Below are 57,671 nucleotides of genomic sequence, written 5' to 3' on the forward strand. Positions count from 1 at the left end.
CCGCGGAGCGAATCGATTAAGCTCTTGAAACGGTCAGGCTGTAAGAGATAATAAATCCGTTTCCCCTCCCTGCACTCCTGAATGAAGCCTGCGTCCTTCAACTCCTTCAAATGATACGACAGCTTCGACGACGAAATGTCACCCAAACCGAGCTTCAGATCCTCCGGACAGATGGCATGGGCATTAGCCGAGCAGACGGGCGACTGGTAAAACTCCCGTCTACCCTCCTTAAGAAGCCTCAATATGTGCAGCCGTATCGGATCGCTGAGCACTTTAGCCGCTTGGGCTACGGAAAATTCATCATATTGTCTCATGGAAAAAATTATATCACCCTCTTCTTGACAATTCAATTTTTTTTGAAATATAATCACTTCGAAACATTTCAAAAAAAATTGAAATAAAGGAGTGATCGATTCATGCTTACCGATCAACAGACTCGGCTTCATGCCGAGGCGCCGAAAATGGCGGCCGCTAAGCCGCGAGTCTTGGGATGGAGTCTCGCTTTGCTCGCGTTAGCCCAGCTTATATACGGGCTCGATATCAATATCGTTTTTGTTGCATTGCCCGAGATCGGCCATGGTCTTGGCTTCTCGGAGCATTCGCTGCAATGGGTGGTCAGCGCCTACACGGTTTTTTGCGGGGGCTTCCTGCTTCTTGGGGGCCGCGCCGCCGATTTGCTTGGACAAAGGCGGATGTTTATTTTCGCTTTGGTCCTCTACGCCGTATCGTCCTTATTCGGAGGACTGGCTTGGAATCCGCTCGTCATCGTGATCGCCCGTGCCGTCCAAGGGATCGGAGCGGCGTTCCTGTTTCCGGCCACGTTGTCGCTGATCAACCGGTTGTTCGAGGAAGGACCGCGTCGCAACCGCGCTCTTGCCGTATGGGGCGGCGCCGGCGCCAGCGGATTGACGATCGGCTCTATTTTGGGAGGGGTGATGACCAATTCGTTCGGCTGGGAAGCGGTCTTCTTGGTTAACGTTCCATTAGCGGGCATCGTTGCACTGGCCGCGCGGTTCGTTATTCCCCGTGACGAGCGGCGGAATCGGAAGCGTCACTTTGATGTCCCCGGCGCTGCCACGGTAACCGCAGGAGCCACTCTCCTCGTCTACGTTCTTGTACAGGGACCCGAAATAGGCTGGGATTCCCTCACTATTGTCGTTAGCGCGGTGCTTTCCCTGATCCTTTTGTCGATCTTCGCCCTTATCGAAGCACGGAGTACGGCTAGCACTCTCCTCGTCTACGTTCTTGTACAGGGACCCGAAATAGGCTGGGATTCCCTCACTATTGTCGTTAGCGCGGTGCTTTCCCTGATCCTTTTGTCGATCTTCGCCCTTATCGAAGCACGGAGTACGGCTCCGTTGATGTCGGTCCATCTTTTCCGCAACCGCAGCTTGGTTGCCGGCATGGCCATAACGTTCATCTTCATGGGAACGTACGGCGCTCTGCCCTACTTTCTGACCACCTTCTTTCAGAACGTGCTCGGATATAGCGCTCTGCAAACCGGCCTTGCCTTCATCGTTCCGTCCATCGCGATCGCCGCGGGCACTCAGCTCGGCGAGCGGCTGGCGACCCGCTTGGAGGCGCGAAGCACGCTGCTGATCGGCATGAGTATCGGAATTGTCGGGACCATCTTGATTCCGTTAGGGGTGTACACTGGCAGCAGCTATCTCGTGATCGTGCCGGGTCTCATCCTTTCCGGCATCGGCCAGGGCATCACATGGACCGGCATGTGGATCGCCGCCTCGAACGGCGTAGCCCCGGAGGAGCAAGGCGTAGCATCCGGGATCGCGTCGACCACATTAAACATCGGCAATGCCATCGGGCTTGCCATCCTGATTGCCATCGCCCAATCGGGCATTTCGAGTAACACGGGCGAACCTTTGCGCGAAGCGCTGGCTGCGGGTAACCGGACCGCCATTTACATAGCGGCTATAGGCATCTTCTTGGGTGCGATCATCGCTTTGTTTCTGCCTCGAAAACAAAATAGATGAAGGTAAAAACGGCCAAAACCACGTAATCGTTTTACGTGGTTTTGGCCGGTACGATTTCCATAACCCCTTCGTTGCTTCCACGGAGCTAACCACTGCCTCGGATCATCGCTGATCCAGCGTAGGCGATCGCGCCGGAACGGCCGCCGGCTGCTTCATGCGCCGCTCCAGGCGCAGGCTCGCCGCAAATACGGCGAGCGCCAAGGCGGTCATGGCGCCTGCGAAATAGCCGATTTGCCCGACCGCGGCGAAGCGCACGACCGCTCCTCCGGCCGACGCGCCCAAGGCGCTTCCTACGTAAATGACGGAAGCCTGCAGCGACAGTACGATGCCGGCCGAAGGCCCCGACAGCCCGATCAGCCGATGCTGCTGCGCAGGGTTGAACATGTAGCCGCTGAAGCCGTACAGCGCGATTGCGGCAATCGCCAAGGCGAGAATGCCGGGCCGGCCGGCAAAGCCGTTCAGCGCCGACAGCAGGAATAGCGCGGCTGTGAGCAGAGCCAGCGCCAGCGGAATCGCCCGGTTCGGGCCGATCCGGTCCGCGGCCAAGCCGCCCGTCCGCACCCCGATGAAGCTGGCGATGCCGCAAAGGCACAACACGACGCTGATCGTCCGGCCCCCGGCCCCGTAGCCGGAGAAAAGCTCGGAAACGTACGTAAAGAGCGAAAAAATGCCGGTGGCCCAAGCAAGCGTCGTCAGCAAGGCGGATAGCAGCTCAGGCCGCTTCAGATAGGACAGACGCTCCCGCATGCCGACCGTCCCGGCCGGCGCTACAGGAGGGAACAGAAGCCGGATGGCCAGCGCGGCGAGCAGCGTCACCCCGCCGACGATCCAGAACGTCGCGCGCCAGTCGAACGTCAGGGCCACCCACGTCCCGAACGGGACGCCCAGAATCAGCGAGACGGTCTGCCCGGCGATGACGACCGACACCGCGCTCCCCCGCTTCTCGGGCGCGGCCAGCGTGGTGGCGGCGGCGACGGCCGCCGGCGAGAACAGGCCCGCCCCCAGCGCGGCGACGATCCGCCCCGCCAGCATCGGGCCGTACGACGAAGCGAACCCGCACACCACGTTTCCGACGGCGAGCAGCAGCAGCGAACCGAACAGCAGCTTCCTGCGCTCCATCCTCCCGGTCAATGTCGTCAGCAACGGCGAAGACACGGCGTAGACGAGCGAGAACGCCGTCACCAGCTGTCCGGCAGCCGCCGTCGACACGTGCAGCGCCGCCGCCAGCGTCGGCAGCAGCCCGCCGATCATGAACCCTTCCGTGCCGATCGCGAACGATCCGAGCGCCAGCCAAAAAATCCGTTTGTCCATGCAATCTCTCTCCTTATCTGAATTCGGCTTCCAACAAAACTGAAACAGTTGCATTGGCGAATAAAATCAGGATCAACCGCGGCTGCAACCCGAAATCTTCTCTTGCCATCAATAAAACCGAATCGGTTGCATTGAACGCCGAAAAGCGCCGCACCGCCTTAACCGGAACTTGGGAAGCGGATTGTCCACCCCTCCGCATTGCTACCGCGTTAGTTACATTGATAGCCGTAACAAATGTGCCGATCGGCCGCTCCTCCGACCGCCTCGGCGAGCGGCTCTCCGCATAGGCCAGCCGCGGCGGCGGCATCACCGCTTCCCGTGCTCCAGCGACGAGGCGACCAGATCGGCGATCGTCTCCTGCGCCAGCCGGCGCTTCAACGCTTCCTCGCTGTCCCCGTAAACCTGCTGCAGAGCCGGCTGAATGCCGTGGCCGATGACGCAGCTCGGGTTCGGTCGGCTGTGGTGCAGCTCGAACAGCGGCGTCTGCACAACGGCTTCGTATACGTCCAGCAGGCTGATCTCTTCCGGACGGCGCGCCAGCTTCCAGCCGGCCCCTGTCCCGCCGTGCTGCACGAGTACCAGACCCGCCTTGGCGAGCTGACCGAGAATCCGCCTTAGAAAAACCGGGCTCGTTCCTACGCTTTTCGCGATCCGGTCGGAAGGGAAAAATTCGTCCTTCTCCACCCAATAGGCCAGCCACGTCAAAATATGAAGCGCGATCGTGTAACGGCTGACGATGGCCATATGCGGCATCCCCTTTCAATAATACCATTTTAGTTGCTTTGAACCTCGCCGTCAACGACTCCCCTCTTCGTGCATCGATTCGGACCCCCAATTTCTAGGACTTTATTGAATGAATCATTTGGTTTGATAAAAAAAAGAAACCCCTGGAGCCGCTCACTCCAAAGGTACCCGGTCTTGGTCATGACAATCCGTAGCCGAATTGATAGTTTTCGTTTACCGTTACCGGAAGCTTTCCCGTTGCTTTTATCGTGCCGTACAAAACCTTCAAGACCGCATCGATGGAGTACACGCAATCGCCATAAGCACAAATACAATTCGGATAGGGCGACATCTTTCGCATGATATACGGGCTTCCGAAAATGAGCATCGCCGCATCCGCATGCCGGTCTTGGATGAACGAAATCAGCTCCAACTGAGACTGGGGAACCGTACCGCTTCCTTCCTTATAAGACAGAACCCTGACAAAAGTCGCATAGATGACATGATCGTACCTGTTATCGGTCATGGCCCGTCTTACTTTTGCGATATCTTCCTCTGTAGGGTATTCCTTTACGGCGATCATTTCCAACTCGCTTATATACTTCATCATCCGGTTATGAAGATAGGCCGATTTCCCTTTGACGACATAACCTAGATCTTCCGCTTCCATTCCCTCCTCCGCACCTACTGTAGCGATGAGCAGCGTTTTTTTGTTGGTCAATGGCAAGGACGCATTTTCCAGGACCGTAACGGACTTGTCAGCGATTTCCGCCGCGATCGCCGCATGCTCGGGACAATTTACGATGTTCATCGCTTCTTTCCAATCAATCGGATCGTTATGCAGCAGATTGAATCTATGTTTGACCTGCAATATTCTCCTCACGGATGACTCGATTTGGCCGATGGCGATTTCCCCTGCTTGCACAGCGTCGTAAAGGGCCTTGAAGGTAATCGCCGGATCGGATTCATAATCCTGCAAAATAAGATCATGACCGGCCTTCACGGCCAAAACGGCGGACCGCTCAATTCCGTAATGCGTTTTGATGCCACGCATCGTCAGGCTGTCGGAAATAAGCAAACCTTGAAAGCCGAAAACGTCACGCAGCAGGTCGGTCATGATCGTTCTCGACAAAGTAGCGGGCACCTTTCCTTCATCAGGCGCGAGCAGGGCGGGATACAGGATATGCGCCGTCATGATGCCCATCAGGCCTTTTGGAATCAACTCCCGGTAAGGCTTCAGATCGACTTCCATTAAATAATCCTTATCACGCTCAACCATGGGCATCGCAACATGGGAATCCACTTGTGTATCGCCATGTCCGGGAAAATGTTTGGCTGTTGGAACTACGCCTGCCTCCTGCATACCGCGAATGATTTCGGCGGCCAATTCCACAATGAGCTCGACCCGGTCGCTGATCGCTCTTGTATTGATAATCGGATTATCGGGATTCGAATTGACATCCACGACGGTGTTGCTTACCATGCCGAAACCAAGTGCGCGCGCTTCCTTTGCGATACAGCTGCCCATCTTGAAGGCCAGCTCCTTGGAACGGGTTGCACCGAGCGCCATCAGCGAAGGAAACGATGTCCCCAAGTGAAACGCATCGGCGATGCCGTTTTTCGCATCCAAATAAAATAAAAGCGGAGCGGAGGCCGCGCTTTTAAATTCATTGATCCAGGATACGACGTCCTCTAATTGGCGCGAGCCTTTCGTCGTAAACAGAACGGCACCAACTGCGCCAATTCTGCCCTCGGCATTCATTTGCCCGGCTTTCTGCGCGAAGTCGTGTCCTCTTACGACGATCATCTGTGCTATTTTTTGCTCCAATGTCAATTGATCCATCCGCTTCTCGATACTACTATCCAACCTTATCATTCCTCTTTCGTAATAGGATCCTACATGAAGCATACCGTTCGCATTGCCGGATGCGAACGGTATGGACTCCTTCTTCATGACATCGGTATGAATCTTATTCGAAAACCTCAACTTCAACGTAATTGTTATAGCCATTCACCGTATTGCCGTTTGTCCATAGCCTCACATATCTTGCGTTTACCGCCGGGAAAGTAATGGTCTTTCCTGCGCTGCTCTCCGTATATTCGGCGTCGGTCCCGGCGCCCTGCAAGGAACTGTTATCGGTGTCGTTGTTAAACACGGTTGTTTTCGTAGCGAAGGTTGCGTCATTGGAGAGCTGTACGATGACGTCATGATACGCTCTCGTATCCCCGTAATAGTGCCATAGCTTGACCGTGTCGATATCGTAGCTGGCACCCAAATCGAGCTGGACGTAAACTCCATTCGTTTTGGGATCATAGCTTGTATAGTTGGCCGTATTGCTGCTAACCCCATCGGTTGCATGCGCAACGGACGTCGTTCCGGTAAGCGTTCCGTTGCTGGTGATCGTCTTGTTTAGCGCGAGATTCGGTGTATCCCATACCTCAACTTCAACGTAATTGTTATAGCCATTCACCGTATTGCCGTTTGTCCATAGCCTTACATATCTTGCGTTTACCGCCGGGAAAGTAATGGTCTTTCCTGCGCTGCTCTCCGTATATTCGGCGTCGGTCCCGGCGCCCTGCAAGGAACTGTTATCGGTGTCGTTGTTAAACACGGTTGTTTTCGTAGCGAAGGTTGCGTCGTTGGAGAGCTGTACGATGACGTCATGATACGCTCTCGTATCCCCGTAATAGTGCCATAGCTTGACCGTGTCGATATTGTAGCTGGCACCTAGATCGAGCTGGACGTAAACTCCATTCGTTTTGGGATCATAGCTTGTATAGTTGGCCGTATTGCTGCTTACCCCATCGGTTGCATGCGCAACGGACGTTGTTCCGGTGAGCGTTCCATTGCTGGTAATCGTCTTGTTTAGCGCGCGATTCACACCGCTGGCCGAAGAAGGAGCTTCGAATGCACCGAGGTCGAATGCGGCGCCTTGCGGACGGGAAACCCCATCTTTATCCGTAGTCACGCCGGATACGGTTGTTCCCGCATTAATAGCCGGACTAGTGGACTGAAGGTGGAAATCGTCGCCGGAGGCATTTACGAATAAGGGGTTGGCTTGTACATCATTATCGCAATTGGTTGTATTCGCTTTGCACTGTGCGACTGTATAATGCACGCCGGTACTGGTGTTGCCGCCTACAATTCCCCACCATATCGGAGCGCCCGAGGGGTCATACCAAAGATTGTAGTCCCATGAAACTTCAGGTTGATTTTTGGCATCGATCAAAATGCCGCGATTCCCCTGCGAATAGCTGATATTATTTTTCAGAACGATGTTGTTGACTCCCGCAATATCATCCCCGGTTTGATTAAAGGCAAAATTCGCATACGTATTATTGTATAGGGTGTTGTTATAAATGTTTACGTTTTGTGCGCCGTCGTCAAACACGATTCCCATGTTGTTATTTGCAATGACATTATTATAAATATTCCCGCCGTTAAAGTTGTTGGCGTGCCAGCCATGAATCCCTCCGCCTACGGAATTTTCAATATAGTTGTTGAAAATATTGACGTTGGCCGTGTTCGCTCCCATATAAATCGCATGCGTTTGAGCGGGATAACGGCCGATCGGCGTGCCGATATTGACGATCCGGCTGTTTTTAATCGTCGTATTATCGGAGGTAGACACCATAATCCCGGAAACAAAAGCGGTATCGGTGGTTAAATTTTTTCCGCTATCGTGCAAGTAGATGTTGTCGAAGGTCCAGTTATCGCAGTTTCTAAGGAGAAGGATGACGTAATATTTGTAATTTCTCACTTCTATATCTTTAATCGTAATATAGGAGGAATTGGTTAGATCGTGCAGGAACGTAGCTGTCGTGCCGTTTCCGTCAAAAATGGCCGTTTCGCCCGGATACCCGGAAATGGTAATCGGCGCCGCGCTTGTGCCATTAGCGGTCCAGTCGCTATCATCAATATATTCGTTATTATAGGTTCCGCCTCTTATATACAAAGTATCGCCCGGACTTAGCCGTTTATTGGCATAGCCTAACGTTCGCCAAGGCTGACCGCTCGAACCGTTCCTATCGGGATCGTCAATCCCTGTTGGCGACATATAATAGGTTGTCGCCGCTTCAGCCGAAGCGGCAGGTATAAGCAAACAAAGCGCGAACAACAAAAAGCCAACAGCCCAGTACATTTTCTCTTTGATTGTGTACGCTTTCATTATCATATTCCTCCTTTAATTTTTCATGTTTCGTTCAAGTCTTTCATAGACCTCCCTGCCGCCGCCGCCTATACAAAGCCTGAAAAATATCCGTTTATGTCCGTCACCTCCCTCCATAATCCCGTCACCGGCTAGGGGCAGATTGATCATGCGGCACCGTAACGGTTGCGGAAGCAAGCGTTTGGTTGCCCGCCTTGTCCGTCGCCGTGTAGGTTATCGTATACAGACGTCCCGTTCCGTTGCCTAAACGTTCGGCGCGTAAACCGAATGTCGTATCGGCGGAACCGATATTGGCTTGAACGTCACCGGACCCGCTATCCGGTTCGTTGCTCGTAATGGAGCTTAAGATCACGGATTCGACACCGGATGCCGCATCGTTCGAATGAAGCCGAGCCTGGACGGTCACCATTTTATGATTCGGCGGCCCAATAGACGTTTTGTCCAATTCAAGGGTTAGTGAGGGCGCCGTTTTATCGATGTGGATTAGCAGCGTTTTCGTTTGCTCTACATTTCCCGCTTCATCCATGGAGCGGTAATCAAGCGTGTGCCCTCCATCTGCGGACAACGTAAAGGGCCCGGTGTACGCTAACCAATCGGATGCGTCATCCAACCGATATTCCGTCCGGCTCACTCCGGTATCTCCATCCGTTGCACTCAAGTTCACCCGAACATCGCTTGAGTACCATCCGTTGTGGATCGCGCCTTGTAGCTCTGCCGTTGATGTGGGAGCTATCGCATCCGGCAAGGCAAGAAGCTTGAGCTGGATCACACCCATTTTATAATTGGTGGCTTGCGGGTTTTTGCCAAGGTTCTCAAAGGTAAGTTGATGGACACCCGAAGTTAGCTGCAAGGCGCCAATCGGATCAAAGGCAGTGCCGCTTCCCGTTGTGCCGTAGAAGTTATATTCCGCGAACGGCTGCCCATCGATCTTGATCGCGTAATTCCCATAGCTGGTCGTCTTAAAGGTTTTCAGCTCGAGTTGATACAAGTGCGTTTCCGGCACATCCAGACGGAACGTAATCGAATGCCCCGCATCGTTCGCTTCAAACTGTAACGTAGGAGCATATATGATTGTTCCCGCGGTTTTGGTCAGGATCGGGAGTTGGGTGAAAGGGTAAAGAACAAACAGACCAGGCTGTACCGTAACGGTACGTGTTGCCGAATGGGTAACGCCATTGAAGGTAATCTCTACCGAAATCGCCGCCGTTCCCGGTGCGATCGCCGTTACAAGTCCGCTTGCGCCGACGCTCGCAACAGCCGGATTGCTGCTATGATAAGTCATCGTGGCAGGTTTTAACGAGGATGGTTTGCCGTTATTCGATATGGCGGAAACGGTTAACTGGGCGGTTTGTCCCTTGACCAAGGTATCGTTTGAGATTGTTAAGGCAACGGAAGCAAGAGTCGGGGGATCAATCGTCACGAGCGTACTCGTCCTTATGGTCAACCCATCCAGCGTCACATCCGCATTCAGAGTATCCGTTCCACTGCTTATTCCCGACACAAGACCTGTCGAACTGACGGAAGCAATCGTACTGCCGCTCATATAGTAGCGGATTGAAGCATGGTTCAATACGGCCGCACTTCCATCGCTCATGAGACCCGTTACCGTATACTGCTGCGTTTGCCCCACCTCGGGTCTCGGTTCACTGGACTGGAGCGTTACGGATATCAAATGCTCCGCCACTCGAATCGGAATGGTGCTGGACTTCCCGTACGGATTATCGTTCGGCAACGTTGCTGTAATATTCGCTACTCCATATGCAATAGCGGTAACGACACCATGGCTGTCGACCGTAGCTATACTCGGATTGTCGCTTGTGTATTGGGCGCCGCTTAAGTCGGATGTCGAAAAAAGCTCCGTTGCTTCTCCGATTCCAAGCACTTTCGAGACGGCATCGATCCGGAATGAAAATTCGTAAGCTCCCAGATCATAGCCGGCACCGACAGGCCGTTGATTGGAAAGATAGTCATCGCTTGGCGCCCCTGCGCTAGTACCGGTGTCGATTGCCGGACTGCCCGATTGGAGCTGCAGCGGGTTGGCTCCACGATTGACAAATAACGGATCCGCTTGAATCGAATGCTCCGCATTGTTCGTCGCTGCGCGCAAGTCGGCTACAGACCTATAAACAGGTGTACCGTTAGGCGCGCCGCCCCAATTGATCGGCGTGGATTTCGTCGTATCGTACCACAGATTGTTATCTTCGATTACATTCCCGACATTTCCAGGCCAAACCCATAACCCAATCTGACCCGGAATGCTGTTATACGAAACATTGTTATAAATGCTAACATGGAGGGTAGGATGGCCTTCGTAATTGGAGACATCCACGTTACGGGTGTTATTATAGAAGGTATTGTTGAAAATCTCCGTGTTGTTATGAGCTTCATCGACTATAATCCCCTCACGGCTGTTGCTTAGAATGTTATTATAAATTTTGAAATGGCTGCCCCCGGGGGTATGAAACATATGAATTCCCGCTGCCGTCACATTGTCGATGATGTTATTGCTAATCGTTGTATCATAGTTGTCCGCAGAAAGATAAATGCCGTGGTGTAAGCTCGTGGAAGTGCCGATATTTTGAATTTTGCAATTCCGGATCGTAATATGATGGTTTTTCCCGCCGGGAACGGCCGTATCATTTCCGATCCAAAAACCGTTTTTGGAGTAATTTTGAATGTGCAGCCCATCGATAACGACCCACGAAGAATTCCGAACTTCCATAAAGGTGTGAAGCACAGCACTAGGCCGTACATCGCTGAAAACAGGCGTTTCCCCGGGGTAAGCGGCAATTGTGACGGGAGCCGTTGAAGTCCCCGCCTTGTTCGATATCGCAATCCCCCACTGATTATGGTAGGTGCCCCCTCGCGCGTACAAAGTGTCTCCCGCCGCCAGGTACGTTTGCGCTTTATTGATAGTAAGCCAAGGAGAAGAGATCGAACCGTCGCCCGTCGTATCGCTTCCCGTGGGAGCGATATAATAGGTAGCGGCCTGAGCCGAAACAGCGGGTATTAGGAAACAAAGCGCAACCAACACAAAACCGAAAGCCCAGTACATTTTCCCTTTATCGATTCTCATCCCCATTCTTCCTCCCGTACCTTAGTGACCTTCTGCCAATCGAAGCGATAAATCCGCTTTGGCAATTTGCCCGATGATAATATCTTCGACTTCCGGCAGGAAGATTCCGCTGAACGGGCCGCCGATATGATGGTAATCGACTTCATAACCGCCTTCGCCGATCATCTTGCGAGTAGGTACATAGAACGTAACTCCGTTGGTATAACCAAGAATGATCGTTTTTCCGCCCGGGAACATTTTTTTGAGCAGCAAGGAATACTCGGTCGAAATTTCTCCTTCCATCGCAATCAAGCGCGTCTCGTCATCCAAGTGCCAAATGCTGATATAGATGGAGGTACGATCCTTCGCTAGACCTTCCTTGATGAGATCAATCTTCCGTTTCGCCCCTCTTCTGCGAGCTTCGCCTATAGCGGGATTGTTCACGATGTCTTCAAAGTACTCGATTGGCGTATGCTCCATGTATAAGGTCGCTTCGGCCAGAATGGTCTTAAACCGGCATTGGATCGGATGAAATGGCTTATGCTCCAGGACGCCGATAACGTCTTTGGCCAAGTCCACACCCGCTTCTTCCATCTGCTCGAAGCTGCAGCTGATAAAATCGTCACCAACGGCGCATTTCAACGGTTTGATCTCCCCTGCGCAGCCCTGCAGGAAAAAGGCGGTCGCGCCGGGATACGTTTCCTCCAAATAGCCGTTTGTTTTCCCGGGAAAATCGTTGGAAATCAAGTAATTATCCGAGTCCATCGAAGTGGGATGGCAGCCATAGCTGTACAAAATGCCCTTTAGCGTATTCGATTGATCGACCAGCTTGAGCACAAACAGATCGTTATCGATTTCCGCATCATACGCGGGCTTCCATAAAACACCTTTTTCCGTCAATCTCCTGCGGCTGACACCGAATTTGGAAGTGCCGCGCCCAAGCAGTAAAGCTCCCTCTTCCGCGTTGGCATAACAATCCTTTACGATGCCCACGAGTATATCTCTCAAAAAACCGTAATCCATGGAGCCTTGTTGTCTATTGAAGCTGCTGTTCGTATTCGCATCAACCGGCCCCCTCGCAGCCACGGCATGGTGGGTATGCGAAAAATTGATGAGCACTTCGTCATGCTGTAGACCGAACGCTGCTTCAAGCGTATGTTTGATCCCGTCGATGAAGCTGCGATCGCCGCCCGACAAATCCAGGGTAATGATCAAAAGCGTTTTGTTCGCTTGCAGGAGCACCGCCTTGGCATAGATCGGATCATGGATCCCCTCGCTTTCGTGCGTTCGAGCGGCGAATCCGGTCATAAAAACAGGCGTTTGCGGCGTAATATCCGCTTTGGACATGCTAAATTTCATCGTGAAACAGCTCCTTTTATTCTTTAATGGCTCCGATCATAACACCTTTCACAAAAAACTTTTGCAGATAGGGGTACAACAACAGGATGGGACCGGTAGCGACGATTATGGTTGCATATTTGATCGTCATGGCTACCTGCAACTTATCGCCCCCGCTGTCCACGGTCATGCTATCGGTGCTGTTACTGATTAGAATCTCTCTTAGAATCAGCTGGAGCGGGTACTGTTCACGATGTCTCAAATAAATGAGCGCGCCGAACCAAGAATTCCAATGGGAGACTCCATAAAATAAAATCATGACCGCTACAACCGGCAAGGAAAGCGGAAGCACCACCCGGAACAAAATCGTAAAATCATTCGCGCCATCCAACCGAGCCGATTCCTCAAGGCTTACGGGTACGGCCTGAAATGCCGTTCTCATGATAATCAAGTTGAAGGAGCCCACGGCTACGGGAATGATCAACGCCCAAAGACTGTCCAGCATGCCAAGACTTGTCACAAGAATATAAGATGGAATCAATCCTCCGCCGAAGAACATCGTGAACACGATCATAAACATAATGGCATTTTTCAACATGACATGCTGTCTGGAAAGCGCATAAGCTCCAAATGAGGTCATGATCATATTAAGAGCCGTGCCGACAATCACAACGAACAGCGTGTTCATATAGCCCGATTGAATGATGGGATTGCTGAATACGGCCTTGTACGAGGCTAAGTTAAATCCATGCGGAAGCCATATCATACCCCGTGTCATGGCGATCCAGCCCGGTTCGCTGATGGAAGCGATTAACACATACCAAAACGGATATAGGGTGGCAAACATGAGCAATAGCATAAAGAAGACATTACAGACATCAAACATACGTTCTCCCAGTGTCCGGCGATTCAATGGATTCTGCCCCCCAACCTACCACAGCTTTGTTTCCGTTACTCTTTTGCTCAAGGCGTTAGCGAATATCAACAACAAGAAATTAATGACGGAGTTGAACAAGCCGATTGCGGCACTGTAGCTGAAGTTCGCCTCCAATATCCCCTTACGGTACACGTAAGTACCGATGACGTCCGCCGTTTCATAAGTTGCGGTATTATACATAAGCAAAATTTTATCGGTGTTGACGGACATGAGGCTGCCGATTTGCAGGATCAATAAAATGATGACGGTAGGCATAATTCCGGGCAGCGTAATATGGATGCTTTGTTTAAATCGATTCGCCCCGTCAACTTTAGCCGCTTCATAAAGCGAAGGATCGATGGTGGCGATGGCCGCCAAATAGATGATCGTTCCCCAGCCTACGTTCTGCCAAATGCCGGAACCGATGAATAAGGTACGAAACCATTCGGGCTTACTCAGGTAGGCGACTTTTTCCATTCCGAATAAGGAGGACAACACCTGATTGATCAATCCGTCTCTGGCCAAGAAATCGACGATGAACCCCACCACTACGACGACCGATATGAAATACGGCAAGTAGGCAACGGTCTGAACGATGCGTTTAAACAATGCGCTGCGAAGTTCGTTCAGCAAAAAAGCCAATAGAATGGGAGAAGTAAATTGAAATAAAAGCTCGTAAAAGCTTAGCAGCAGCGTATTCCGAATCAGTCTCCAAAAATAAAAGCTTTGGAAAAATTCATTGAAATATTTGAAGCCCACCCAAGGACTATGCAGCATCCCCGTTCCCGGAGAGTAATCTTTAAATGCGATCTGGATGCCGTACATGGGACCGTAATGGAAGATGAAGTAATAGAGGACGACGGGCAATACCATGAGATAGACGTATCGATTCATTTTGAGATCCCGCTTCAACCGATAGCTGAACTTCATCCTTTTTTCAGTTGTAAGCGTTTCCAATGGTTTCGAGCCTAACTGCACTCGCTATTCCTCCTCTGCCGATTGATGAAGAGAGGTTCGTACCAGAACCTGTCGCCCGAGCCGAACCCCATCTTCAATCTTTATCTTTCTACAGTTTACGACTTCAAATAGCGGTCATATTGCGTTTGATAAATCTTTATCGCTTCCTCAATCTTTAATTTTTTTAAGGTTTGGATATATTCATCGAACTTGGTCAACTTCTCTTGGCCCATAATAAACTTATTGATCATTTCAAACATGTAGGTTCTTAAATCCGCCATAATACTGGCGATCCGCGCCTGCTCTTCCGCATTCAGATTTTGGGGCAAATACTTACTGCGGTCCGCTTCTTTGGCCCACACCATCATCGCCGCCTGCTGCGCGTCACCGGCGTGCCACTGTTTTTCAGCCTCTGCGTTATTTTGGTAAGGCCCCTGATAAGTGACCGTGTTATATAACCCGAGTGCTTGCGTGATCGTCAACTTCTTCGGATTCTTCATAATAAGGTCGGTATACTGCGGCTTCCCGTTCACCATCGTATAGCTTTCGCCTTCTACGCCAAAGTTGAACAACATGTGGCCTTCCTTACCGTAACCGTAATCCAGCCATGCCGCAATTTCCTCCGGATTTTTCGCCGATGTCGTGATGGCCGCGCCTGCCCCGCCCCATTGCGATTTGGATGAGCCGCTCGTTACGGCCAGCTCGCCCTTCTTAAGGGATGGGAACGGAACTCCGACCAGACTGAAGGTCGAATGGGGATCTTGTTCCTTCTTGCTTTGCAGATAAGCTCCAAATCCGCTTGCTGCCCAGTTGCCCTGGGCGCCTATCAGATCGTTCAGCATCTTGCTGTCTCTCAATTTGGTATCCGAGGTTAAGTAATCTTTATCAATCAGTCCCGCTTCGTACCATCTATTCATTAAGGTCAAATATTCTTTGAATTTCGGCTCATAGGGACCGAACTTGACAACGCCGTTTTCTTGGTAAAAGGATGCAAGCAGTCCATATGCTCCGAGAAACGGGGAATCGGTTTCATAATCCGTTTCTCTATAGAAGTAGGGAATTTCATCCTTTTTGCCGTTGCCGTTCGGATCTTGATCGCGGAACGCAATCAGCATGTTTTCCCATTCGTCGATTGTCGTCGGCACCGGTAATTTTAATTTATCCAACCAATCCTTGCGAACGAATAATCCGTGAGATACATATTGTACATCGTCTGTCGCGAGAAAGGGGAATACGTAGATATTGCCCTCGGCGCTTGTAAGCTGCTTCTTCAGATCCGGCTTTTCCTTCAGCATGTTGGAAAGGTTCGGCGCGTATTTGTCGATGAGCTCATTCAAACGAAGAATTTTGCCGTCTTTGATCGCTTTGTCCGGAGCATTGGCTTTCCAGCTATAGTACATGACATCGGGAAGCTTGCCTGTGGCCATCATCAAATTGAATTGGTCTTTCGCCGCTTGCGCGCCTGCAGGCGGATGTTCAAATGTTACTTTGGTTCCCGTGATTTTCTCTAATTGTTTGTACGCCCCCATCTCGCCTTGATTTTTAATCGAAAATGCCGCTTCCGTGTCCAAAGTCACCCAATATGACATTGCGGCCGGGTATTTCGGTCCCTCTCTAGCCGGTGCGGGTGTCGTATTTGCATCGGCAGTTGGCGGATCGGCGCTCTTGTTGCAGCCGACGGTCAAGCTTCCCAGCAATATCACCGAAAGCGCTGTCATCTTTCCTTTGTGATTCCAATGGCTCATTTGCGTTTAACCCCCCTTGGATTTGTGACGGACTTGAATCGTGCCTTTCGGCTTGCTTTAACTATATAAGCGGTGCAACGAAATTCATATAGTCCATATTAAAGCCGGTTTATCCGGATTACATATTCCGCATGTTCCGCTTTACATTTCATTGCTCCCTTTAAATACTGAACGAACGGAACGGCCCAATCGAATAAAAAAACAGACCTTTTTGGAGAAGGTCTACGTGATTGTATCGTTCTATCGGGCAGTGACCTGCCCTTTCCTTCGTGATTTCACTTTCACCGATTCAGCATTTCCCGATACTTCCCCGGGGGTACGCCCTCCACCTTTTTGAAAAAGCGAACAAAGCTGACGGCGTTGGCATAGCCGATTTTAAGCGCGATATCCCCGATGGTAATCGTGGGGTCGGCCAATAATTTTTTCGCTTCCCGAACACGAACCGCTGCGAGATAATCGGTAATATTTTCACCGCTATGTTTTTTGAAGAAGGTGGAGAGGTACTGAAGGCTGATGTGGAAATGATCGGCCATGGAGGATAAACTCAAGCCGTTGTCCGAATAATGCTCGTCAATGTATTGGCAAATTTTGACGTATAGCCGCTCTCCATGCTCGGTCTTTTCCTCCCTGGTGAATTGACATATGACCCGGTACATATCCTTCGTCTTATGAATCATTTCCTCCGCCGTCGCACATTCGGCAATAATTTTCGCGGGATCGATCGAGCCTTCCAATCGCTTCTTGTCCGATATTTGCAAGCCGTTCATCACTTTCACGATCGTGCTGAGAAGATCAATGAATAAGAACTTCCCCATTTCCGGAGAAAGGGCGTTCGAAAGAAAATTCGCTTCATAGATTTGATCGAGCCTCCGTTCGACGCTCGCATAGTCGCCGCTCTTGGCAAAATTCATCAGCTGCACTTCGTCCTCCAGCTGATAGTGGTAGAAATGAGGTTCAAGGCCGGCAATTTCCCGGTGATAGATCACCGCGTTGGAGCCTCTAATCATGCGGTAATCCAAAGCGATCAGCGCCTCGCGATAGCATCTTCCGATATCCTCAAGGCCGCGGTGAAATTGGCTGACGGCAATCGAATATTTCAATTTAAAGCGATGAACCGCCACCATCTGCAGCTTCTCGATAAACGCCGCCGCATCCAGATAAGCCGGCTCCGCAGGCGTGCCAACGTTCAGCAGGACGGCCAGCCGGCCGCGATCCATCTCGACGATATAGCCCGGCTTTCCTAACAAATCGCGGCTTAAGTCGGACAGGATGAACCGGACATGCGCCCATTCCTGTTCCGTATCTTCTTTAATGAAATCGCGGCAATCCTCGATCTCGAGCAGCATCACGCCAAAATAATCGTACTCGAAACGGATGCCCATGAAGATAAGGGAATCGTCGCTTAATGCCGAAACGTCAATGTACCCCTTGATCAGTCTGGATAAAAAATTGGCCTGTACGACCGGTGCGTGTTTCTTTAACGTTTGCCTCATCTGATCTTTCTCGCCCAAGGACCGGGTAATCGATTGTTTAATGTAATCAAACTCGTTAGCCGAGTCTTCCCGTGCATGCGTATTGTCCAGCATGATGGTTCTCACGACATCGCGAATCGGGCTGTAATTGCGATAGGCCATGACATAGGAGGCGATGATCCCGGCGACTACGATTAAAAAAAGCAGCATCACAGCCATTTCCTTCACCGCAACGACCTGCTTCAAGACGACGTGCATGGGCACCACGGAGACGTACTTCCAACCGTTCTGTCCCGTTGTATAAGAAAGCATCATCGCTTCGTTATTTTGCTCGAATGTATAGTAACCGCTTTCATTTTCCATTTCAGCCAATACGTCCGGGCTTAACGTATACTCGCTCGAGGTGGAAATGATGACTTGCCGGCGGTCGTCTATGATCGAGATGGAGCTGCTGTTCACTTTCTTGAACGGCTTGAATAGACGGTCGAATTCCTGCTCGTGAATCAATACGACCAAATAGCCCTTCGGGTTTGCCTCTTCTCCGAGCGGCAGCGATTGGACATAGGGAATCACGTTGCTGACTCTTTCGCCTTCTTTGATCGTGGTCACCGGAAAATACGTTTTCAAATGACTGCCGGTTAACATTTTATTTTGGACCCAATCGGCGGGTTTATCGTTAAATACAAGTATTTTGCTAAAAAAGAACGGCGAATCCGACTTCCCGGATGTGGTGAGGATCGTGTCCGTATTTTTGAAGTACACCATAAAATCGTAGATGAAGCTGCTTACTTTATTGACGTTTCGAAAGTCCTTCATGATGTCGGCCAAATCAAACTCGTTTTTGACATAGTCGCTTTCTATATGGCTTAACGACCACTGGAGCTTCGGATTGAATGCCAGCTGCAAGCTCATCCTGTCGAGCTCTTTAAACCGTTCATCCGCCACCAGCATGATTTGCTCCAGCAGCCCTAAATTCGTACGATTCGCGCTGCCCACCATAATGTGCTCGACCCGATGGTATAAATAAATACCGGCAGCCACGGGAAAGAGGAGGATGGCAATATAGGAAACGAGGATGGTTAAGAAAATACTTTTTCTTCGATTCGTCTTTCGCAGCAAGCTCAATCTCCTCCACCCGCCTTCCTTTACCCTTGGCCTTAGGGGAATCGACTTTCAAGCGAACGAATACCGTTATGGAACAGTCAAGAAAAATTATATAATAAGGCGCAGTACATTCCTATAGTCCATTTTATTGGCCGATTGACCGGTTTACTCCTGCCCGTAAGCCCCCTGCCAAAAAAAACGCCCGCACGCGGCGGGCAACCCATACTTGCAACAACGACTCGCGCTGCACGAAATGCGTAGGCGTCATAAACGGCCGGGAACTCGCGCTCCCGGTCACGAGCGCGATCGTGACGCCTACCGAGATCGTCCCCGTCTTACTTCGCCTCGTACCAGTTCACGCCGTAATTGACGTCGACCTTGAGCGGCACGTCGAGCTGGAGCGCGCCCTCCATCACCTCCGGCACGAGCTTCTTCATCAGCTCGAGCTCGTCCTCCGGCACCTCGAACACAAGTTCGTCGTGCACCTGGAGCAGCATGCGGCTGCGAACCTTCTCGTTCGCCATCCGTTCGGCGATCTGCACCATCGCCAGCTTGATGATGTCGGCGGCCGACCCTTGGATCGGCGAGTTCATCGCCGTCCGTTCGGCGAACGAGCGCAAGTTGAAGTTGGAGGCGTTGATGTCCGGCAAATACCGGCGGCGCTGCAGCAGCGTCGTCACGTAGCCGTTCGTGCGCGCCTGGCGGACGATATCGTCCATGTAGTGGCGCACGCCCTGGAAGACGGCGAAATATTGCTCGATGAATTCGGCCGCTTCCTTGCGCGTAATGTTCAAGTTTTGCGACAAGCCGTAATCGCTGATGCCGTAGACGATGCCGAAGTTGACCGCCTTCGCCTGCCGGCGCATGTTCGCGTCGACGTCCGCCTCGGATACGCCGAATACGTCCATCGCCGTCTTCGTATGAACGTCCATGTCGTTGCGGAACGCGTCCTTCAACCGATCGTCGCCCGAAATGTGCGCGAGCACCCGCAGCTCGATCTGCGAATAGTCGGCGGCCAAAATGTTCCAGCCGGGCTCGTCCGGCACGAACACCTTGCGGATTTTGCGCCCTTCCTCGAGCCGGATCGGAATGTTCTGCAAGTTCGGGAACTGGCTGCTGAGGCGCCCCGTCGCGGCGATCGTCTGCTGGTAATACGTATGCACCTTGCCCGTCTCGGGCCGAATTTCCTTGAGCAGCCCTTCCACGTAGGTGGACTGCAGCTTGGCGAGCTGGCGGTAGTTCAGGATGCTGCTGACGACCTCGTGATAGGGAGCCAGCTTCTCGAGCACCTCGGCGTCCGTCGAGTAGCCGGTTTTCGTCTTCTTGATGACCGGCAGGCCGAGCTTGTCGAACAAAATTTCGCCGAGCTGCTTCGTCGAATTGATGTTGAATTCGGTGCCGGCCGCTTTGTAAATGCCTTCGACGAGCGCGTCGATCGACTTGCCCAGCTCGCCGCCGTACTGCTTCAGGTCGTCCGCGTTGACGCGGATGCCGCGCTTCTCCATCGCCGCGAGCACGCGGGCGAGCGGAAACTCGAGCTCGTAGTAGAGCCGGTTCATCTCGTTTTTCTCCAGCTCGTCCTTCAGCACCGGCACGAGACGGGCGAGCAGATCGGCTTTGCGCGCCAAATGCTCGCTGAGCGGCCCGACGTCGGGCACTTTGAACTTCGCCCCCTTGCCGAACACGTTCTCGTCCGCGGGGACGGCGGGCAGGCCGTAGCGTCCGGCCAGCTCGTTCAACGTATGCGTCGATTCGGTCGGGTCGAGCAGGTAGGCGGCGATCAGCACGTCAAACGTCACGCCGCGCAGCTCGATCCCTTTCCAATGCAGCCCGACCTCGGTCCGGTGCATGTCGTACACGATTTTGCCGGCGTCCTCGTCGGCGAGCCAACGGCGCAGCGGCTCCGCTTCGGGCGCGTCCAGCAGATCGGCCGGCACGAACAGCGCTTTGCCGGAAGACATGCGCAGGGCGAGTCCGATCACGTCGGACACGTGAGGGTTTTCGCCGACGATCTCGAAATGGACCGCCTCGACGTCGGCCAGCGCATCGGCCAAGGCGCCGAGCGAGCCGCGCTCGACGACGTCGACCTCGATCGCTTCGGCCCCTTCCGCCCCGGCGTCCCCGCCGGACAAATCCATTTTGTCGAGCAACGATTTGAATTCGAGCTTGCGGAACATCGCGCCCAGCGTCGGGCCTTCGTAGCCGGCGTACTGCAGCTCGTCCAGCTTCATCTCCATCGGCACCTCGCGGTAAATCGTCGCGAGCTCTTTGGACATGCGGGCGTCGTCCGCGTGCTCCTTGATTTTGTCCTTCATCTTGCCTGATATGTCGTCCGCTCTCGCCAGCACTTCCTCGACGGAGCCGTATTCGTGAAGCAGCTTGAGCGCCGTCTTCTCGCCGACGCCCGGAATGCCCGGAATATTGTCGGAGGCGTCGCCCATCAAGCCTTTCAGGTCGATGATTTGCTTGGGGACGAGCCCGTACTTCTCCCGGATCGCCTCGGGGGTATACAGCTCCACCTCGCTGATGCCTTTGCGGGTAAGCGCGATCGTCACGTGCTCGGACGCCAGCTGCAGCATGTCCTTGTCGCCCGTCACGACGACGACGTCGAGCCCTTTCTCGTCGGCGAGCCGCGTCATCGTCCCGATGATGTCGTCGGCCTCGTACCCGGCCAGCTCGAACTGGGGAATGCCGAACGCCTGCACGAGCTCCCGAATGAGCGGGAATTGCTCGGACAGCTCCGGCGGCGTCTTGGCGCGCCCGCCCTTATATTCCTTATAGTCCGCATGGCGGAACGTCACTTTGCCGGCGTCGAACGCGACGAGAAAATGCGTCGGCTTCTGCTCTTCGATCAACTTCAGCAGCATCGTCGTAAATCCGAATACGGCGTTCGTATGAAGCCCGCTCGAGTTGCTGAGCAGCGGAAGCGCGTAAAACGCCCGGTTCGCGATGCTGTTGCCGTCGATCAAGATCAACTTTTCCAATACGTACACCCCATTTATGAGATCCTCCCTTCATCATAGCATAACGGCATCCACATATGAACAACCCCTCCCCGCATACTTATGGAAGAGGAAGGAAAGGAGGGAAACCGGTGAATCGTAGGTTTACTCCTCGGACGACGAAAGCCGTCTTCTTCGACATGAACAATACGCTGATCGATGCGAAAGCTTCGTTCGACGCTTGCTTCCTGCATGTGCTGACCGATTTTGCCGGACGTTGGGACCCGGGAGAGGGCGATTGGAATCCGCGACGCGTCTTGGAGACGTACCGAACCGAATGGGGCAAGCTGGCCGCAAAGGCGGAGGGCCGGCCGGAGCGGCTGGAGGAGGCGAAGAAAAAGGGGCTGCAAAAGGCGCTGCGGCATTATCCGTTCCAGGTGAACGACGGGTTCGTCCGCTCGTTTTTCCGGGAAATGCACAACCAGATGCGCGAGCACGCCGTGCCGTTCGCGGGCGTCGCCGACACGCTGTCCGCCTTGTCCGGCGCTTACGCGCTCGGCGTCGTGACGAACGGCAGCAAGGAGCAACAGCAGCGGGTGCTCCGCCGTCTGAAGCTGTCCGGCTTCATCCCGGACGAGCGGGTTTTCGCGTCGACGCGGAGCGGATACCGAAAGCCGCACCCGGCCCTCTTCCGGGAGGCGCTCCGGGCGACGGGCGTTCGAGCGGCTGAATCGGTCATGGTCGGCGACTCGTGGAAAAACGATATCTCCGGCGCGATACGATGCGGCATGAAGGCCGTCTGGATGAATCGTGCGGCGGGGAACGGCGGGAAGAGCGGGGAGCGGACCGGCAGCGACGGCTCCGTGCGACGGCTCGGCGAGACGGAGGTACCGCTCGTCCCGGGCATGAAAGCGCTGCTGGAGCTGTTTGAGACACGGTAAGAGGGGACCTTGCCGGCGCTTGGCGCGCGGCATGCTGTCGCGAGAATGACACGCCGGAGCCGAACCGGCATGCGGGGGCGTCAATGGGTGCGGATGCTTGGAGGGATTCGGATACGGGGACGGTGCGGGTGCGGGTGCGGGTGCGGGGACGAGCGCGGCGAGTCGGTAATCCGATGCGCCGCGCCGGCCTTATCGTTTCAAGGCGAGCATCTGGTACACTTCCCGCCGGTCGCCCGGAAGCGTCGCCTCGCGGCTGCGCAGCTGGGACGAGCCGTCCCCGTCCAAATAGACGCCGTCGACGAGCCGGTCTCCCTGACCGTACAGGTCCATGATCGCCGAGCGAAACTGCTCGGCGGTACAGCGCGTCGGCGTTACGATCATGTAGACGTTTTGCGCCCGATCGTAGACGAGTCCCGTCCTCATGCGCGGCTCGTCGTAGGCGGGCATCTCTTCCTCGATCATCGCCCGCTCCCAGCCGGACGCCTCTCCCAGCTTCATGCTGACGCCGCCTTGCGCCCAGTAATGCGCTTTGTCCGAAACGGCGAGCTCTCCCGCATGGGTGACGGCTTGGACCGAGAACCGGCGCGAGGCTTCGTCCCAGACGAGCGTTCCGCGAGCGAGATGGCCGTTCACGCCCGTATTGTACCAGCCGGAGCCGTAGTCTCCGGGTTCGCCCTTGAGCGGCTTGCCGTCCATGACGGCGACGGACAGCAAGGAGCCCTCCCAAAAGAAGCCCCCGTTCACGCCCATAAACGGCGTATGCGTCACATTGGAATCGATCGCTTGCAGGCTGACGTTGTCCGGCGTCGTCCGAATCGTGTGCAGCACCACCCCGTTCGGGGCGACCCGTTTCTCGTACCGGTATTGACGAGGTCCGCCGGCGTCGTTCCGTGCACCGCTGCGCGAATAATGCATATACGCCGACAAGAGCGTGACGATCGCCATGAAGGCGACGGCGACGCGAAGCGCGATCAATCGTTTTCGTTCGGAAGGGGAAGGCGGGAGAGGACCGAGGTCCGGTACGAAGGCTTGTCCGTCGCTCATCGGGGTACGGCTCCTTTTTCATAGATTCATAGATTTTGCAGCAGCAGCAAGTCCCGCTCGCGGATAAACTTGCCCGTATAGCTGGCGGGCCGGTCGTTGCCGAGCAAGCGGATCGCTTCCGCCGCGTCCGTCCAAAGCAGCGCCATGCCGTCGTTTCGCTCTTCGTCGGTCCAAGTCGGAAGCACGTGCCCGCCGACGGCTTGGACGACGTATCCGTACGACAGCTGCAGCAATTGCTGCTTGTCTCTATATTCTATGACGGCTCCTATTTCTCGTAGAACCTCGATTTGCGAGCCGGTCTCCTCCAGCAGCTCCCGCCTGAGCGCCTCCACGACCGTTTCGCCCGGCTCGATGCCGCCTCCCGGCAATTTATGATAACGGTCCTTCTCCGCATACAAGAGCGCGATACGACCGGAGAGGTCGAACACGACCGCTCTAGCCGCTTTCCGCACCCGGTAGCGCATATCGGAGACGATCGCCTCGCCCGCTTCTCGCCCCCGATCCGCATGAATCCCGATTGCATCCTCGGTCAATTCGCCTAGCAAAATCATCGGTAGTCCCCCTTCCTCCATTTCCCAAATGTACGCGATACGGGATCGAATTTCAATCGGGGATGCGAAAAAATGCGGCTGCGCACGGCTGCTCCCCGCCGGCCGGCCCGCATGCGGCGAAATAACGTACGTTTGTACACTATTCCCCCCTCGTCAGGCGAGGATATGCGGAATAGTGTACGTTCGTACCTTATTTCGGCCAACTTTTCGCCCGGCCGGCCCGCATGCGGCGAAATAACGTACGTTTGTACACTATCCCCCCTCGCCCTGGCAAGGATTCGCGGAAAAGCGTACGTTCGTACCTTATTTCGGCCGGTTCCCGCCCGGCGGGTGCACAGACGCCCGCAAAACGCGAAAAAGCTTACGGCTGCCCGCAAGCTTGTCCTTCCCCATTCGCGACCGGCTGACCGATTCGCTCATAGTAGTATACGCTGCCCGTATGGGCTTTCGCCCGCTTCTTCAGCTTCGCCGCCGCAGTCGATATATACTCCGCGGTAAGGGTCGAGCTGCACTCGCAAATAATGAGCGACAGCGAGATGTTGACCCGGTCCGCCTCGACCGGCCGCCCCTCCCGGTCGACCACCTGCCCCGGCTCGGCCGGGTCGAGAAACGCAACGATGCCGGCGTCGAAGCGGCGTATGATCTCCTCGCAGAGCCGGTGCGGCGTCCCGCTTTTCGTCATGACGATGAAGTCGTCGCCGCCGATATGCCCGACGAAGTCGTCCGGCATTCCGCATACGCTCGACGCCTCCTGCAGAACGTCGGCCGTAAACTGGATCAACTCGTCGCCCTTGCGAAAGCCGTACCGGTCGTTGAACCATTTGAAAAAGTCGAGGTCGGCATAAATGACCGAAAAGCTGCCGTTGTCCGCGATGCGACGGCCGAGCTCCATCTGGATATGCTGATTGCCGGGCAAGCCCGTCAGCGGATTGGCGATGCGCGCCACCTCGATACGCACCTGCGTAATCGATTCGAGGATGGCGCGAATCGAAGCGACCCCGGCGAACCGGTCCGCGCTCGTAATGATGACGAAGTCGTACAAGTTGCTCGTCTCCCGCGCGGTCGCCATCTGCGACACCTGATCGATCGGCACATGCTCGTCCACGATAAGCGGGCTGCGGTCCATCAGCTTGCCGATCGGCCGGTTCCAGTAGAGCGGGATGCCGTATTGCCCGGCCAGCTGCTGGAACAGCCGCTCGCGCATGACGAGCCCGACCGGGGCGCCGTCCGAGACGATAACCGCTCCCGCTTCGCTCTCGTTATCCTTGAAAAACCGCGCCACCTCGGAAATGTGCGTCTCCGGGCCGAACGTTCGGATCGGCGACACGATCGAGCCGACGGTCATAAACCCGTTCGCGCCGCGAAGCTGGCGGCGTCGCCGGATCTGCTCCGCGATCCCCTCGTCCACGGGCCCGATACCCGCGGCCGGCTTGGCGAGCAAATAGCCTTGCCCGAAATGGACGCCCATCTGCATCAGCTTGTGCAGGTCGTCGGCCTGCTCGATCCCTTCGGCGATGAGGCGGATGTTCATTTTGTCGGCAAAGGCGACGAACGTTTCGAGAATATGCTCCTTGATCTTATCCTTGTGAATGTTGTGGATGAGCGACCGGTCCACCTTGATGAAATCCGGCTGAAGCTCGGCGATCGCCTGCAGCGACGAATACCCGGCCCCGGCGTCGTCGATGGCGATCTGGTAGCCTTGATTGCGGTAATGCTGCAATATTTTTTTGGCGGTCGTAAAATCTTCGATCGAGCACCGTTCCGTAATTTCGAACACGACGTTATGGGGCGAAAGCCCCCGCTCTTCAAGCAGCTTCATCGTTCGGCCCGGCGTAAACTCCGGATCGTGAATCACTTGGGCGGGAATGTTGATGAACACGCGCTGCTCGCGAGCGAGCCCTGCGCATCCGGCGATCGCCTTCTCCCGGGCGAGCCGGTCGAGCGAATATAGAAACCCCTCCCGCTCCGCGAACTTGAACAGCTCGAGCGGCGATTGAAAGTCGGTGCCCCGAGGTCCGCGCGTCAGCGCCTCGTAGCCGAAGGCGCGTCCGTCGACGAACGACACGATCGGCTGGTACACCGATTCGATCGTCTGCCGTTCGAGAATGGACAGGAAGCGGGCCGCCCGCGCCTCCTGCTCGCCGCCGTCCGTCCCGTCCGTTCGCCTCGCATCGCGTATCGCCCGCTTCACGGCGTCGTACACGGCTTTGCCGGCGTCCTTGTCGTCCGCCGGACCGAGCAGCGCTCCGCCGAGATGAAGATCCGGCGCATCGGGGCCGTACAGGCCGGCCAAATGCCTCTCCAGCTTCCGCTTGATCTGCAAGCCGATCTCGAGCGCGTACCGGCCGGCGTCGGCCAAGCCCCGCTCCATGCCGACATACAGGAAAAAATCGTCCCCCGCCGTCCGCTGCAGGAAAATCGACGGCCATTCCGGCAGCAGCTCGGAGAGCGCCTGCTTCATCGAACCGATGACCCGGTCGCAGAACAGGCGGCCCCGCAGCTCCTCCAGCTCTTGAAACCGGGCGATATCCAAGTAAATCAGCCCTACGGCCCCTTGCTTCATCCGGAACGCGATCAGCTCGAGATCCCGGTCGCTCCACGTGAGCATCTGCATCCCTCACCCGCACAAGAAAGTAGCCGTTCTCAAGCGTTCAGGTCGGGACGCTGGCCTCGCACCAAATAAACGACGCTTTCGCCGATGTTCGTCGCATGGTCGGCCATCCGTTCCAAGTAGCGGCTGACGAAGCAAAGAAGCAGCGACTGGTTGACCGTCTTCGGATTATCCACCATGAAGACGAACAGCTCGCGCAAAATTTGGCTGTGCAGATGATCGACGTCGTCGTCCATTTTGGCCATCCGGTACGCCAAATCGACGTTTTCGTCGACATACGCCTCGATGCTTTCGCGCGTCATTTGCTGCACGATCTCGGCCATTCGCGGGATGTCTACAAGCGGCTTGATCAGCGGCTCCTCGCCGATGCGCAGCGTCACCTTGGCGATATCGACCGCAAGGTCGGCCATCCGCTCGAGGTCGCTCGCCATCTTGAACGCGATCAAAATCCGGCGCAAATCTTTCGCGACCGGCTGCTGCGTCGCGATGAGCCGCGTGCCGATCTCGTCGATATGCTCCTCCATCGCGTTGACCGCGGGGTCGTCCGCAATGACGGTCCGGGCCAGCTCCTGATTGCCGTCCTTCAGCGATTGGACCGATTTCAAAATCGCCTGCTCCACCTTGCCGCCCATCTCGATCAGCTGCTTGCGCAATTCGTTCAACGATGCGTCAAAATTGTGCCGTTTCGTCACCATCGTCCCGTCTCCCCCCGATTAGCCGAATCTTCCGGTAATGTAGTCTTCCGTGCGCTGATCCTCCGGATTGGAGAACAGCTTCACCGTTTCCGCGAATTCGATCACTTCGCCGTTCAAGAAAAACGCGGTTTGGTTCGACACCCGCGCCGCCTGCTGCATGTTGTGTGTCACGATCACGATCGTATACTTGTCCTTCAGCTCTTGGATAAGCTCCTCGATTTTCAGCGTGGAGATCGGGTCGAGCGCGGACGTCGGTTCGTCCATGAGCAGGATGTGCGGGTTGACGGCGAGCGCGCGAGCGATGCACAACCGCTGCTGCTGGCCGCCGGACAAGCCGTAGGCCGATTTTTTCAAATAATCTTTCACTTCGTCCCACAACGCCGCCGAGCGCAAGCTTTTCTCCACGATGTCGTCGAGCTCCGATTTCTTCGTCGTGCCGTGGATGCGCGGGCCGTAGGCGATGTTGTCGTAAATCGATTTCGGAAACGGATTCGGCTGCTGGAACACCATGCCGACGTTTTTGCGCAGCATCTCGACGTTGACGTCGGCTTCGTAAATCGACGTGCCGCCGATCGTAATTTTGCCGTCGATGCGCACGCCCTTGATCGTGTCGTTCATCCGGTTCAGCGTGCGGAGCAGCGTCGATTTGCCGCAGCCCGAAGGCCCGATGAAGGCGGTAATCGATTTTTCCTCGATCGCCATATTAACGTTTTTCAAAGCGTGGAATTCGCCGTAGTGCAAGTTCAGACGCTCGATGTCGACGATTGGCATATCGGTTCCCCCTATTGTTTCTTCTGATATTTATTGCGCAAGTAGATGGCGAACGCGTTCATGCTGAGCAGCAGGATGAGCAGCACGATAATGCCCGCCGCCGCGACGTTCTGGAATTCCGCTTGCGGCAAGCTCGACCAGTTGAAAATTTGGATCGGCATGACCGTAAACGTATCGAACCACGTCTCCGGCAAATGCGCGATAAACGACACGGCGCCGATGACGATCAAGGGGGCGGTCTCGCCGATCGCCCGGGACAGCGACAAAATCGCCCCCGTCAAAATGCCGGGTATGGCCGAAGGCAGCACGACGCGGACGATCGTCTGCCACCGGTTCGCGCCGAGCGCGTACGAAGCGTGCCGCTGGCTCGTCGGAATGGCCCGGATCGCTTCCTGGGAGGAGACGATGATGATCGGCAGGACGAGCAGCGTCATCGTAAGCGCGCCGGACAGGATGCTCCGTTCGAGATGAAGCAGCCGGACGAACACCGTCAGCCCGAGCAGGCCGTAGACGATCGACGGAACGCCGGCCAAGTTCGCGATATTCGTCTGGATGAGACGGCTGTACCACGTGTCCTTCGCGTATTCCTCCAAATAAATGGCGGTCGAAACGCCAATAATAAACGTCAGCGGCGCCGTAATCGCCATCAGCCAGATCGTGCCGACGAGGGCGGCTTTGATGCCGGCGTTTTCGGGCTTGCGGGACGAGAAGCTCGTCAAGAAATCCCAGTCGAGCCATCCGATCCCCTTGCTTAACACCTGAATCAGCAGCAGGACGAGCGCCACGACGCCGATGCAGGTGGAGACGAAGAAGAGCGAATGGAAAAACGAGTTCGTCCGTTTGCGCCTCATGATCCGTTGCGTTTCCGATTGCGACATCAATATTCCTCCCTGAACTTCCTGGAGATGTAGCCCGCGAGAATGTTCATGACGAGCGTAATGACGAACAGCGTAATGCCGACGGCGTAAATGGTCAAATATTCGACCGTGCCGTGCTGCGTGTCGCCGGAGCTCACCGATACGATATAAGCGGTCAACGTCTGGATGCTCTCCAGAGGATTGTAGGACATATGGGCCAAGTTGCCCGCGGCCAGCGTCACGATCATCGTCTCGCCGACGGCCCGCGACAGGCCGAGGACGAACGAGGAGACGATGCCGGAAAAGGCGGCCGGGACGACGATTTTCACGGCAACCTCCAGCTTGGTGGAGCCGAGCGCGTAGGCGGCCGAGCGCAGCGAGCGGGGGACCGCCATCATCGCGTCTTCGCTGAGCGAGGAGATCATCGGGATGATCATGATGCCGACGACGATGCCCGCGCTGAGCGCATTGAACACTTCCGTTTGCGGCAGGAGCCACTTCAAGATCGGCGTAACGAACGTCAAGGCGAAAAACCCGTACACGATCGTCGGGATTCCCGCCAATATTTCAAGCACCGGCTTCAGCACCGCGCGTACGCGGTCCGGCGCGTATTCGCTCAAGTAAATGGCGCTGCCGAGGCCGACGGGCAACGCGACGACGCTTCCGATCAGCGTAATCATCATCGTCCCGACGATCAGAGGCAGGACGCCGAACTCCGGATCGGCGAACAAGGGCGTCCACTTCGTTCCGGTCAAAAAGTCGGCGATCGGCACTTGACGGAAAAATCCGATCGATTCGAACACCAAAATCGCCACGATGCCGACCGTTGTCAAGATCGAGATCAAAGCAAAGACGGAAAGAATGCCGGGCATTAACGTATCCGAGGAAAACCAAGATTTTTTGCGCTTCAATTGTCTGTTTATTGCGGTAGTCAGCTCCGTGTTCGCCATATGGCAAAATGCCCCCTGACAAAATGAAAGTGGATGACGATAAAAGGAGTCCCGGCAAGCGAGCTTGCGGGACGCCATGAATCGTCATGCGCTGCAGGCGATTATTTTACGGCTTCGAGGTTTTTCGTATATTTGTCTGCCGGCAGCTTGATATACTTCGCTTCTTCGACCAGCTTCTGGCCTTCGGCGCTGTTGTAGAACTTGATGAACTCCTTGACGTGCGGCTTTTGCAGCGCGCTCTTCAGCGGATAAATGTAAATTTCGCGGGCGAGCGGCTTATACGTGAGCTTCTCGATCGTCTCGTGGCTCGGCAGGACGGCCGGGGAAGCGTCGTCGACCTTGATGCCGACCGCGTTCAGCTTCTCCTTGTTCTCGAAGTAGTACGAGTAGCCGAAGTAGCCGAGGGCGTTTTTGTCGCCCGCTACGCCTTTGACGAGTACGTTGTCGTCTTCCGATGCGGTGTAGTCCGTGCGCGATACTTTAGCCGTTCCGTTGATCGCTTCCGTGAAATATTCGAACGTTCCCGAAGCGGTGCCCGGACCGAACAGCTTGATGTCTTCCGCCGGCCATCCCGCGCGGACGTCGCTCCACTTCTTCACCTTGCTGTCTTTCTCCCATATTTTCTTCAGCTCGGCGACGGTCATTTCTTTCGCCCACGTGTTGTCCTTGTTCACGACGACGGTGATCCCGTCCAGCGCGATCGGCATCATGACCGTATCGTCGTTTTTCGCTTTCAGGTCCGCGAGCTCCTGGTCTTTCATTTTGCGCGAGGAGTTCGCGATGTCGATTTCGAGGCCGATCAGCTTCTTGATGCCGTTGCCGCTGCCGGATTCGCCGACCGATACTTTAACGTCCTTGTATTTCTTCATGAATTCTTCGGCGACGGCCGAGGAGATCGGGAATACGGTGGAGGAACCGTCGATTTTAATTTCGCCGGACAGCTTTTGCTCGGCCGGTTTCGGATCTTCTTTTTTCGTTTCGGCCGGGGCCGGGGTATTGGTCGTGCCGCCTGCGCTCGTTTTGCCGTCGTCCTTCTGTCCGCATGCCGCCAGTGTCAGTGCCAACACCGCGGACGACATGACGATTGTCCCCTTGCGCATTGCTTTGTTCAACAACTTGACCACTCCTTCAACGATTCGGGTTTGTTTTGGCTACAACCCTATCTTAGGCCCGCTATGTTTTCGCAATTTTAATGTTTTGTAAACGGAGTGTTAAATCTTTCGACTTCTGTTAGAGCCGTTTCGACACGTCCCGCGCGTTGTCCGGGGCTTGTCAACATTTACAATCCGTTAACAAAAAGCGGCCGTTCCGTTAACGATCGTTTCCTATAGTGGAAGAGACAGCGAGAAATTGGCGAGACGGAGAGATTCATAGGCGAAGGGGAGAAGCCGTATGTTTCGGAAAGAGTCGGATCATCAGAAGCGGAAGGCTCGAGCGGCCGGGTTTACGATGAAAGCGAAGCTGATCGCCGGTTTCGCGCTGATCGTCGCGATGCTCGCGGGTTCGTCGGCGTTCCAGCTGTACCGGAACGGCGAGGTCGCGCGGCAGGTGGCCGTCCAGAACGGGGAGACGGCGAAGCAGGAGCTGGCGATGCGGCTGAAGCTGGCCGTGCAGGAGATGGCCGTCATTCACGCGGATTTGGCGCTTACGAAAAACGCGTCGGCGGAAGAGCGGTACCGGCCGGTTCGGGAACGGTTCATGGAGAACGTGAAGCGAATCGGCGATACGGCGTCGTCCGCGGAAGAACGAAAATGGAAGGCGAAGCTGGACAACGTATCGGGCGAATTTGCCGCGACGTTCGACGCCGCCGTGCAAACGCTGAATGCGGCCGGGGTCTCGCCCGGGGACCGGGACCGGCTGCTGGAGTCGCAATATGCGCTGTCGCTGACGCACAAGGAGTTCATCTTCGAGCTGGTCGATCAGTTTTACCTCACCTATACCGAAGCGGCCGACGCCGCCGTGGCGAAATCGGAGGACGCCTTCGCCGAAGCGAAAACGATCGCGACGATCGCGATATCGGCCGCGATCGCCGCGGCGGTCGTCGTCTCGGCTCTGCTCGTCCGCTCGTTCGCGAAGCCGGTCCGCCGGATGCAGGCGGCGATGAGCCTGATCGGCGAAGGCGACCTGCGCCACCGGATCGGATCGGCCGCGCCCGACGAGTTCGGCCGGCTGAGCCGCAGCTTCGACCGGATGATGGACAGCGTCAGCGGCATGCTCGGCCGAATGCGCGGCATCGGCATCGAGCTGAACGAACGGTCCGACGGCTTCCGCCGCTTCGCGCAATCGACGGCCGCCGCCCATACGGACGTGCTGCAGGCGATCGGCGAAATCGCCGCCGGCGCCGACCGGCAGGCGTCCTACTCGGAGCGGAGCGCCTCGCTCGTCCGGGAGTTCGGCCGCGAAATCGCCGACATCGCCCGGTCGGCGGACGAGATGAAGCGGCTGAGCGGCGACGCCGACGAGCAGGCGAAGCTCGGCGCCGCTACGATGACGAAGCTGCGCGAGGCCGCCGACCGGGCGGACGCCATGCTGCGCGAAGCGGCGACGGCGGTCGAGTCGTTCGCCGCGGACGCCGCGAGCATCGGCAAAATCGTCCATACGATAACGGAAATCGCCCAGCAGACGAACGTCCTTTCGCTGAACGCTTCGATCGAGGCGGCACGGGCCGGGGCGCACGGTAAAGGCTTTCTCGTCATCGCCGACGAGGTGAGGCTGCTCTCGGAGCAGTCCAAAGCGTCGGCGAAGTCGATCGAAGGGCTCGTCGGCTCGCTGGAGCGGCGGATGAGCGACGTGCGCCGCCATATGGAAACGGCGGGCGAGGCGGCCCGGACGCAAGGGGCGAAGGTGCACGATACGCTGGCGGCGTTCCGGACGATCGAGGAATCGATCGCCGAGCTGCACGAACGGACGGACCGCATTCACGCGAAGGTGAAGCGGGCCGAAGCCGGCAACGAAAGCTTGATCGACGCGATCGGACAAGTGGCCGCCATCGCCGAGCAGACGGCGGCCGGCGTGCAGGAGGTCAACTCGACGTCGATCGGGCAAAACGACGCGGTGCGTCATATCGCCGCTCAAGCCGACGCGCTGCACGAGCTGGCGGATAGCTTGTTCGCGGAAATCGGGAAGTTCCGGACGGCGGACGAAACGAGGCGGTCGGCGAGCGGAGGCGAGCCGGAGGCCGAACCCGATTCCGCGGCGGCGGAGACGTCGGGCTTCCGGGTCGGCATCCAAACGATCGAGGGAGCCGAGCGGGAACAAAAAGAACTTGTATCCGTCTGAACCGTAAAACCGCCCGGCTGCTCGCGGAAGCGAACGCCGGGCGGTTTTCGTATGGCCGATGCGGACGTCGGGCCGGATCAGGCGATCGGGAAGGCGGGGACGGGCTGGCTCGAGGATACTCGGCTGAGCGGCAAATGGACGTGAATTTCGGTGCCGGCGCCGAGTCGGCTGAACACCTGCACGCGCCCTCCGTGATTTTCGACGATGTTCAGGCTGATCATGAGTCCGAGCCCCGTTCCTTTCTCCTTCGTCGTGTAGAACGGCTGTCCGAGCAGCCGTATTTTTTCCTCCGGAATGCCGGTCCCTTCGTCGCGCACGACGACGCGCACCTCGTTTCCTTCCGCCTTCGCCTCGATCGTGACCGTCCCTCCGTCCGGCATCGCCTCGATCGAATTTTTCAGCATATTGATGAACACTTGCTTGATTTGGTTTTCGTCGCAGCTGACGACGAACGTCGGGGATTCGTACATGCGGACGATTTGCACGTTGCGCATAATCGCCTGCGTCTCCAGCAGGGTGGCGACGTGATCGAGCAGCACCGTCACGTTTTTCGGCTGGAACGCGATCGCCTGCGGCTTCGACAGCATGAGCAGCTCGCCGGTAATGAGCTCGATCCGGCCGATCTCGGACAAGATCACGTCGTAGTAATCGTGCGCGATCCGCCCCTTCAACAGCTGGATGAACCCTTTGATCGCGGTCAGCGGGTTGCGGATCTCGTGCGCGATGCCCGCGGCCAGCTCGCCCGCCACCGACAGCTTCTCCGACCGCTGGATCAGCTCTCTCGCCTGCTTCAGCTCGGTCACGTCCCGGACGAGCATGTACCGGGCGCGCGCGCCTTCGTACCATGCCCCGAACGAGACGACCTCGACGTCGCGGTGCTGTCCGTCCGGCCGGAGCAGCTTATGCTCGCGCGTCTGCGGGGGGCGGCCGTCCTCATCGGAAGAGGCGGGCAGCGCCGGCCGGCCCGCTTCGCTGACGGGGACGAGATTCGCGAACGCGTCGCCCTCCAGCACGTCCTCTTTCCGGCTTGCGCCCAGCATGCGGACGGCGGTATCGTTGGCGAATACGCGCTTGTCCTCCTGTACGACGATGAGGGCGTCGGGCAAATGCTCGACGAGCGTCCGGTATTGCGCCTCGCTGCGCGTCAAGGCGTCCTCATGGCGCTTGCGGGCGGTAATGTCGCGGAACGTGACGATCGCCGCGGCCGGGCCGCCGCCCGCGATCGGGTTGACCGTATATTCGACCGGGAAGCATGTCCCGTCTTTTCGCCAGAACAAATCGTCGGATATGCGGCATTGGCTCCGCCGCTCCAGCGCGTCATAGATGGGACAATCGCGCTTCATCAACGGCGTGCCGTCCTTTCGCGTATGGTGGATGAACGGGTGCGCCTCGTGCCCGAACAGCTCGTCGAGCGAATAGCCGGTCATCGTCTCCGCCGCCTTGTTCCAAAAGACGGTGCGGCACTCGGCATCGATGCCGTAGACGCCTTCGACCATCGTATTGAGAATCGTCTCGTGCCATTCGGTCAGCCGGCGAAGCTGCTCCTTCATCCGCCGGTCGGCGGTTATGTCTTTGGCGATCACGCACACGCCGCGCAGCACTCCGTCCACGATCAGAGGGATCGAGGTCGCGCGCAGGAAAACCCGTTTGCCGCTGCGATGGACGACGCCGATTTCAAGCTCGTGGCCTTTCCCCGCCATCGTCTTGCGGAAGCTTTCGCGGCCCGCCTCCAGCTCGTCGGGACAAATGAACTCGACGAGGCTCCGCCCGGTCAATTCGTCGGGCTCGTAGCCGGCGATCGCGATCGTCTTGGAATTGGAGCGGACGATCCGGCCTTCCGTATCGACGGTCAGCACCATGTCCGGGCTTTCCTCGAACAGCGACGCGTACCCCTGCTCCGCTTCCCGCAGCCTGCGGTTGGTCAGCACCGTCATGACGGCCGACCCGAACAGGAACAGAACGGCGATCCCCACGGCGCTGGCGAAAAACAGATCGTGCATCGACACGTTCATGGCGGACGCTGCCGTCGACTCCACCCGGAACGTCGTGCCGTACATGCCGACGTAGTGGACGGTGACGATGCCGAGCCCCATGACGGACGAACAGGCCGCTCGCCATAACGGACCTTTATGGCGGAGACGGTAGGAGAGCCAGAACGCGACGAACGCGTCGAGCGCCGCGGCGGCCCATGACACGGCTACCCAGAACGGATCGTATTGCACGAACGCATGAACCTGCATCGCCTGCATCCCGATATAGTGCATGGCGAACACCCCGCTGCCCATGACGATACCGCTCGCCGCAAGACGCGCGAGACTGGTCGGATTGGCCGCGAAATAGCCCGCCGCGGTGAACGTCGTACAGAACGGGACGACGATCGACAAGAAAAAATACGGCGTATTATGGTGAACCGGAAGCGGAAGCCGGTACGACATCATCGCGATGTAATGAAACGACCATAAGCCGATGCTGATGATAAACGACGAGCTGAACAAGCGGAGCCGGTCTCTCCGGAAGCCCAGTCTTCCGATCAAGGTAACGACCGTGTACGAGGAGGCGACGGCGACCGCGTAGGATAATAGGACAAGCCACCCGTTATACGTTCCGGCTACGATTTCCATTCTTTCTCTCGCTCTCCTTCGAAGGCGTCGGAATACGATCATTCCTTACAGCGCTTTCATTGTATCAAGGATTGCGCAAGAATAAGGTCGAAAGCTGTCGATCTCCTAAAAATAGGTATCCCCGCAGCGCGTCATGCTGCGGGGTTCGACTACGGAACCGATGCGGAGGCGAAACCGAGGCCGGCGCGCTCGGTCAAGATGACGGGAACGCCGTCTTGTAATAGTCGTTCCAGTTCGGCTGCGAGCCGTCGACGTCGGTAAAGCCGTATTCCCGGGCCAAGTCGCCCGACATGAACGCCCGGCCCGATTTGGCCGCCACGTTCGGATCGGAAGCGAGCGCGACGACCGCTTTGCCGATATAATACGGCGTCTCCGACTGCGCGAAGTGGACGTCCTTGGCGACGGCGTCCCGCCAATTCGACTCGGCGACGCCGAAATGATCGAGCACCGCCTCCGAGCGGAGAAAGCCGGGCGTCAGCGCGAGCGCCGTCACGCCGTACGGGCGCAAGTCGGACGCCATCGCTTCGGCCAGATGAATCGTCGATACTTTGGCGAGGCTGTAGTAAAGGTTGCCGCGGTACCGGTAATCGGTACCGTCCGTCACCTCGATGACGAGCCCCCGCCCGCGCGCCACCATGAGCGGAACGCCATACCGGCTCGTAATCATGTGCGAATGAACGGCGCGCCGCTGCATCAGCAAGCCGTCCTCGAGCGAATGCTCCCAAAACGGCGTCTCCCATTGCGTCAACGGGTCTCCTCCCCAAATGTCGTTGACGAGAATGTCCAGCGCCCCTCCCTGCTCGTCGCGTATGCGCTCGAACAGCGCCTTCACTTCGGATTCGACCGTATGGTCGACCCGGACCGGGATGCCGACGCCTCCGCGTTCGTCGACCATCTCCGCGGTATCCTCGATCGTCTCCGGTCGCCCATCCGTCGCCGGCATGCCGCGAACGCTCCTTCCCGTCACGTATACGGTCGCTCCCGCTTCGCCCAGCATGACGGCGATGCCGCGCCCTCCTCCGCGGGTCGCGCCGGTAACGACGGCGATACGTCCCGCCAACGGTTTGTTGTCCATGCTCCGTCTCCTCTCGATTTCGTCAAATGGCCGTCTCGGCTTTTGCCGGCCGCCGGCCTTGATGTTCGTCTGCATGACCAGTATACGCCGCAATTGTTGACACCTTTTGTCATATTGAATATAGTAAAACTACATTTCCGTCCGCGCGAACGCGAATTAGGGGCGAACGTACCTTATTGCGACGAAATGAGGCGGCTGCAGCGGAAATAAGGTGTATTTGTAGTCTATTCCCGCAGCCGACTTCACCCAATGGACGTCGAAAGGAGCGAACGCTCATGAATGCCGATACGATATACAACGCTCGACTACTGCTTTCGCCGGAACGAAAACGCTGGATCGAACGCGCCGTCGGCGTCGGCGCTGTATTCCGCGACGCCGTGCCGCTGAAAGGCGGTATCTCCTCCGCCGTCCATCTCGTCGGCGTAACGTCTCCGGCAGGGGAGGACGATTACGTGCTCCGCCGGTTCGTCAACCGCGAATGGCTGCGCGTGGCGCCCGATTTGGCCGCGCACGAAGCGTCAGCCTTGCGCGCAGCCGCGTCCGGCACGAGCGGCGTGCCCGTGCCGACGCTCGTCGCGTTCGACGAAACCGGCGAAGACGGTGGAGACGGTTTGCCCTCCGTCCTGATGACGCGGCTGCCCGGCACCGTCGTCCTTATGCCGCCTGCCGACGTATTCGACGATTGGCTGCGCGGCTTGGCGGAAGCGTTGGCGCGCATCCATACGATCGAACCGTACGCCCACCGCTGGCGCTATTTCTCGTACAACGACGCAGCCGCCATGCAGGTGCCCGGCTGGTCCCCCCAACCGGAGCTTTGGGAGCGCGCCATCGCTTATGCGCGCGAGCCAATGCCCGAATACGTTGAGCGGTTCATCCACCACGACTACCATCCGGCCAACGTGCTGTGGGACGGCGTCGCCGTCAGCGGTGTCGTCGACTGGGTGAACGCGTGCGTTGGTCCGGCGGGTATCGACGTCGGCCATTGCCGGATCAATCTCGCGCTTCTTCACGGAGGCGACGCGGCCGACCGTTTCTTGAACTGCTACACGGCATCGGCAGGGAATGCGTTCGTGTACGACCCGTATTGGGATGTCTTGTCCGTCATGAACCTGATGCCGGACGCGCCGACCGTTTACGCCGGGTGGACCGAGCTTGGGGTCTCGGGACTAACCGATGCGCTTATGCTGGAGCGTCTGGAGTACCACTTGAATGCCATATTGGAGCGTGCCGGACGATGAGGGCGGACCGGCTCGTCTCGATTTTGCTGCTGCTGCAAACGTACGGCCGAATGACCGCGTCCGAGTTGGCCCAGCGGCTCGAAGTGTCCGAGCGGACGATCCATCGCGACATGGAGGCGCTCGGCGCCGCGGGCGTCCCGGTCACCGCCGAACGGGGAACCGGCGGCGGCTGGCGGCTGATGGACGATTACCGCACGAACTTGACCGGCTTGCGCGAGGAAGAGATCGCCGCGCTGTTCCTGGCCGCGCCGGGGCGCATCTTGGACGATCTCGGACTGCGCCGGGCGTCCGAAGGGGCGCTTATCAAGCTGCTGGCCAGTCTCCCGGGAGTGAACCGGCGGACGGCGGAATATTTCCGCGAACGGATCCATATCGACACGGCGGGCTGGCATCCGAACGGGGAGTCGGCCGACGCGCTCCCCGCCCTGCAGGAAGCGGTGCTGCAGGACCGCAAGGCGAAAATCCTATACGAGAAAGGAGGCGGCACGACGGCGGAGCGGATCGTCGATCCGCTCGGGCTCGTCATCAAGGGCAGCGTCTGGTACCTGATCGCCGCCGTCGACGGCGAGGACGTCCGAACGTACCGGCTGTCGCGCATCGTCGCCTGCGAGCTGCTGCCCGACACGTTCGTCCGTCCGGCCGATTTTCGCCTCGCGAGCTATTGGGATGCGTCCACGGAGCGGTTCGTCTCGAACTTGCCGCGCTTCGAGGCGACGCTGCTCGTCGACGCCGAATGCGCCTACCACGTCGGCCTGTGGAAATACGCAAAGGTGCTGCATCGGGGCGAGCCGGGCGAGGACGGACGAATTCCGTACCGGATCCGGTTCCAGACCGAAGAGGAGGCGTGCCGCTACGCGCTCGGACTCGGCGCGAACGCCGAGCTGACCGAGCCGGCCGAGCTGCGGGAAAGGATCGCGGAGCTTGCCGCTCAAGCGGCCGAGCGCTATCGGTAACGGCTCCGGACCGAAGACCGGGCCGCTAGCCCGCGGCCGTCTACGCCTTCTCGATCAACGCGGACCGTCGTGCCCGCAGCCGCCCCAGCTCCGACTCGGCGTCCGCAAGCTCCTTCCGCAGCGTTGACAGGAGGCTCTCCACCCGGTGCCGCACGTTTCTCACCCGGCCCATCGATTGCTCGATGCGTCCTTGCACGATCCAGTCCGCGATGAGACCGTCGAGAAAGTAATCGGCGAATTGCAGCGTTCCGCCGATGTCGATGCGGATCGGCGAATGCCGCCCGAGGTCGGCGAGCTCCTTCTCGAACCGGGTCAGCCGGAGCTGCGCGCGCCGGACGGCATCGCGTGCATCGTCGATATGGCCGTGCTTCAAGTGCGTGGCGATCGCGCCTCCGCCGAGCATATCCCATTGGCCCCAGCCTTCGGCTTTGCCCAAGCTCGCCTCCGCCTCCTTGAGCAGAAGAAGCGCGCGCTCGCCTTCGTCGACCGCTTCCCGCAGCTCCCGACCGTTTGCCGCCGCCTCGGCGGCGGCGTCGTCCAGCTCCTTGAGCCGGGTCGCCGTTTCCGGCGACAACGCGCGCAGCTTCTCCTCCTTCTCGCGAAGCAGCGAGTCGTACTCCAGCTCGGCCTCCCGCACAAGGGCGAGTGCCTCCCCCGCTTCCCGCCGCTCCAGCTCCAGATCGGCCAGCAGACGCCGGGCCTCCTGAAGCTTCAGCGCCGCTTCCACCGCCTGCCGTCGCTCCAGCTCGAGCTGTTCTTCCCTGCTGCGCAGCAGCGTATGGAACAGGCGGGTCAGCGTCATCGCCGTCAGCTTCTCGACGTCCCGGTTTTCGCGGTCGAGCACCACTTCGAGAGCGGGCAGCCGGTTTTTCAGCTCGCGGATGCGGCGCTGAATATCGGCCAGCCGCCGTTCCCACATCAGCTTCTCCTGCCGCTTCGCATTCGCTTGCTCCAACTTCTCGTTCAACGGCTCCCACACCGGACATTCCTCCCGATTCGCGATTCGGATCGCGTTTTCGGTATATACGCGACAAAAGCCGATTGTGTTCCAAAACGCCCCGGACACGTTACGCTCGAGCGATTATTTCCGGGGCGGCCGGGACAAGCTATAACGCGATAAGGAAAGGAGGGAAACGATGGATATTCGCGAACAAAAGGTGAAGCGGGACGTCGGGGAAGATACGGAGGCGCACGAGCGGCTCGGCATGCGGATCGACGATGAAAACGACGATCCGACCGATACGGACCGCGACGGCCGCATCGACATCGCGCCGAACAGTGCGCCGTTCTGAACCGGCGGCGCGCGAGGCGCGCAAGACCGCATTCCTTTGTGTAAGCAAAAGCGGTATGCCCCCCGATCGCGTCGCTCGACGACTCGATTCGGAGATGCATACCGCTTTTTTCGAAGGATTTTCCGGTGCGCCGTCTCTCCTTACGGGAACGTGACGGCTTGGCCGGTGCGGGCCGACTCGTACACCGCCTCCAATATTTCCGAGACGATGAGCGCCTGCTCAGGCTTGACGATCGGCTCCTCGTCGCGCAGGATGCAGTCGATCCACCGTCTCGCCTCGAGATCGGCTTCGCTCTCCTGGTTCCCTTCGAAGAACGCGACACCTTTGCCGGACAGCTGCACCTGGTTCAAATACAGCTTGCCGTGCTTCTCCCCGTTGATCCGAAGGCCGTCCCACATGTCGGCGCCTCCCTCGGTTCCGCACAGCGTCACCTTCGCCTCGCCGTCCTGCGCCACGTTCAGCGCCCAGCTCGACTCGAGCAAAATCGTCGCCCCGTTCTCCATCGTGATCATGGCGAACGCGGAATCCTCCACCGTGAACCGGGCCGGATCCCACGGCCCCCAGGCGTTCGCCGCGTTCTCGCGGGAGGACAGCTTGTGGTAGGCGGTGCCGAGCACCGTCTTCGGCCGGTAATTGTCCATCATCCATAACGCCAAATCGAGCGCATGCGTGCCGATGTCGATCAACGGCCCGCCTCCCTGCTTCTCCTCGTCGAGGAAAACGCCCCACGTCGGTACGGCACGGCGCCGCAGTGCATGCGCTTTGGCGAAATACAGCTCGCCGAGCTCGCCGCCCGCACACAGCTTATGCAAATATTGGGTGTCCGTCCGAAACCGGTTCTGGTACCCGATCGTCAGCTTCCGCCCGGTCCGCCTCGCCGCCTCCAGCATGCGGCGCGCCCCTTCGGCCGTCTTCGCCATCGGCTTCTCGCACATGACATGCTTGCCCGCTTCGAGGGCCGCTACCGTAATGTCCGCATGCGAGTCGTTCGGCGTGCAGACATGCACGACGGCGATCGAATCGTCCTCCAGCAGCCGCGCATAATCCGTGTAGGTGCGGGCACCGGGAGCGCCGAATTTCTCGGCCGCCTGTCTCGCGCGATGCTCTTCGACGTCGCAGAAGGCGACCATTTCCGCTTCCGCGATTTTCGCCAAGCTCGGCATGTGCTTGCCGAACGCGATGCCGCCGCAGCCGATGATGCCGATTTTCAATTTATCCGCCATTCGTAATTCCTCCTTGTCCCGCTCCGTTTTGTTCCTGATCGACGGGTTCTTCCAACCTGTCCTCGTAAAAGTCCAGCCTCAGCTTGCCGTCGGTGCTTTTCACGGCGTAAAAGACGTCTTCCACCCGCTTGCCCCGTTTCTCCAGCCTCGACAGCAGCCATGTCCGGGAGACGCCGTAATCGGCGAGGTTCCGTTCGATCAGCCGGCCGTCCATGATCAATTCGATCGGGAACCGGGACGCGGGAGGAGCCGCCAAATGCAAATCGTTCCGGGTGACGGGGCGATAGGCCGGCTTTTTCATGACCGAAAGCTTGCCGTTGTTTTCGAGGACGGCGTAATCGACTTCCTCCAGGTCGAACACGTCTTTCTCGCGAAGCGACTGAATGAGCGAATCGAGCGAATAGTGGACCTTCTTCATGTTGCCTTCCATCATCTTGCCGTTCTCGATCAGGACGGTCGGCGAGCCCGTAATCCATTTTCTCGCCTTCCGGCTTCGGATCGCCACCACCGTAATCGCATACGAGATCGCCGTGAACACGGCGAGCGACAGCAGCAAGTCGGACGATCCGATCTTCGGATTGAACGCAAGGTTGGCGGCGATCGCCCCCAGCGTGATGCCCGTCGCAAAATCGTGAAACGTCATGTTGGATAGCAGCTGCTTGCCGAGAATGCGCGCGATGACGAGAAGCGCGGCAAACGCGGCCGACGTCCTGAGTATAATTTGCACGTATTCGCCCATAAACTCCCTCTTCGCCCGCCAGTCTTTTCCGCTTCCCGAGTAGTATGCGTATGTAAGCGGGGGTTCAACCGCGATCGGGATCGGACCCGATACGAAAGCGGAGAAGGGTTCGCCCGTTCTCCGCCCTCATCTACTTGCACGGGCCGGTTTGATTCCGTGCAAACAAGTAGTTGTATTGGGCCGCATGCTTTTGCTCATCCATGATGATGCCGAGCACCGTATCCTTGTAAACGCCCGGCGGCAGCCCGAACCAAATGCTCCGGTATTTTTCCACGGCCGACAGCTCGCCGAACAACGCCCGCTGCAGCCCTTCGGAGTAGGAACGAACCCCGACGTGCGGTTCGTCGCTTGCTCCGGTTATCTCGCTGCCCGTCAACGCCCTGTACATGTCGCGAAACATCCGATTGTGCTTCCGCTCGTCGTTGCGGATCGATTCAATTATCGCCGCCTGCTCGCGCGAAGGGGCCATCCGAATCAGTTCGTCGTAAAACAGCTCGTCGTTGCGTTCTCCCTGCACCGACCGCTTGATCGCCTCCAACGTCTGCGGCAGACCGGCCGCCCATACGGGCGCAAACTCCTGGCGAAACCCGTAATGCCGTGCACCGTACAACACGCGCATCCTCCCCCATGCTTCGATTGGTTACTCAACATCAGCCTATTCCGCGAAGCCCATCCGCGTACCGGCCCGAAGCCGGGAAATGTCCGCTGCCGCAAACGGCCGCGCGCGGGTCGTTCCGTACCGCGCGAAGCTCCAGGTGAGGCGATCGGCGTCATAATAACGGTGGTCAACCACCGCCTAACGCCGGGCACCGCCAGAATGGATCGCCGACGGTCGGTCCCGTTACGGACGACGGGCCGATGGCGCATGACGCCTTCCGCATACGGCAAAAAGCCGCACGCCTGCGCGTACGGCCTTGTCCGTCTCCTCGATTTCCCGGGAAATGCGTCATTTTTTGTTGGTATGGATCACCAGCTTGTAGCCGAGCCCGCGAATCGAATCGATTTGCACCGTCTCCTGATTCATCTCGAGCTTTTTGCGCAGCGAGCTGACGTGAACGTCGACCGTCCGCTGCCCGCCCACGTAGTCGAACCCCCATACGATGTTCATCAGATCGTCCCTCGTCACGACGACGCCCGGCCGCTGGACCAAATAAAGCAGCACCTCGAACTCCTTCGGGCGGAGCTGGATTTGTTCCCCGTTCAGCACGACCTCGTACTTCTCGGGATATATTTTCAAGTCCGCGACCTGGATCACCTTTCCGGCTTCCGGCTCGTCGGCGACCGGCGGCTCGTCCGCCCCCGTCCTTCTCATGACCGCGGACACGCGGGCGAGCAGCTCGGCGACGCCGAACGGCTTCGTGATGTAGTCGTCCGCTCCGGCTTTCAGCCCCTGCACCACTTCTTCCTCCGCGTTGCGCGCCGTCAAGATGATGACCGGCGTCTTGACGCCCTTCTGACGCAGCTTCGCCAGCACCTCGAAGCCGTTCATGCCGGGCAGCATAATGTCGAGTATGATCAGGTCGAACGGATGCTGCAGCGCGGCTTGCAGCCCTTCGCCGCCATGGTCGATCAAGGTGGTCCGGTACCCTTCCTGCGACAAGTTGTACGAGAGCAGGCGGGCCAGTGTCGGTTCGTCTTCGACAACCAGAATGCTTTTCGGCATGACAACCCCCTCAAATCGCATGCAATTTTTCCGGCAACCTCAGCTTATCATACAAATGTTAAGTTTGTATAAAGGTTTTGTAAACGCCGTGTAAACTACTTCGTCCACGACTGAATGACCGGCAGCTCCAAAATGAACCGCGAGCCGAGCCCAAGCTCGCTTTCCACCCGGATCGTTCCTTGGTGCAGCTCGACGAGATGCTTGACGATCGACAGGCCGAGTCCGGTTCCTCCGGAGCTGCGCGACCTCGCTTTGTCGACGCGGTAAAACCGCTCGAAAATGCGCGGCAAATCTTTTTTCGGAATGCCGATGCCCGTATCGGAGATGACGATCCGTATCGTCTCGGCATCGCCCTCGCCGCCCGCCGGCGCGACCTCCTCCACCTCGATCTTCACCTTGCCCCCGTCGGGCGTATAGTTGATGCCGTTCGACAGCAGGTTGATCAAAATTTGCCGCAGCCGGTCCTCGTCCGCTTCCATGTACAAATCGTCGTCGACCTTCATGTCGAGCGAGATTTGCTTCTTGTCGGCGGACGTGCGCATCATATCGAGCGTTTTGGCGACGAAGCTGCCGAGATGGACCGGCGAAAACTGCAGCGGCACCCGCTTCGACTCGATTTTGGACAGCTCCAAAATGTCGCCGATGAGCCGATTGAGCCGCTCGCTCTCGTCATAGATGATTTGCAGAAACGATCGGGCCGTCTCCGCGTCGTTCATCGCGCCGTTCAGCAGCGTCTCGGCGAACCCTTTCACCGCCGCGACGGGCGTCTTCAGCTCGTGGGACACGTTCGCGACGAATTCGCTGCGCACCTTCTCGAGCCGGCGAATCGCCGTTATGTCGTGCAGGACGATGACGAGGCCGAGCCATTCTTCCTCGACCGCCTGCATCGGCACGAGATTCACTTCGAGGATGCGCTCCTCGGGGAAGTAAAACATGATTTCGTCGCGGATATGCTCGCCGCGCTCGACGCATTCCTTGATCAGCTGGATGAGCTCGTAGGGCTGCTTCGCGCCGTCGAACCGTTTGCCGATCAAATCGTCGGAGGTATAGCCGAGAATGTCTTCCGCCGACCGGTTGACGAGCACGATTTTACCGTCGCCGTCGATCATGACGACTCCGCTTACCATATTGTCCAAGACGCCGGACAGCCGGCTTTCGTTTTCGAGTATGCGGTGCATTTGCAGCTGCAGGCTGTCCGCCATCGTGTTGATCGCCTGGCCGAGCTGCCCGATCTCGTCGCGGTTGCGCAAGTAGACGCGCGATTTGTAATTCATATTCGTAATTTGCCGCGCCACCCGCGTAATTTTCTCGATCGGGCGGGTCAGCTGGTAGGCGGCCCGGTAGCTGATCAGCCCCGCAATCACGAAAACGACCAGCAAGCCGCCGATCAGCCCCCACCACAAGTGGCGGATCGTCGTCTCGATTTCCTCGAGCCCCATCGACAGGCGCAAGTAGCCGACTACGTTCGCGCGCCCGTCCTGCACGGCCATTGCGACGTACAGCATGTTGCTGCCGGTCGAGTCGCTGTGCCGCTTCGAATAGCCGATGCCGGCCGCAGCCGCTTCGCGGATTTCTTCCCGGCTCATATGATTGTCCATCTCCGACGGATTCAGATCCGAATCGCCGAGGACGGTGCCGTCGGCGGCGATATACGTAACCCGAGCGTTCGCCGACCGCTTCAAGGCGATCGCCTGCTCGGAGAAAAAAACGCCGTTGCGCCGCTCGTATTGCTGCACGCTGCCTTCCGTCGTCGCCAGGATGATCTGGATTTCCCGCTTCATGCTGTCCTGCAGCGCGTTCAGATGCGACCGCTCCAGCATGAAGGCCACGAACACGCCCGCCGCCAGCACCGAGCAGCCGATCAGGACGATGAACAGCAGCGCGAGCCGCGTCCGAAATTTGCCCATGGTCGTTCCTTCGCTCCTTTGCCGTTACCGCTGCCCGAAGTCGGGCGAAGCCCTTCCCCTTCGTGCGCCGTTGTCTAGGAAGATATCGTAACGCCCGTTCCCCGCTTTTGCCAGTAATTTTTTTGTAAACGGTGCGCCAGCGTCGCCATCGGCTGCTGGATCAGAATGGCCATGACGACCGGGACGGCAGCGGCCGGCTCGAAATAGTGCAGCGCGATGACGATGCCGAGCGAAATGTTGCGCATCCCCGAGCTGTACGTGATCGTCACGACGACGTCCCGCCCCCGGAACGGCAGCGATCCGAGCCAGCCGAGCGCGTAGCAGAACGCGACGAACAGCAGGACGGCGGGCACGAGCCGGATCAGCTCGCCCTTCATCGCGAAAACGTGCGGGGCGATGGCCGCCGCGTTGATGACGATGACGGCGGCGAACGCCAGCTTCGACGTCGGCGCCGCATACGGAGCCGTAACCGGCTTCGCCCGGCCTTTGCTCCACGCGTTCACCGCAACCCCGAGCACCGTCGGCACGAGGATGATGACGATCAAATCCTTCATGACGTTCCAGTGATCGAAATGAATGTCCGCCCCGAACAGCAGATCGATCGCGTACGGGACGACAAACGGGCTGACGATCGAATCGAGCACGATGAGCGAAAGGACGAGCGCCACGCTGCCGCCCGACAAGCCGACCCAGATGACCGACGACACGCCAAGCGGGATAACCGCGAACAGCACGAGCCCGACGACGTAGGGCGATCCCGCGCCGAACAGCAGCGTGCCGGCCCCGTAGGCGGCGAGCGGCGCCGCGACATGGACGAGCGCCAGCGTCACGACGATCGCGAGCGGCTTGCGCAGCGCGCCGCCCAGCTGGGCCGGACTGCATCCGAGCGCCATGACGAACGTCAGGTAAGCGAACAAATACGGGACGAGCCTCGTTCCTCCCTCCAGCCACCGGTAAAAGAAAAACCCGAGTATCAGCGATACCGGGATAATGACGAACATATACGCTTCGAACCATTCGTTGAACCGGATTCCGAGCGGCTTTCTCGTTATCGTATCCATAAGGGCTATCGTTCCATTCCGTCCGGCCCGATCATTTGAAGACGGGCTCTTTGAATTCGGCGAGCTTCTCGAGCGAGCTCTTGTCGACGTCCGCATGCAGGCTGTTGCCGTGCGAGTCCATCGTGACGATCGCGGCGAACCCTTCGACCTGCAGGTGCCACATCGCCTCCGGAACGCCGAACTCCATGAAGTGGACGCCGTCCACCTTCTTGATGCATTCCGCGTAATACTGCGCGGCCCCGCCGATCGCGTTCAGGTAGACGGCGCCGTGCTCCCGCAGCGCGGCCAGCGTCTTCGGCCCCATGCCGCCCTTGCCGATCACGGCGCGCAGGCCGAATTTCTTCAAAATGTCGCCTTGGTACGGCTCCTCGCGGATGCTCGTCGTCGGACCGGCCGCGCGGACGTGCCATTCGCCGCTCTCGTCCTTCGACATAACCGGACCGCAATGGTAAATGACGTGGCCGTTCAGATCGACCGGCGCGTCGTGGTCCATAAGATATTTGTGCAGCGCGTCGCGGCCGGTATGCATCGGGCCGTTGATGACGACGACGTCGCCGACGCGCAGCTGGCGAATTTGCTCCTCGGTGATCGGCGCCTGCAGCACGACTTCGCGGCGTCCTTCGGCGGCGGCGTCCTTCTTCGCGGCCGGATCGGCCATGGCGACGCTGCTGCCGCCCTCGTACACCCAGCTCTTGATCCCGCCCGTGGCCGGGTCGAGCACGACGCCTTGACGGCGGTACGCCCAGCAGTTATACGCGACCGAGACGAAGAAGCTGGCAGGCAGACGGTCCATGACGCCGATTTTGCAGCCGAGCAGCGTCACTTGCCCGCCGAAGCCCATCGTGCCGATGCCGAGCTTGTTGGCGTTCTCCAGCACGTATTCCTCGAGCTTGCGCAGCTCGGGGTTCGGGTTGACGTCGTCGACTTCGCGGAACAGCTGGTGCTTGGCCAGCTCGTAGCCGGTCGTCCGGTCGCCGCCGATGCCGACGCCGATGAAGCCGGCGCTGCAGCCTTGGCCTTGCGCCTGGTAGACGGCGTGCATGATGCATTTGCGGATGCCGTCGAGATCGCGGCCGGCTTTGCCGACGCCTTCCAGCTCGGCCGGCAGGCTGTACTGGATGTTCTTGTTCTCGCAGCCGCCGCCCTTCAGGATGAGGCGGACGTCAATGTCGTCCTTCTCCCACTGCTCGAAATGGACGACGGGCACGCCCGGTCCGATATTGTCGCCGCTGTTCGCCCCGGTGAGCGAGTCGACCGAGTTCGGGCGAAGCTTGCTGTCCTTCGTCGCCTGGCGGACCGCTTCGACGATCTGCTTCTTCATCTCGATCTGGTTCGCGCCGACCGGGCAATGTATAATGAAGGTCGGCATGCCGGTATCCTGGCAAATCGGCGATACGTTGCATTCCGCCATCGTAATGTTCTCCGATATGGTCGACAGCGAAAGCGCCGCGCGCGTCCCTTCGTCTTCGCGCTCCTGCGCGCGCTGGATCGCCCGGCGAACGTCCGCGGGCAAATTGGTGGACGTCTCCACGATCAGTTTATAGATGCTTTCTCGGAAGTGCTGCATGCAACTTGTTGCTCCTTTCGGACGTCTAAAAATGCAAGAATAAAGACTCTAGCTCGATCATACCAGATCGGGTCAAATGTTTACAACGATTCGGAAGGAATTCCCGCCGTCTTCGCGAATATAATTAGCTGTTCATAATTCGTTCACAAACGGGACTTTAGACCCTTACCGTAAGGAGCAAGACACAATGGCCAAACCGATTCTCCGGTCCATGATATTGTTCGTCATCGGCATTACGCTGCTGATGCCCACGTTAAGCGCTTCGCACGACAAAGTGCTGTACTCCGACCAAGTCGCCGTGCTCATGTACCACCACGTCCACGATACGGATACGAGCTCGGGCACGATTACGACGAAGCTGTTCGAGGATCAGCTGAACTACTTGATCGAGCAAGGCTACGAATTCATCTCGCTCGAAACGTTCAAGCAATTCATGAACGGCGGCAGCGTGCCGAACAACGCCGTATTCGTCACGTTCGACGACGGCTACGCCAGCTTTTTCAACAACGCCTTCCCGATCTTGAAAAAGCTCGGCATTCCGGCGACCAACTTCATCATCACGGATACGCTCGACAACCCGACGGCCGGCTACGTCCCGTTCATGACCCGCGAGCAGATCAAAGCGTTCACGTCCGAGCGTCCCGGCGTCGTCAGCGCGATGTGCCATACGAACGGCATGCACAATAATCCGAATACGCCGTATATGATCACGCGGCTGCCCGTGAACGGCACGACGGAAACCGAGGAGCAGTACCACGCCCGCATCGTCGGCGACACCGAGGAGTGCATTCGCCGTCTGACCCCGCTCGGACCGGAGAAGGTCGATTCGCTCGCCTATCCGTACGGCGTCTATAACAAGCTGGCGTCCCAATACTTGCAGGAAGGCGGCATCCGGTACGCCTTCACGATCGTCCCGGAGATGGCCACCCGCGACGACGACCCGATGCAAATTCCGCGCATCAACGCGGGCAGCCCGTACATCTCGCCGCAGGTGCTGCACAAGACGATATTGCGGCGCATCGTCGCCGTCCGCCACGAGTTCGGCGACGTGCCGCTGCGGCAGACGATCGAGCAGCTCGGCGGCGAATGCAAGAAGGACGGCGCCGGCAACCTCGCCATCAATTATCACGGGGTGCGGATGACCGCCAAGCCGAATTCCGACGTCGTCGAGAAGCAGGGGCAGACGATCTCGCTGAAGGAGCCGATCAAGACGAAGCTGAACCGGAACTACATCGCGTTCGGCGATCTGGAGACGATGCTTGGCGAGAAGCTTGCGTACAACCCGAATACGAAACGGTTCATTACCCGCACGACACCCCGAAAAGAAAGCTGATGCGCAATAAACGAAAGGGAAGCTCCGAGCCGCTTGGATGGCGGTTCGGAGTTTTTTTATGCACGGGCATGTATATCTGTTGACACCCGATTTCCGTTCGGATAGAATGTGACTACATAGTCATATGACTGTTCAGTCACACACATCAACCATGAATCGTTCGAGGAGGTTCTATGCCGCACGCAACGTTTTTCAACCTGCCGGAAGCGAAGCGGGAGCTGATCGTCAACCATGCCGTCGAGGAATTTTATCAGGCCGGCTACGAGAAAGCGAGCATTTCCAAAATCGTGGAGCGAAGCAAGATCGCCAAAGGGAGCTTTTATCAATATTTTGAAAACAAAGACGACTTGTACTTGTACTTGATCGAGCGCATTCACCGCCAAAAACGCGAAGCGGCCGCACTCGTCTATCAAGATCCGGAAGGAACCGATTTCGTCGAGTTTTTGCGGAGGCTGTTCCTCTCCGGCATTTCCTTTTTCCTCGAGCATCCGAAGTACGCGGCGATCGCGAACGAGTTCATGACACTGCCCAAGGAAGTCAACGGGACGTTCCTGTCCGCGGGATTGAACGAAAGCCATCGCTATTTGGCCGAGCTGATCGAGCGGAAGAAGGCCCGGGGCGAAATCGGTTCCGGAATCGACAGCGATACGTTGGCCCGGATGACGACTTTTTTTTCGATGCATTTCGCCGATTTTTTCATGAAGCATTACGCCTCCGGGGCCGAAGAGGACCGTTACGTTCGCGAGGTGGACCATATGCTGCGCATAATCGAGCGCGGCATTCGATGAAGGGCGGGGGATCCCGATGGACATTTTCTCCGATTTTTGGAGCTGGGCTTGGGAACGGCACCACAATGAGCTGAGCTGGTATATTCGTCCGTTTTTCATCCTGCCGTACATTTATTTCGCGTACCGCAGAAGCCGGACCGGTCTTCTCCTGACGGTGATCGCGCTGCTGACCAGCATGTTCTGGTTTCCGAAGCCGGAGACGGCCGATCCGCAGGTACAGCAGTTTTTGCAGGCGGAGATCGACTATTTGACGGGAGAATGGAGCGTCTCCAAGGTTTTGCTGAGCTCCCTCGTGCCGATCACGATGTTGTTCTTGGCCGCGGCCTTCTGGAAACGGTCTTGGAAATACGGCATTCTGATCATCAATCTGATTGCGATCATGAAAAGCGTTTGGAGCGTCTACGCGGACGGATCGGGTATCGCCGTGCTCGTGCCGGCGCTCGTCGGCCTTCTCGTCTGCAACCTGGTCGTCATCGGCGCCTATCTGTTCGTGCGTAAGCGAAAACGAAACGTATCCGCATAGGCGGATGAACGACGAAAGGAGCCGCCCCTCGTCGCCGGCGGCGAATGAGGGACAGCTCCTTCCTTTGTTACAGCCTGTCGAGCAAGCCGCGCAGCTTCCCGGGAAAATCGGTGATGATGCCCGATACGCCCAGTTCGACCAGCGCCCGCATCCGCGGCTCGTCGTTCACCGTCCACGGATAGACGCGCAGCCCGAGCCGCTCCGCCTCCTCGACGAACGACCGGTCGACGAGCTTATGGTGCGGGTGAAGCGAGTACGGCTCGACGCCGTACTTGCCGTGCGCCTCCGCCGGCCGCAGCGGCTTCGTATCGTACAGCAGGCCGATCTTCACGAGCGGCTCCGCCCGCTTCAAGCGGACGAGGCATTCGTGATTGAACGAGGAGACGAACACGCGCCCGAATAGCTCGCGCTCGCGGAGCATGCCGATCAGCGCGTCCCGCAGCGCGGGCGAGTCGCTTTTGATTTCGACGTTGACCTCCATCCTCGGCGGGACGAGGTCGAACACGTCCTCGAGCAGCGGCAGCCGCTCGCCCGCGAACGCTTTGCCGCCCCATGAGCCGGCATCGAGCTTTTTCAGCTGCTCGACCGTCATCTGTCCGATTTCGCCCTTGCCGTTCGTCGTCCGGTTCACCGTCGTGTCGTGGCAGACGACGAGGCGGCCGTCCTTGGACGGATGGACGTCCAGCTCGATCGCGTCCGCGCCTTGCTTCACGGCGAGCGCGAACGACGCCAGTGTATTTTCCGGCGCGTCGCCGGCCGCGCCTCGATGGCCGACCACCCGGACCGGTTTCGTTGTCATGCGGAAGCACTCCTTTCCTTGTAACGCCCCTATAACTTCTTCGCTGGCCCCGCAATCCCTCCCGCCCGGCCGATCGCCGTTCGATCCGTGCGGACGGAGACTCCCTCCTTTACGGCTCCATGCTGTCCGCCGGCTCCCCGGACACGAACCGGAAGTTGTCGAAGTACAGCGTCTTCGCCGCGCTTTGCTGCCACATCCACAGCTCGATGCCCTTCATCTGCGTCAGATCGAGGTTCACCTGCTTGAGCGGCACCCGGATCGTCTCGCCGCGTCCGGCCCGGACGTACTGCATGAACGTATCGTCGGTTTTGCCGTTCAGCCCGTGGAACTTGACGTAAAACTGCACCGTTTCTCCCGGGTTGAACACGTCGAACTCGAGCGCCTCGAACGCCGACCAATCCGCGCTGCGGAACCCTTTGCCCGCTTCGAACAATCGGATATTCGGGAATTTCGCTCCCGCCTTGTAGACCGCCTTCAGCGAATGCGCGCCTTCCGTCGCGTGCTCGCCGGACAAGCTCGTCTCGACCGTCGACGACGTCCACCGCTTGACCGCCTGCTCGGTTTCCGCCCGGTTGAGCGCAATCGCGTACGTCTGCGCCGTCTCCTTCACGGCCAGCTTGAGCACGATCGTCTTCGTCGCTCCGCCCGCCGAGACGGCGACGGTCACGTCGTGCAGACCCGGCGCGAGCGCAATCGTCGTGTCGAACCGGTCGTACGTGTCCGCGGTGACGGACGGCGCGAGCGTCTGGCCGTTGACGGCCACTTGGGCGCCTTTGCCCGCAAACACCGTTATGGTACGGCTGCCCGGCACCGGCGTCCCCACCGTGACAAGAGCGGCCGGGTCGCGTTCGAGGGCGACGATGCTCTCCGCCACCTCGCGGCGCACCTGCAGCAGCTTCTCCGGATTTTCCTCGTAATCCCGGATATGGTCGTACAGCCGGTCATAATAAGGCTGAATCGCTTCTTTCGCCGAGAACGTCCCCTCGCCGATACCGAGCTTGGCGGCCGCCTCGTTCAAGCGCTGCTCCAGCAGCCACAAGTATTCGTAATCCTCCGCGCCTTCGCGCAGCGTCTCCATGCGGATCGTGCCGATCGGACCGTCGATGCCGAGCGCCGTGCCGGGGTAGAACAAGTAGCCGTCGCCGTTCGCCCCGGGGAACGCCATCGGGTCGGTCCAGACGTCGCGGTCGACGTACTGCTTGCCGTTCCATTTCTTGAAAATGGTCGTCGACCAGAACAGCGTCCCTTCGACGTCGTTGTCCCGCTGCATCCAGGACAGCAGCCGCGTGCCGACCGAATCGTCGTCCAGATGGTACGACGGGAACGGATGCTTCGGAACGACGCACGTGTACCACCAGACGTGGTCGCCCAGCGCCTGCCGCTCATGCGCGAAATCGTAATCGTACTTGTCGATCTCCGGCACCCATATATCGACGTCGCCGACGAGTTCGTCGACCGGCTGGATCGTGACGAGGCTCGGCACATCCGGCGCGACCCGGCGCAAAATGTCCTTGTAATTGCGCACGTCCGGGTAGCGGTTCACGCCGGGCTCGTCGACCAAATAGTAAAACGCTTTGCCGAGCAGCCCTTTGTCGCGCAGCTTGTCGACGAGCTCCTTCGACTTCGCCTCGTCCACGTTGCCGGCCGCGTCCCGGTACAGGGCGAGCCGGTAGGCCGACACCTTCGGGTTCGTGATATAGGGCTCCGCCCGACGCACGAATTCGTCCACGTTGTCGAACGGTACGGGCAAGTAGCTCGGGGTCAGCCGGTTGTCGACGGACGCCCAGTAATACTTGTCGAGCAGCGCCCAGAACGGCTCGCCCGAGATGCCGCCGTGGGCGTAAGCCACTTGGTCGCCCCACAGCGTGAACGCCGTCTTCGTATGGCTTTCGTCGGTCAGCTCGAAGTCCCATACCGTCAGCTCGATCGGCACCCGCACCGGATTGCCCGTCTCGTGCAGCGTCAGCTCCCCGGTATACGTTCCGGCCGGCTGCCCTTTCGGCACGTAGACTTTGATCCAGATGCCTTGGTTCTGCCCGGCCGCCACCTCGAGCTTTCCTTCCTCGTCGAGCGGGATGAGCGCATCCGGGTACCAGCCCTTCGGGTAAGCGGCCGTCGTCGACGTCGTCACCTCGATGTAATGCTGCCGGAACAGCCGGATGTCGTCGCGGCGTATTTTCGCGCTGCCGTCCGTCTGCTTCAGCTCGCTTACCGACACTTGGAGCTTGCGGAGCGGCTCGCTTCCCGTACGGACGATCACCTGGCCGCCCTCGTATTCGTTGCGCGCCGCTTCCATGCGCAGCGTCTTGACGCCGCCGTCGGCCGGCGCGGGCTGGTCGCGCATCACCTTCTGCGTGTTCGTCGGCACCCAGAAGTCGAATAACGGCTCCGTCTTGGCGGAAGCCGCCGCCGGCAAGACGCCGAGGAACAGCAGCAGCGCCATGAGCGCCGCCGCGATCGATTTGCGCTTCGTCATATGATTCATTCTCCTTTTTCATCCCGATTTTAGACAAAACGATCCCCGGACCCGCAGCCGCGCCGTCCGGGGACCTTGTCGCCTTCCCGTTTTCCTGCCCCCCAAATTGAAGTAGATCGTTGATGCGCATTCCCGATTGCCTGGGGCGCCGTTACCCTAGTCGTCCCGCTTAGCCGGTTATTTGCCGCCGCTGTACCGTTCGTAAGCCGCCGTATACAGCTTCAAATAGTCGGCCAAGCCCATCTTGTTCAGCGTGCTCACGTATTTGTCCCACTCGGTGAACGGCACGTCGCCCACGATGAACTTCGTCGTCATCTCGTCGACGTACTTGTTGATGTCCGTCGACAGCGGGCTGAACCGGTTCAGCTCGTCTTGCGTATACGTGAACGCGGGCCACACTTCCTTCGGCCAATACGGCTCGACCAGCTTCGCCGCCGCCATGCTCGGAGCGGACGCTTCGCCGCCCTTGAACGTCTTGGACGTCAGCATCGCCGGGTAGAATCCGCCGGCCCACGAGACGAACTTGGACGAATCCTTGTTGTATTCCTCCGTATATTCGAGCGTGCCGTCCGGCTTCTCGTTGTAGCTGAGTCCTTTGACGCCCATGAAGAACAGCTTGCTGCCTTCCTCGCCGTAGAAATGGTCGATCCAGCGGACGGTCGCCTCCGGATGCTTGTTTTTGTTCGTGATGACGAACGCGCCGACGTCGATGAGCGGCGAGCGCGCTCGCGAGAAGACCTGGTCGCCGTGCGGCCCTTTCAGCGCCGGTGCGCCGACGAAGTTTTTGATCGTCACGCCGCCGATCGCGTGCGGGCTGTTCGTCTCCGAGGCGCCGACGACGCCTTCGGCGAGCTTCGTATTGACCTCCGGCCCTTTGATCGTCAGGACGTTGTCGATGAACAATCCTTCCTTGTACAGCTTGTTCATATATTCGAGCAGCTCTTTGTAGCGCGGATCCGCCGGAATGAAGCGCAGCTTGTTCGTCTGCGGATCGACGTCGACGCGCGGATGCATGTTGCCGCGGTTGCCGAGACCCCATGCGCCCTTCAGCTCGTCGAGCAGGGAGCCGTAGCCGCTCGCGGCGTACGGAATTTCGTCCGGCTTGCCGTTTTTGTTCGGGTCCTGCGTCTTGACGGCCTTCAAATATTGGTACAGTTCGTCCGTCGTCGTCGGCGCCTTGATGTTCAGCGCGTCGAGGAACGCTTGGTTGTACCACAGCTTCGTGCCGATCAGCACCGACTTGAAAGCGGGATCGTAAAACGTCGGGAACGAGTAGATGTTTCCGTCCGGCATCGTCAAGCCGCGCTTCACCTCGGGATATTGATCCAGCAGCTTTTTGAAGTTCGGCGCGTACTTGTCGATCAGATCGTTCAGCGGGATGAAGATGCCTTGGGCGCCGTAGTTCGCCACGTCGAGGCTGGAGAACCGGGCCGTATGGAACGCGTCCGGGTAATCGCCCCCCGTCAGGACGAGATTGCGCTTCTCCGTCAAGCTTTCCGCCGGCGTCAGCTGGAAGTCGACCTCGATGTTCGATTGCTTCGCGTATTCTTTCCAGACCGGCAGCTCGTTCCAGTTCGCCGGGGCCGACGTCGCCTTGCCCGCGAAAAAGGTCAGCTTGATCGGCTCCTTCACGATCGGAAAACCGGTGACGTTCACGCCCGCATCTTTGCCCGCATTCGGCGCCGCGCTCTCTCCCGGCTCGTCCTTGCCCCCGCAGGCGGCCGTCAGCCCGGCCGTCATAACCGTGGCGAGCGCAAGCGAGGTCAGCTTCTTGAATTTCATGTCAGGTGGACCCTCCCCATGATTCGATTGGATGATGACTTCTATTGCGAAACAAGGACCGTTTGGCGGATATTAGCCCTTGATAGCGCCGATCAGCATGCCTTTCACGAAATACTTTTGCAGGAACGGATACAGGAGCAATACCGGTAAATTCGAGACGATGACGATGGCGTATTTGATCGCCTCCGCCTCCATCAGATGCTTCTGGACCGACAAGTCCATGCTCGACGTCATTTGGTCCATCTCCGATTTGATCAAAATTTCCCGCAAAAACAGCTGCAGCGGGTATTTGTCCCGGTCGGACAAGTAGATCAAGGCGTTGAAGTACGCGTTCCAATGGCCGACGGCGTAGAACAGGATCATGACGGCGATGATCGGCATCGACAAGGGCAGCACGATGCGGACGAGCGTCTGGATGTTCGTGCAGCCGTCCATTTCCGCCGATTCCTGCACCTCGGTCGGGACGCTCGCCTGGAAAAACGTCCGCATGATAATAATGTTCATGACCGACACCGCGCCCGGAATGATGAGCGCCCACATCGAGTTGATCATGCCGAGCTTCTTCACGAGCAGGTAGGTCGGGATCAAGCCGCCGCTGAAAAACATCGTGAACACGATGAACGCCGTTATGACGTTGCGGCCCATGAAATCTTTGCGCGACAGCGGGTAAGCGGCGGCGATCGTCATCGCCAAGTTGACCGCCGTGCCGACGACCGTATAAATAATCGTGTTGATGTAGCCGCTCAATATTTCTTTGTTCGCGAATACGCGCTCGTACCCGATAAGCGACAAGTCCTTCGGCAGCAGCCATACCTCGCCTCGCATGACCGCCGCCGGATCGCTGAATGAAGCGCTTACGACGAAGACGAGCGGGTACAGCACGGCGACGAGAATGAGCGACAGCAGCCCGTAGATGACGGCCAGCGTCGTCCGGTCCCCCCAAGTTTCCTTCATTCGTCTTCCTCCTTACCACAAGCTGGTTTCGTTCAGTTTTTTGGCGATATAGTTCACGGAGACGAGCAGCACGAAGTTGACGACCGAGTTGAACAGGCCGACCGCGGCCGAGAAGCTGTACTGGGCGCCGACGATCCCGCTCGTGTACACGTACGTCGAGATGACGTCCGAGCTTTCCTTGTTCAAATCGTTTTGCATCAAATAAATTTTTTCGAAGCCGACGCCCATCAGATGCCCGACGTTCAGGATGAGCAA

At 57.9% G+C, this 57,671-nt stretch carries 44 protein-coding genes (1 of these 44 only partly in view); 9 read left to right on the top strand and 35 right to left on the bottom strand.

Going from position 1 to position 57,671, the window contains the following annotated elements; all coding sequences use genetic code 11:
• Positions 1-416: 416 nt before the first annotated feature.
• A complete protein-coding gene (locus tag DLM86_RS00295; protein WP_110837968.1) occupies positions 417-1,991 on the top strand; it encodes an MFS transporter in 1,575 nt (524 codons plus the stop codon).
• Positions 1,992-2,093: 102 nt separating this feature from the next.
• Here DLM86_RS00295 and DLM86_RS00300 read toward each other — a convergent pair whose 3' ends face one another.
• The 12 genes from DLM86_RS00300 to polA form a co-directional block, all read right to left on the bottom strand.
• Positions 2,094-3,302 carry an MFS transporter gene (locus DLM86_RS00300; protein ID WP_110837969.1) on the bottom strand — a complete coding sequence of 403 codons (1,209 nt, stop codon included), beginning with the start codon at positions 3,300-3,302 and terminating at the stop codon, positions 2,094-2,096.
• A 13-nt stretch (positions 3,303-3,315) separates the two neighbouring features.
• Positions 3,316-3,612, bottom strand: a complete 297-nt coding sequence (locus DLM86_RS00305; protein ID WP_146250123.1) for a hypothetical protein — start codon at positions 3,610-3,612, stop codon at positions 3,316-3,318.
• Positions 3,609-4,046, bottom strand: coding sequence for an Rrf2 family transcriptional regulator (locus DLM86_RS00310; RefSeq protein ID WP_110837971.1), 438 nt, complete (start codon positions 4,044-4,046; stop codon positions 3,609-3,611). Before DLM86_RS00310 ends, DLM86_RS00305 begins: the two co-directional genes overlap by 4 nt.
• Positions 4,047-4,224: 178 nt before the next feature.
• Positions 4,225-5,892, bottom strand: coding sequence for a glycoside hydrolase family 3 protein (locus DLM86_RS00315; protein WP_158289249.1), 1,668 nt, complete (start codon positions 5,890-5,892; stop codon positions 4,225-4,227).
• A gap of 103 nt (positions 5,893-5,995) precedes the next feature.
• Entirely contained in the window at positions 5,996-8,194 is a 2,199-nt protein-coding gene (locus DLM86_RS00320; RefSeq protein WP_158289250.1) for a discoidin domain-containing protein, read from the bottom strand.
• A 124-nt stretch (positions 8,195-8,318) separates the two neighbouring features.
• A complete protein-coding gene (locus DLM86_RS00325) occupies positions 8,319-11,270 on the bottom strand; it encodes an OmpL47-type beta-barrel domain-containing protein (protein WP_158289251.1) in 2,952 nt (983 codons plus the stop codon).
• A 21-nt stretch (positions 11,271-11,291) separates the two neighbouring features.
• A complete protein-coding gene (locus DLM86_RS00330; protein ID WP_110837975.1) occupies positions 11,292-12,608 on the bottom strand; it encodes a neutral/alkaline non-lysosomal ceramidase N-terminal domain-containing protein in 1,317 nt (438 codons plus the stop codon).
• 16 nt (positions 12,609-12,624) lie between these two features.
• Positions 12,625-13,473, bottom strand: a complete 849-nt coding sequence (locus DLM86_RS00335; protein WP_110837976.1) for a carbohydrate ABC transporter permease — start codon at positions 13,471-13,473, stop codon at positions 12,625-12,627.
• A gap of 45 nt (positions 13,474-13,518) precedes the next feature.
• Complete coding sequence (locus tag DLM86_RS00340) at positions 13,519-14,433, bottom strand: ABC transporter permease (protein WP_110837977.1); 915 nt, start codon at positions 14,431-14,433, stop codon at positions 13,519-13,521.
• A 143-nt stretch (positions 14,434-14,576) separates the two neighbouring features.
• A complete protein-coding gene (locus DLM86_RS00345; protein WP_110837978.1) occupies positions 14,577-16,205 on the bottom strand; it encodes a type 2 periplasmic-binding domain-containing protein in 1,629 nt (542 codons plus the stop codon).
• A gap of 281 nt (positions 16,206-16,486) precedes the next feature.
• Positions 16,487-18,796 carry a helix-turn-helix domain-containing protein gene (locus DLM86_RS00350; protein ID WP_110837979.1) on the bottom strand — a complete coding sequence of 770 codons (2,310 nt, stop codon included), beginning with the start codon at positions 18,794-18,796 and terminating at the stop codon, positions 16,487-16,489.
• 320 nt (positions 18,797-19,116) lie between these two features.
• Positions 19,117-21,765, bottom strand: a complete 2,649-nt coding sequence (gene polA / locus DLM86_RS00355) for a DNA polymerase I (protein ID WP_170143687.1) — start codon at positions 21,763-21,765, stop codon at positions 19,117-19,119.
• Between the two features lie 110 nt (positions 21,766-21,875).
• Between polA and DLM86_RS00360 the strand changes: the two genes are divergently transcribed.
• A complete protein-coding gene (locus DLM86_RS00360) occupies positions 21,876-22,664 on the top strand; it encodes an HAD family hydrolase (protein WP_158289252.1) in 789 nt (262 codons plus the stop codon).
• Between the two features lie 189 nt (positions 22,665-22,853).
• Here DLM86_RS00360 and DLM86_RS00365 read toward each other — a convergent pair whose 3' ends face one another.
• From DLM86_RS00365 to DLM86_RS00400, 8 genes are all read right to left on the bottom strand, one after another.
• Positions 22,854-23,708, bottom strand: coding sequence for a hypothetical protein (locus tag DLM86_RS00365; RefSeq protein ID WP_245954276.1), 855 nt, complete (start codon positions 23,706-23,708; stop codon positions 22,854-22,856).
• A gap of 26 nt (positions 23,709-23,734) precedes the next feature.
• Complete coding sequence (locus tag DLM86_RS00370; RefSeq protein ID WP_110837982.1) at positions 23,735-24,259, bottom strand: NUDIX domain-containing protein; 525 nt, start codon at positions 24,257-24,259, stop codon at positions 23,735-23,737.
• 361 nt (positions 24,260-24,620) lie between these two features.
• Entirely contained in the window at positions 24,621-26,867 is a 2,247-nt protein-coding gene (locus DLM86_RS00375) for a bifunctional diguanylate cyclase/phosphodiesterase (protein WP_158289253.1), read from the bottom strand.
• A gap of 35 nt (positions 26,868-26,902) precedes the next feature.
• On the bottom strand, positions 26,903-27,562 hold the full coding sequence (phoU, locus tag DLM86_RS00380; RefSeq protein ID WP_110838593.1) for a phosphate signaling complex protein PhoU: 660 nt from the start codon (positions 27,560-27,562) through the stop codon (positions 26,903-26,905).
• A 21-nt stretch (positions 27,563-27,583) separates the two neighbouring features.
• Positions 27,584-28,336: a phosphate ABC transporter ATP-binding protein PstB gene (pstB, locus tag DLM86_RS00385; protein ID WP_110837984.1), complete on the bottom strand. Its 753-nt coding sequence runs from the start codon at positions 28,334-28,336 to the stop codon at positions 27,584-27,586.
• 11 nt (positions 28,337-28,347) lie between these two features.
• A complete protein-coding gene (pstA, locus tag DLM86_RS00390; RefSeq protein WP_110837985.1) occupies positions 28,348-29,214 on the bottom strand; it encodes a phosphate ABC transporter permease PstA in 867 nt (288 codons plus the stop codon).
• Entirely contained in the window at positions 29,214-30,065 is an 852-nt protein-coding gene (gene pstC, locus DLM86_RS00395; protein ID WP_245954277.1) for a phosphate ABC transporter permease subunit PstC, read from the bottom strand. Before pstC ends, pstA begins: the two co-directional genes overlap by 1 nt.
• 179 nt (positions 30,066-30,244) lie before the next feature.
• The gene (locus DLM86_RS00400) at positions 30,245-31,258 is read right to left on the bottom strand and encodes a PstS family phosphate ABC transporter substrate-binding protein (RefSeq protein WP_245954278.1); all 1,014 of its coding nucleotides are present in this window, start codon (positions 31,256-31,258) and stop codon (positions 30,245-30,247) included.
• Positions 31,259-31,535: 277 nt separating this feature from the next.
• On the opposite strand from DLM86_RS00400, the gene DLM86_RS00405 reads away from it, so the two are divergent.
• A complete protein-coding gene (locus DLM86_RS00405; protein WP_110837988.1) occupies positions 31,536-33,422 on the top strand; it encodes a methyl-accepting chemotaxis protein in 1,887 nt (628 codons plus the stop codon).
• Positions 33,423-33,499: 77 nt separating this feature from the next.
• Here DLM86_RS00405 and DLM86_RS00410 read toward each other — a convergent pair whose 3' ends face one another.
• Together DLM86_RS00410 and DLM86_RS00415 are read right to left on the bottom strand one after the other, a co-directional pair.
• Entirely contained in the window at positions 33,500-36,043 is a 2,544-nt protein-coding gene (locus DLM86_RS00410; RefSeq protein WP_158289254.1) for a PAS domain S-box protein, read from the bottom strand.
• A 193-nt stretch (positions 36,044-36,236) separates the two neighbouring features.
• Positions 36,237-37,118: an SDR family oxidoreductase gene (locus DLM86_RS00415; RefSeq protein ID WP_110838594.1), complete on the bottom strand. Its 882-nt coding sequence runs from the start codon at positions 37,116-37,118 to the stop codon at positions 36,237-36,239.
• 275 nt (positions 37,119-37,393) lie between these two features.
• Between DLM86_RS00415 and DLM86_RS00420 the strand changes: the two genes are divergently transcribed.
• Together DLM86_RS00420 and DLM86_RS00425 are read left to right on the top strand one after the other, a co-directional pair.
• A complete protein-coding gene (locus tag DLM86_RS00420; RefSeq protein WP_110837990.1) occupies positions 37,394-38,356 on the top strand; it encodes a phosphotransferase family protein in 963 nt (320 codons plus the stop codon).
• Positions 38,353-39,309 carry a helix-turn-helix transcriptional regulator gene (locus tag DLM86_RS00425; RefSeq protein WP_110837991.1) on the top strand — a complete coding sequence of 319 codons (957 nt, stop codon included), beginning with the start codon at positions 38,353-38,355 and terminating at the stop codon, positions 39,307-39,309. Before DLM86_RS00420 ends, DLM86_RS00425 begins: the two co-directional genes overlap by 4 nt.
• 40 nt (positions 39,310-39,349) lie before the next feature.
• Here the strand turns inward: DLM86_RS00425 and DLM86_RS00430 are convergent, their stop codons facing one another.
• Positions 39,350-40,288 (bottom strand): hypothetical protein, encoded by a 939-nt coding sequence (locus DLM86_RS00430; protein ID WP_146250124.1) that lies wholly within the window; start codon positions 40,286-40,288, stop codon positions 39,350-39,352.
• 157 nt (positions 40,289-40,445) lie between these two features.
• Here DLM86_RS00430 and DLM86_RS31915 point away from each other — a divergent pair, with 157 nt between their 5' ends.
• The gene (locus DLM86_RS31915; protein WP_158289255.1) at positions 40,446-40,601 is read left to right on the top strand and encodes a hypothetical protein; all 156 of its coding nucleotides are present in this window, start codon (positions 40,446-40,448) and stop codon (positions 40,599-40,601) included.
• 140 nt (positions 40,602-40,741) lie between these two features.
• Here DLM86_RS31915 and DLM86_RS00435 read toward each other — a convergent pair whose 3' ends face one another.
• The 7 genes from DLM86_RS00435 to DLM86_RS00465 form a co-directional block, all read right to left on the bottom strand.
• A complete protein-coding gene (locus tag DLM86_RS00435) occupies positions 40,742-41,824 on the bottom strand; it encodes a Gfo/Idh/MocA family protein (protein WP_110837993.1) in 1,083 nt (360 codons plus the stop codon).
• Positions 41,814-42,563 (bottom strand): DUF421 domain-containing protein, encoded by a 750-nt coding sequence (locus tag DLM86_RS00440; protein ID WP_110837994.1) that lies wholly within the window; start codon positions 42,561-42,563, stop codon positions 41,814-41,816. Before DLM86_RS00440 ends, DLM86_RS00435 begins: the two co-directional genes overlap by 11 nt.
• Before the next feature lie 130 nt (positions 42,564-42,693).
• Entirely contained in the window at positions 42,694-43,176 is a 483-nt protein-coding gene (locus DLM86_RS00445; protein WP_245954279.1) for a ferritin family protein, read from the bottom strand.
• A 333-nt stretch (positions 43,177-43,509) separates the two neighbouring features.
• A complete protein-coding gene (locus DLM86_RS00450) occupies positions 43,510-44,226 on the bottom strand; it encodes a response regulator transcription factor (RefSeq protein WP_110837996.1) in 717 nt (238 codons plus the stop codon).
• A gap of 95 nt (positions 44,227-44,321) precedes the next feature.
• Entirely contained in the window at positions 44,322-46,133 is a 1,812-nt protein-coding gene (gene pnpS / locus DLM86_RS00455) for a two-component system histidine kinase PnpS (RefSeq protein ID WP_110837997.1), read from the bottom strand.
• Positions 46,134-46,207: 74 nt separating this feature from the next.
• Positions 46,208-47,194 carry a bile acid:sodium symporter family protein gene (locus DLM86_RS00460; protein WP_245954280.1) on the bottom strand — a complete coding sequence of 329 codons (987 nt, stop codon included), beginning with the start codon at positions 47,192-47,194 and terminating at the stop codon, positions 46,208-46,210.
• Positions 47,195-47,225: 31 nt separating this feature from the next.
• A complete protein-coding gene (locus tag DLM86_RS00465; RefSeq protein WP_110837998.1) occupies positions 47,226-48,761 on the bottom strand; it encodes a fumarate hydratase in 1,536 nt (511 codons plus the stop codon).
• A gap of 187 nt (positions 48,762-48,948) precedes the next feature.
• Here DLM86_RS00465 and DLM86_RS00470 point away from each other — a divergent pair, with 187 nt between their 5' ends.
• The 3 genes from DLM86_RS00470 (at position 48,949) to DLM86_RS00480 (ending at position 51,405) form a co-directional block, all read left to right on the top strand.
• Positions 48,949-50,094 carry a polysaccharide deacetylase family protein gene (locus DLM86_RS00470; RefSeq protein WP_158289256.1) on the top strand — a complete coding sequence of 382 codons (1,146 nt, stop codon included), beginning with the start codon at positions 48,949-48,951 and terminating at the stop codon, positions 50,092-50,094.
• 173 nt (positions 50,095-50,267) lie between these two features.
• Complete coding sequence (locus tag DLM86_RS00475) at positions 50,268-50,882, top strand: TetR/AcrR family transcriptional regulator (protein ID WP_110837999.1); 615 nt, start codon at positions 50,268-50,270, stop codon at positions 50,880-50,882.
• A 16-nt stretch (positions 50,883-50,898) separates the two neighbouring features.
• Complete coding sequence (locus DLM86_RS00480) at positions 50,899-51,405, top strand: hypothetical protein (RefSeq protein ID WP_110838000.1); 507 nt, start codon at positions 50,899-50,901, stop codon at positions 51,403-51,405.
• Positions 51,406-51,472: 67 nt separating this feature from the next.
• On the opposite strand, the gene DLM86_RS00485 is transcribed toward DLM86_RS00480, so the two are convergent.
• The 5 genes from DLM86_RS00485 to DLM86_RS00505 all read right to left on the bottom strand — a co-directional run.
• Positions 51,473-52,204: a glycerophosphodiester phosphodiesterase gene (locus DLM86_RS00485; RefSeq protein WP_110838001.1), complete on the bottom strand. Its 732-nt coding sequence runs from the start codon at positions 52,202-52,204 to the stop codon at positions 51,473-51,475.
• Between the two features lie 109 nt (positions 52,205-52,313).
• Positions 52,314-54,680: a DUF4091 domain-containing protein gene (locus DLM86_RS00490; protein ID WP_245954281.1), complete on the bottom strand. Its 2,367-nt coding sequence runs from the start codon at positions 54,678-54,680 to the stop codon at positions 52,314-52,316.
• 177 nt (positions 54,681-54,857) lie between these two features.
• Positions 54,858-56,462, bottom strand: coding sequence for a type 2 periplasmic-binding domain-containing protein (locus tag DLM86_RS00495; RefSeq protein WP_110838003.1), 1,605 nt, complete (start codon positions 56,460-56,462; stop codon positions 54,858-54,860).
• 72 nt (positions 56,463-56,534) lie between these two features.
• On the bottom strand, positions 56,535-57,416 hold the full coding sequence (locus DLM86_RS00500) for a carbohydrate ABC transporter permease (protein ID WP_110838004.1): 882 nt from the start codon (positions 57,414-57,416) through the stop codon (positions 56,535-56,537).
• 12 nt (positions 57,417-57,428) lie between these two features.
• Positions 57,429-57,671, bottom strand: the final stretch of a protein-coding gene (locus DLM86_RS00505) for an ABC transporter permease (protein WP_245954329.1). The gene runs 684 nt beyond the window's last position; 243 of the gene's 927 nt are visible here — the last part of the coding sequence; the start codon falls outside the window, past its right edge — the gene reads right to left on this strand; its stop codon occupies positions 57,429-57,431.

The organism is Paenibacillus flagellatus (assembly GCF_003217775.1).
Taxonomy (GTDB): domain Bacteria; phylum Bacillota; class Bacilli; order Paenibacillales; family NBRC-103111; genus Paenibacillus_AB; species Paenibacillus_AB flagellatus.

Coding starts and splice junctions, on each gene's coding strand:
- DLM86_RS00310 (WP_110837971.1), bottom strand. CDS start 4,046: ATGGCCATCGTCAGCCGTTACACGATCGCGCTTCATATTTTGACGTGG.
- DLM86_RS00340 (WP_110837977.1), bottom strand. CDS start 14,433: ATGAAGTTCAGCTATCGGTTGAAGCGGGATCTCAAAATGAATCGATAC.
- DLM86_RS00470 (WP_158289256.1), top strand. CDS start 48,949: ATGGCCAAACCGATTCTCCGGTCCATGATATTGTTCGTCATCGGCATT.
- DLM86_RS00425 (WP_110837991.1), top strand. CDS start 38,353: ATGAGGGCGGACCGGCTCGTCTCGATTTTGCTGCTGCTGCAAACGTAC.
- DLM86_RS00405 (WP_110837988.1), top strand. CDS start 31,536: ATGTTTCGGAAAGAGTCGGATCATCAGAAGCGGAAGGCTCGAGCGGCC.
- DLM86_RS00495 (WP_110838003.1), bottom strand. CDS start 56,462: ATGAAATTCAAGAAGCTGACCTCGCTTGCGCTCGCCACGGTTATGACG.
- pnpS (WP_110837997.1), bottom strand. CDS start 46,133: ATGGGCAAATTTCGGACGCGGCTCGCGCTGCTGTTCATCGTCCTGATC.
- DLM86_RS00330 (WP_110837975.1), bottom strand. CDS start 12,608: ATGAAATTTAGCATGTCCAAAGCGGATATTACGCCGCAAACGCCTGTT.
- DLM86_RS00475 (WP_110837999.1), top strand. CDS start 50,268: ATGCCGCACGCAACGTTTTTCAACCTGCCGGAAGCGAAGCGGGAGCTG.
- DLM86_RS00485 (WP_110838001.1), bottom strand. CDS start 52,204: ATGACAACGAAACCGGTCCGGGTGGTCGGCCATCGAGGCGCGGCCGGC.
- DLM86_RS00325 (WP_158289251.1), bottom strand. CDS start 11,270: ATGAGAATCGATAAAGGGAAAATGTACTGGGCTTTCGGTTTTGTGTTG.
- pstC (WP_245954277.1), bottom strand. CDS start 30,065: ATGCCCGGCATTCTTTCCGTCTTTGCTTTGATCTCGATCTTGACAACG.
- DLM86_RS00365 (WP_245954276.1), bottom strand. CDS start 23,708: ATGAGCGACGGACAAGCCTTCGTACCGGACCTCGGTCCTCTCCCGCCT.
- pstB (WP_110837984.1), bottom strand. CDS start 28,336: ATGCCAATCGTCGACATCGAGCGTCTGAACTTGCACTACGGCGAATTC.
- DLM86_RS00435 (WP_110837993.1), bottom strand. CDS start 41,824: ATGGCGGATAAATTGAAAATCGGCATCATCGGCTGCGGCGGCATCGCG.
- DLM86_RS00440 (WP_110837994.1), bottom strand. CDS start 42,563: ATGGGCGAATACGTGCAAATTATACTCAGGACGTCGGCCGCGTTTGCC.
- DLM86_RS00320 (WP_158289250.1), bottom strand. CDS start 8,194: ATGAAAGCGTACACAATCAAAGAGAAAATGTACTGGGCTGTTGGCTTT.
- DLM86_RS00490 (WP_245954281.1), bottom strand. CDS start 54,680: ATGACGAAGCGCAAATCGATCGCGGCGGCGCTCATGGCGCTGCTGCTG.
- DLM86_RS00370 (WP_110837982.1), bottom strand. CDS start 24,259: ATGATTTTGCTAGGCGAATTGACCGAGGATGCAATCGGGATTCATGCG.
- DLM86_RS00375 (WP_158289253.1), bottom strand. CDS start 26,867: ATGCTCACGTGGAGCGACCGGGATCTCGAGCTGATCGCGTTCCGGATG.
- DLM86_RS31915 (WP_158289255.1), top strand. CDS start 40,446: ATGGATATTCGCGAACAAAAGGTGAAGCGGGACGTCGGGGAAGATACG.
- pstA (WP_110837985.1), bottom strand. CDS start 29,214: ATGTCGCAATCGGAAACGCAACGGATCATGAGGCGCAAACGGACGAAC.
- DLM86_RS00480 (WP_110838000.1), top strand. CDS start 50,899: ATGGACATTTTCTCCGATTTTTGGAGCTGGGCTTGGGAACGGCACCAC.
- DLM86_RS00335 (WP_110837976.1), bottom strand. CDS start 13,473: ATGTTTGATGTCTGTAATGTCTTCTTTATGCTATTGCTCATGTTTGCC.
- DLM86_RS00295 (WP_110837968.1), top strand. CDS start 417: ATGCTTACCGATCAACAGACTCGGCTTCATGCCGAGGCGCCGAAAATG.
- DLM86_RS00300 (WP_110837969.1), bottom strand. CDS start 3,302: ATGGACAAACGGATTTTTTGGCTGGCGCTCGGATCGTTCGCGATCGGC.
- DLM86_RS00415 (WP_110838594.1), bottom strand. CDS start 37,118: ATGGACAACAAACCGTTGGCGGGACGTATCGCCGTCGTTACCGGCGCG.
- DLM86_RS00410 (WP_158289254.1), bottom strand. CDS start 36,043: ATGGAAATCGTAGCCGGAACGTATAACGGGTGGCTTGTCCTATTATCC.
- DLM86_RS00465 (WP_110837998.1), bottom strand. CDS start 48,761: ATGCAGCACTTCCGAGAAAGCATCTATAAACTGATCGTGGAGACGTCC.
- DLM86_RS00500 (WP_110838004.1), bottom strand. CDS start 57,416: ATGAAGGAAACTTGGGGGGACCGGACGACGCTGGCCGTCATCTACGGG.
- DLM86_RS00460 (WP_245954280.1), bottom strand. CDS start 47,194: ATGGATACGATAACGAGAAAGCCGCTCGGAATCCGGTTCAACGAATGG.
- DLM86_RS00450 (WP_110837996.1), bottom strand. CDS start 44,226: ATGCCGAAAAGCATTCTGGTTGTCGAAGACGAACCGACACTGGCCCGC.
- DLM86_RS00420 (WP_110837990.1), top strand. CDS start 37,394: ATGAATGCCGATACGATATACAACGCTCGACTACTGCTTTCGCCGGAA.
- DLM86_RS00345 (WP_110837978.1), bottom strand. CDS start 16,205: ATGAGCCATTGGAATCACAAAGGAAAGATGACAGCGCTTTCGGTGATA.